At 58.1% G+C, this 57,671-nt stretch carries 56 protein-coding genes (2 of these 56 only partly in view); 51 read left to right on the top strand and 5 right to left on the bottom strand.

The features are described from left to right. The 8 genes from leuS to NQF87_RS07205 all read left to right on the top strand — a co-directional run. Window positions 1-2,421: the 3' portion of a leucine--tRNA ligase gene (leuS, locus tag NQF87_RS07235; RefSeq protein WP_266127737.1), read on the top strand. It extends 192 nt beyond the left edge of the window; the window shows 2,421 of its 2,613 coding nt (coding positions 193-2,613); its start codon lies beyond the left edge, outside the window; the stop codon is at window positions 2,419-2,421. A 14-nt stretch (window positions 2,422-2,435) separates the two neighbouring features. Next, window positions 2,436-3,182, top strand: coding sequence for a hypothetical protein (locus NQF87_RS07230; RefSeq protein ID WP_266127736.1), 747 nt, complete (start codon window positions 2,436-2,438; stop codon window positions 3,180-3,182). Then, window positions 3,179-4,189 carry a DNA polymerase III subunit delta gene (gene holA / locus NQF87_RS07225; RefSeq protein ID WP_266127735.1) on the top strand — a complete coding sequence of 337 codons (1,011 nt, stop codon included), beginning with the start codon at window positions 3,179-3,181 and terminating at the stop codon, window positions 4,187-4,189. The genes NQF87_RS07230 and holA overlap by 4 nt, the downstream gene beginning before the upstream one ends. Before the next feature lie 239 nt (window positions 4,190-4,428). Then, window positions 4,429-5,277 (top strand): TonB-dependent receptor, encoded by an 849-nt coding sequence (locus NQF87_RS08795; protein ID WP_323670721.1) that lies wholly within the window; start codon window positions 4,429-4,431, stop codon window positions 5,275-5,277. Further along, on the top strand, window positions 5,265-6,791 hold the full coding sequence (locus tag NQF87_RS08790) for a TonB-dependent receptor (RefSeq protein WP_323670720.1): 1,527 nt from the start codon (window positions 5,265-5,267) through the stop codon (window positions 6,789-6,791). Before NQF87_RS08795 ends, NQF87_RS08790 begins: the two co-directional genes overlap by 13 nt. Window positions 6,792-7,137: 346 nt before the next feature. Then, window positions 7,138-9,459 (top strand): TonB-dependent receptor, encoded by a 2,322-nt coding sequence (locus tag NQF87_RS07215; RefSeq protein WP_266127734.1) that lies wholly within the window; start codon window positions 7,138-7,140, stop codon window positions 9,457-9,459. A 351-nt stretch (window positions 9,460-9,810) separates the two neighbouring features. Beyond that, window positions 9,811-12,201: a TonB-dependent receptor gene (locus tag NQF87_RS07210; RefSeq protein ID WP_266127733.1), complete on the top strand. Its 2,391-nt coding sequence runs from the start codon at window positions 9,811-9,813 to the stop codon at window positions 12,199-12,201. A gap of 146 nt (window positions 12,202-12,347) precedes the next feature. Further along, entirely contained in the window at window positions 12,348-13,031 is a 684-nt protein-coding gene (locus tag NQF87_RS07205) for a Fe2+-dependent dioxygenase (protein WP_266127732.1), read from the top strand. A 312-nt stretch (window positions 13,032-13,343) separates the two neighbouring features. Here the strand turns inward: NQF87_RS07205 and minE are convergent, their stop codons facing one another. From minE to minC, 3 genes are all read right to left on the bottom strand, one after another. Next, entirely contained in the window at window positions 13,344-13,655 is a 312-nt protein-coding gene (gene minE / locus NQF87_RS07200) for a cell division topological specificity factor MinE (protein WP_266127731.1), read from the bottom strand. Continuing rightward, complete coding sequence (minD, locus tag NQF87_RS07195; RefSeq protein WP_266127730.1) at window positions 13,652-14,467, bottom strand: septum site-determining protein MinD; 816 nt, start codon at window positions 14,465-14,467, stop codon at window positions 13,652-13,654. Before minD ends, minE begins: the two co-directional genes overlap by 4 nt. A 181-nt stretch (window positions 14,468-14,648) precedes the next feature. Beyond that, window positions 14,649-15,344 (bottom strand): septum site-determining protein MinC, encoded by a 696-nt coding sequence (minC, locus tag NQF87_RS07190; protein WP_266127729.1) that lies wholly within the window; start codon window positions 15,342-15,344, stop codon window positions 14,649-14,651. 160 nt (window positions 15,345-15,504) lie between these two features. On the opposite strand from minC, the gene NQF87_RS07185 reads away from it, so the two are divergent. The 43 genes from NQF87_RS07185 (at window position 15,505) to rplQ (ending at window position 54,099) form a co-directional block, all read left to right on the top strand. Beyond that, a complete protein-coding gene (locus NQF87_RS07185; protein WP_266127728.1) occupies window positions 15,505-16,173 on the top strand; it encodes a glutathione S-transferase family protein in 669 nt (222 codons plus the stop codon). Between the two features lie 26 nt (window positions 16,174-16,199). After that, a complete protein-coding gene (locus NQF87_RS07180) occupies window positions 16,200-17,390 on the top strand; it encodes a BaiN/RdsA family NAD(P)/FAD-dependent oxidoreductase (RefSeq protein WP_266127727.1) in 1,191 nt (396 codons plus the stop codon). A gap of 42 nt (window positions 17,391-17,432) precedes the next feature. After that, window positions 17,433-18,191, top strand: a complete 759-nt coding sequence (locus NQF87_RS07175; protein ID WP_323670719.1) for a response regulator transcription factor — start codon at window positions 17,433-17,435, stop codon at window positions 18,189-18,191. Beyond that, complete coding sequence (locus NQF87_RS07170; RefSeq protein WP_266127726.1) at window positions 18,178-19,611, top strand: sensor histidine kinase; 1,434 nt, start codon at window positions 18,178-18,180, stop codon at window positions 19,609-19,611. Before NQF87_RS07175 ends, NQF87_RS07170 begins: the two co-directional genes overlap by 14 nt. A 274-nt stretch (window positions 19,612-19,885) precedes the next feature. Next, window positions 19,886-23,065, top strand: coding sequence for an efflux RND transporter permease subunit (locus NQF87_RS07165; RefSeq protein ID WP_266127725.1), 3,180 nt, complete (start codon window positions 19,886-19,888; stop codon window positions 23,063-23,065). Further along, the gene (locus NQF87_RS07160; protein ID WP_266127724.1) at window positions 23,062-24,420 is read left to right on the top strand and encodes an efflux RND transporter periplasmic adaptor subunit; all 1,359 of its coding nucleotides are present in this window, start codon (window positions 23,062-23,064) and stop codon (window positions 24,418-24,420) included. Before NQF87_RS07165 ends, NQF87_RS07160 begins: the two co-directional genes overlap by 4 nt. Further along, a complete protein-coding gene (locus tag NQF87_RS07155; protein WP_266127723.1) occupies window positions 24,420-26,027 on the top strand; it encodes an efflux transporter outer membrane subunit in 1,608 nt (535 codons plus the stop codon). The genes NQF87_RS07160 and NQF87_RS07155 overlap by 1 nt, the downstream gene beginning before the upstream one ends. Before the next feature lie 120 nt (window positions 26,028-26,147). Then, window positions 26,148-26,582, top strand: a complete 435-nt coding sequence (rplK, locus tag NQF87_RS07150; protein ID WP_266127722.1) for a 50S ribosomal protein L11 — start codon at window positions 26,148-26,150, stop codon at window positions 26,580-26,582. A gap of 4 nt (window positions 26,583-26,586) precedes the next feature. Beyond that, window positions 26,587-27,279 carry a 50S ribosomal protein L1 gene (gene rplA / locus NQF87_RS07145; RefSeq protein ID WP_266116699.1) on the top strand — a complete coding sequence of 231 codons (693 nt, stop codon included), beginning with the start codon at window positions 26,587-26,589 and terminating at the stop codon, window positions 27,277-27,279. 269 nt (window positions 27,280-27,548) lie between these two features. Continuing rightward, window positions 27,549-28,073, top strand: coding sequence for a 50S ribosomal protein L10 (rplJ, locus tag NQF87_RS07140; RefSeq protein WP_182041132.1), 525 nt, complete (start codon window positions 27,549-27,551; stop codon window positions 28,071-28,073). Window positions 28,074-28,135: 62 nt separating this feature from the next. Next, entirely contained in the window at window positions 28,136-28,507 is a 372-nt protein-coding gene (rplL, locus tag NQF87_RS07135) for a 50S ribosomal protein L7/L12 (RefSeq protein WP_266127721.1), read from the top strand. Window positions 28,508-28,734: 227 nt separating this feature from the next. Next, on the top strand, window positions 28,735-32,901 hold the full coding sequence (gene rpoB, locus NQF87_RS07130) for a DNA-directed RNA polymerase subunit beta (protein WP_266127720.1): 4,167 nt from the start codon (window positions 28,735-28,737) through the stop codon (window positions 32,899-32,901). Window positions 32,902-32,983: 82 nt separating this feature from the next. Continuing rightward, on the top strand, window positions 32,984-37,300 hold the full coding sequence (rpoC, locus tag NQF87_RS07125) for a DNA-directed RNA polymerase subunit beta' (protein WP_266127719.1): 4,317 nt from the start codon (window positions 32,984-32,986) through the stop codon (window positions 37,298-37,300). A gap of 325 nt (window positions 37,301-37,625) precedes the next feature. Further along, window positions 37,626-37,997: a 30S ribosomal protein S12 gene (gene rpsL / locus NQF87_RS07120; RefSeq protein WP_023979007.1), complete on the top strand. Its 372-nt coding sequence runs from the start codon at window positions 37,626-37,628 to the stop codon at window positions 37,995-37,997. Window positions 37,998-38,009: 12 nt separating this feature from the next. Then, a complete protein-coding gene (gene rpsG / locus NQF87_RS07115; protein ID WP_043557827.1) occupies window positions 38,010-38,486 on the top strand; it encodes a 30S ribosomal protein S7 in 477 nt (158 codons plus the stop codon). A 108-nt stretch (window positions 38,487-38,594) separates the two neighbouring features. Beyond that, window positions 38,595-39,785 (top strand): elongation factor Tu, encoded by a 1,191-nt coding sequence (gene tuf, locus NQF87_RS07110; RefSeq protein WP_182041136.1) that lies wholly within the window; start codon window positions 38,595-38,597, stop codon window positions 39,783-39,785. 113 nt (window positions 39,786-39,898) lie between these two features. Then, the gene (gene rpsJ / locus NQF87_RS07105) at window positions 39,899-40,207 is read left to right on the top strand and encodes a 30S ribosomal protein S10 (RefSeq protein ID WP_018980179.1); all 309 of its coding nucleotides are present in this window, start codon (window positions 39,899-39,901) and stop codon (window positions 40,205-40,207) included. 10 nt (window positions 40,208-40,217) lie between these two features. Beyond that, a complete protein-coding gene (gene rplC, locus NQF87_RS07100) occupies window positions 40,218-40,901 on the top strand; it encodes a 50S ribosomal protein L3 (RefSeq protein ID WP_266116704.1) in 684 nt (227 codons plus the stop codon). Window positions 40,902-40,906: 5 nt separating this feature from the next. Further along, on the top strand, window positions 40,907-41,521 hold the full coding sequence (rplD, locus tag NQF87_RS07095; protein WP_266127718.1) for a 50S ribosomal protein L4: 615 nt from the start codon (window positions 40,907-40,909) through the stop codon (window positions 41,519-41,521). Between the two features lie 41 nt (window positions 41,522-41,562). Beyond that, entirely contained in the window at window positions 41,563-41,859 is a 297-nt protein-coding gene (locus NQF87_RS07090; RefSeq protein ID WP_266127780.1) for a 50S ribosomal protein L23, read from the top strand. 18 nt (window positions 41,860-41,877) lie between these two features. Further along, on the top strand, window positions 41,878-42,708 hold the full coding sequence (gene rplB / locus NQF87_RS07085) for a 50S ribosomal protein L2 (RefSeq protein ID WP_081562856.1): 831 nt from the start codon (window positions 41,878-41,880) through the stop codon (window positions 42,706-42,708). 16 nt (window positions 42,709-42,724) lie between these two features. Then, window positions 42,725-43,003 carry a 30S ribosomal protein S19 gene (gene rpsS, locus NQF87_RS07080; protein WP_043557836.1) on the top strand — a complete coding sequence of 93 codons (279 nt, stop codon included), beginning with the start codon at window positions 42,725-42,727 and terminating at the stop codon, window positions 43,001-43,003. A gap of 2 nt (window positions 43,004-43,005) precedes the next feature. Next, entirely contained in the window at window positions 43,006-43,431 is a 426-nt protein-coding gene (gene rplV / locus NQF87_RS07075) for a 50S ribosomal protein L22 (RefSeq protein ID WP_266127717.1), read from the top strand. A 3-nt stretch (window positions 43,432-43,434) separates the two neighbouring features. Next, window positions 43,435-44,112: a 30S ribosomal protein S3 gene (rpsC, locus tag NQF87_RS07070; RefSeq protein WP_077396234.1), complete on the top strand. Its 678-nt coding sequence runs from the start codon at window positions 43,435-43,437 to the stop codon at window positions 44,110-44,112. 57 nt (window positions 44,113-44,169) lie between these two features. Then, entirely contained in the window at window positions 44,170-44,586 is a 417-nt protein-coding gene (gene rplP / locus NQF87_RS07065; protein WP_043557840.1) for a 50S ribosomal protein L16, read from the top strand. Window positions 44,587-44,588: 2 nt separating this feature from the next. Beyond that, window positions 44,589-44,825 (top strand): 50S ribosomal protein L29, encoded by a 237-nt coding sequence (gene rpmC, locus NQF87_RS07060; RefSeq protein WP_266127716.1) that lies wholly within the window; start codon window positions 44,589-44,591, stop codon window positions 44,823-44,825. Between the two features lie 13 nt (window positions 44,826-44,838). After that, window positions 44,839-45,114 (top strand): 30S ribosomal protein S17, encoded by a 276-nt coding sequence (rpsQ, locus tag NQF87_RS07055; RefSeq protein WP_266127715.1) that lies wholly within the window; start codon window positions 44,839-44,841, stop codon window positions 45,112-45,114. A 12-nt stretch (window positions 45,115-45,126) separates the two neighbouring features. Further along, window positions 45,127-45,495 (top strand): 50S ribosomal protein L14, encoded by a 369-nt coding sequence (rplN, locus tag NQF87_RS07050; RefSeq protein ID WP_266127714.1) that lies wholly within the window; start codon window positions 45,127-45,129, stop codon window positions 45,493-45,495. Further along, window positions 45,495-45,815, top strand: coding sequence for a 50S ribosomal protein L24 (rplX, locus tag NQF87_RS07045; RefSeq protein ID WP_266127713.1), 321 nt, complete (start codon window positions 45,495-45,497; stop codon window positions 45,813-45,815). The genes rplN and rplX overlap by 1 nt, the downstream gene beginning before the upstream one ends. Before the next feature lie 10 nt (window positions 45,816-45,825). Next, window positions 45,826-46,392: a 50S ribosomal protein L5 gene (rplE, locus tag NQF87_RS07040; RefSeq protein ID WP_077396238.1), complete on the top strand. Its 567-nt coding sequence runs from the start codon at window positions 45,826-45,828 to the stop codon at window positions 46,390-46,392. Window positions 46,393-46,523: 131 nt separating this feature from the next. Continuing rightward, window positions 46,524-46,829 carry a 30S ribosomal protein S14 gene (rpsN, locus tag NQF87_RS07035; RefSeq protein WP_043557849.1) on the top strand — a complete coding sequence of 102 codons (306 nt, stop codon included), beginning with the start codon at window positions 46,524-46,526 and terminating at the stop codon, window positions 46,827-46,829. Between the two features lie 13 nt (window positions 46,830-46,842). Continuing rightward, on the top strand, window positions 46,843-47,241 hold the full coding sequence (gene rpsH / locus NQF87_RS07030) for a 30S ribosomal protein S8 (protein WP_266127712.1): 399 nt from the start codon (window positions 46,843-46,845) through the stop codon (window positions 47,239-47,241). A gap of 9 nt (window positions 47,242-47,250) precedes the next feature. Further along, complete coding sequence (rplF, locus tag NQF87_RS07025) at window positions 47,251-47,787, top strand: 50S ribosomal protein L6 (RefSeq protein ID WP_266127711.1); 537 nt, start codon at window positions 47,251-47,253, stop codon at window positions 47,785-47,787. Then, window positions 47,787-48,149 carry a 50S ribosomal protein L18 gene (gene rplR / locus NQF87_RS07020; protein ID WP_266127710.1) on the top strand — a complete coding sequence of 121 codons (363 nt, stop codon included), beginning with the start codon at window positions 47,787-47,789 and terminating at the stop codon, window positions 48,147-48,149. Before rplF ends, rplR begins: the two co-directional genes overlap by 1 nt. 12 nt (window positions 48,150-48,161) lie before the next feature. Continuing rightward, window positions 48,162-48,731 carry a 30S ribosomal protein S5 gene (gene rpsE, locus NQF87_RS07015; protein ID WP_099026819.1) on the top strand — a complete coding sequence of 190 codons (570 nt, stop codon included), beginning with the start codon at window positions 48,162-48,164 and terminating at the stop codon, window positions 48,729-48,731. After that, a complete protein-coding gene (gene rpmD / locus NQF87_RS07010) occupies window positions 48,724-48,915 on the top strand; it encodes a 50S ribosomal protein L30 (protein ID WP_077396243.1) in 192 nt (63 codons plus the stop codon). The genes rpsE and rpmD overlap by 8 nt, the downstream gene beginning before the upstream one ends. Window position 48,916: 1 nt before the next feature. Next, window positions 48,917-49,405, top strand: coding sequence for a 50S ribosomal protein L15 (gene rplO / locus NQF87_RS07005; RefSeq protein ID WP_266127709.1), 489 nt, complete (start codon window positions 48,917-48,919; stop codon window positions 49,403-49,405). Window positions 49,406-49,499: 94 nt separating this feature from the next. Continuing rightward, window positions 49,500-50,876 (top strand): preprotein translocase subunit SecY, encoded by a 1,377-nt coding sequence (gene secY, locus NQF87_RS07000; protein ID WP_266127708.1) that lies wholly within the window; start codon window positions 49,500-49,502, stop codon window positions 50,874-50,876. Then, on the top strand, window positions 50,873-51,451 hold the full coding sequence (locus NQF87_RS06995) for an adenylate kinase (RefSeq protein WP_266127707.1): 579 nt from the start codon (window positions 50,873-50,875) through the stop codon (window positions 51,449-51,451). Before secY ends, NQF87_RS06995 begins: the two co-directional genes overlap by 4 nt. Window positions 51,452-51,655: 204 nt before the next feature. Beyond that, window positions 51,656-52,033 carry a 30S ribosomal protein S13 gene (gene rpsM / locus NQF87_RS06990; RefSeq protein WP_043558318.1) on the top strand — a complete coding sequence of 126 codons (378 nt, stop codon included), beginning with the start codon at window positions 51,656-51,658 and terminating at the stop codon, window positions 52,031-52,033. A gap of 50 nt (window positions 52,034-52,083) precedes the next feature. Continuing rightward, window positions 52,084-52,476: a 30S ribosomal protein S11 gene (gene rpsK / locus NQF87_RS06985; protein ID WP_043557862.1), complete on the top strand. Its 393-nt coding sequence runs from the start codon at window positions 52,084-52,086 to the stop codon at window positions 52,474-52,476. Window positions 52,477-52,619: 143 nt separating this feature from the next. Beyond that, complete coding sequence (locus NQF87_RS06980; protein WP_266127706.1) at window positions 52,620-53,639, top strand: DNA-directed RNA polymerase subunit alpha; 1,020 nt, start codon at window positions 52,620-52,622, stop codon at window positions 53,637-53,639. A gap of 43 nt (window positions 53,640-53,682) precedes the next feature. Next, a complete protein-coding gene (gene rplQ, locus NQF87_RS06975; RefSeq protein ID WP_266127705.1) occupies window positions 53,683-54,099 on the top strand; it encodes a 50S ribosomal protein L17 in 417 nt (138 codons plus the stop codon). Window positions 54,100-54,447: 348 nt separating this feature from the next. Here the strand turns inward: rplQ and NQF87_RS06970 are convergent, their stop codons facing one another. Next, window positions 54,448-55,968 (bottom strand): efflux transporter outer membrane subunit, encoded by a 1,521-nt coding sequence (locus NQF87_RS06970; RefSeq protein ID WP_266127704.1) that lies wholly within the window; start codon window positions 55,966-55,968, stop codon window positions 54,448-54,450. 192 nt (window positions 55,969-56,160) lie between these two features. Then, window positions 56,161-57,671, bottom strand: partial view of an efflux RND transporter permease subunit gene (locus tag NQF87_RS06965; protein WP_266127703.1) — the 3' end only. The gene runs 1,753 nt beyond the window's last position; 1,511 of the gene's 3,264 nt are visible here — the last part of the coding sequence; its start codon lies beyond the right edge, outside the window; it ends in the stop codon at window positions 56,161-56,163.

Genomic DNA, 57,671 nt, shown 5'->3' with positions numbered 1-57,671 from the left:
CGCAATTACACGCTGGGTGATGTGGTTGCCCGGTACAAGCGGGCACGTGGCTATGCCGTGATGCACCCGATGGGCTGGGATGCTTTCGGCCTGCCCGCCGAAAACGCCGCACGGGAACGGGGCGTTCATCCGGGCAAGTGGACCCTCCAGAACATCGCCACCATGCGGGGGACACTTCAGCGGCTCGGTTTCTCGCTGGACTGGAAGCGTGAGATTGCGACCTGCCTGCCGGACTATTATGGCCAGCAGCAGAAGCTGTTCCTTGACATGCTGGCTGCCGGGCTTGTAGAGCGGCGTGATTCATCCGTCAACTGGGACCCTGTGGACCAGACCGTTCTGGCCAATGAGCAGGTTGTGGACGGGCGGGGCTGGCGGTCCGGCGCACTGGTGGAGAAGAAGACACTCTCCCAGTGGTTCCTGAAGATCACCGATTTTGCCGAGCCTCTTCTGGACGGGCTGAAGGACCTGGACAAATGGCCGGAGCGTGTCCGCATCATGCAGGAACGCTGGATCGGCCGGTCCGAGGGGGCGAAAGTCCGTTTCAGCCTGCATAATCCGCCGCAGGGTTATGATGTGGATGAAGATTCCATCGAGGTCTTCACCACCCGGCCGGACACGCTGTTCGGTCTGAGCTTCATCGGGATTGCGGCGGATCATCCGCTGGCCCGCAAGGTCGCTGCGGGCAATCCGGAAGCGCAGGGCTTCGTTGAGGAATGCCAGCGTGTCGGCACGTCTGAAGAAGCCCTGAGTACGATGGAGAAGCGTGGCTTCGATACCGGCCTGCGTGTGGTGAATCCGCTGAATCCGGAGCAGACGGCTCCGGTCTGGATCGCCAATTTTGTGCTGACGGAATATGGCACGGGTGCCGTCTTCGGCTGCCCCTGTGGGGATCAGCGTGATCTGGACTTTGCCCGTAAATACGGCCTGGAGGTTCCGTCCGTCCTGCTGCCCGCAGGGGAAGAGGAAGCCAGCTTCACGGTGGGAAAGAAGGCCGTCACGGGCGAGGCGACACTCTATAATTCCGGCTTCCTGAGCGGGAAGACCACGAAGGAGGCCATTCGGGCTGCCATTGAGCGGGTGGAAGAGCTGGGAGTTGGCCGTGGCGTGACCAACTGGCGTCTGCGTGACTGGGGCATTTCCCGCCAGCGGTACTGGGGCTGCCCCATTCCCATCATCTACTGCGATTCCTGTGGGGCTGTTCCCGTGCTGGAGGAGCAGCTTCCGGTGACGCTGCCGGAGGATGTCAGTTTCGACACGCCGGGCAACCCGCTGGATCATCATCCGACATGGAAGCATGTTTCCTGCCCGAAATGCGGCGCAGAGGCACGGCGTGAGACGGATACCTGCGATACGTTCGTGGATAGCTCATGGTATTTTGCCCGCTTTACGGCTCCGAAGGCAGCAACCCCGACTGATCGCAAGGCTGCGGATGGCTGGCTGGCCGTGGACCAGTATATTGGTGGGATTGAACATGCCATCCTGCATCTGCTCTATGCCCGGTTCTTCACCCGTGCGATGAAGAAGACGGGTCATCTGGATGTGAGTGAGCCATTTGCGGGTCTCTTCACGCAGGGCATGGTCACGCATGAGAGCTATCGTGACGGGAACCAGTGGCTCTATCCCGAAGAGGTCGAGCATCGTGGGGATGCGGTTGTCCGCAAGGATAATGGCAATCCCGTCACGGTGGGACGCTCCGAGAAGATGTCCAAGTCCAAGCGGAACACGGTGTCCCCGGTGGAGATCATCGAGCGTTACGGGGCTGATACGGCCCGCTGGTTCGTGCTGTCCGACAGCCCGCCGGAACGGGACATGGAGTGGACGGCGGCCGGTGTGGCGGCGGCCGGACGTTTCATGCAGCGTCTGTACCGGCAGGTTCAGGCCGTTGCGGCCAGGGATGGAGCGGATGTGGCACATGGTGCAGCCGGGGAGGAGCTGCGTCAGGTGACGCACCGTACCATTGCTGCCGTGACGGAAGCTCTGGAAGGCTTCACGCCGAATGTGGCCGTGGCCCGTCTTCATGAGCTGTCTTCTGCACTGGGTGACGCTGAGGGCAGGGAGGGTGACGGTCTGCCCGCCGCCCGCCGTGAAGCGGCCTATGTGCTGGCCATGCTGGTCTCTCCCATGATGCCGCATCTGGCTGAGGAACTGATGCTGCTTCTGGAGCCGGAAGGCCCGATGGTGGTGGAACGGAGCTGGCCGGAAGCTGATGAGAGCCTGCTGGCTGTCAAGAAGGTGACCATTGCCGTGCAGGTGCTGGGCAAGCTGCGTGGCACGATCACCTGTGCGCCGGATGAGGCGAAAGAGAGCGTGCTGGCACAGGCCAGAGCCGAGCCGAATGTTGCGAAGGCACTGGAAGGCAAGCGGATCGTCAAGGAGATCCATGTGCCGAACCGGATCGTCAATTTCGTGGTTGCAGGCTGAGCGGGAGAGGCTGGATGAGCAATAGCTCCCGGATGGAGAAGATGACCCGCTGGGGTCTGGGTGTCCTGCTGGCCGGGGTGGGACTTGCCAGTCTGGGGGCGTGCGGGTTCCAGCCTCTTTATGGCAGGCAGGCAGGGCAGCAGAATGCTGATGTCAGCCGGCAGATGAAGGATGTGTTTGTCGCCAACATTCCGACCCGTTTCGGTCAGGAGGTCCGCCTTGGCCTTCAGAAGGAAATGGCAGGCGATGGCCCGGAGCGGCCGGAAGGCTACATTCTGCGTGTCAGTGCGACGGCCTCTCTGGAGTCGATCGACATTCATCAGGACAACACGTCAGGCCGTACCCGGGGTGTCGGCTGGGCTGACTGGCGGCTCTATCGTGTCGGGGACACCAATACCGTTCTGGCCAAGGGTTATGCCCGGACGCTGGACGGGTACAACATGTATATCGAGCAGTATTTCGCCCAGACTCTCAATAATGAGACCCTCTACAAGCGTATCGGGGAAAATCTGGCGCACGAGATCACCACGCAGGTGGCCATCTGGTTCCGTGCCCATCAGTCTCTGGGGGAGGAGAAATCCATCCGTCCGGGCCGGGACCCGTATCTGGACCAGCTGCCCGGTACGCAGAGGACCAATCTGCGGTCTCTGGGTGTTGATGGTTTCCCGGCCAATGCCGTGGGCCGCAGCAGCAACAATGCCTCCACCTGGACGGGTGAGGACAGCCGGAATCTGGAGGAAGACGAGGATAACGGTCTGTGAAGATCATGGCGCAGGCTGTCGGGCAGACTCTGAAGGATGCTGGCAGCTGGCGTGTCATTCTCCTTCATGGGGATGATGGTGGGTTGATCCGGGAACGGGCCAGAGAGGCCGTCCTGACGGTGGTGGATGATCTGGATGATCCGTTTCGGCTGGCTAGACTGGAAGCGGAGGAACAGGACCGGCTGGAGGAAGAGGCCCTTGCCCTGTCCCTGACGGGGGGACGTCGGGTTGTCTGGCTGCGGGGTGTGCAGGATGGTGCCCTCGGGCCGCTGAAAACGGCTCTGGACCATGAGAGCGATACGCTGATCGTTCTGGAAGGGCCGGGGCTGGGAAGCCGCTCCAAAGTGCGGCAGTTTGCGGAAAAGCATAAGAAAGTGGCGTCCATTGGCTGCTACCCGGAGGAAGGGCGGAATCTTGCCCGGACGGTGGCGGACATTCTGGCGGAAGATGACATCCGTCTGGATCGTGATGGCATGGCATGGCTGCTGGGGCATCTGGGCCATGACCGGACGCTTGTCCGGAGCGAGGTGGAGAAGCTGTGTCTTTATGGCGAACCCGGTACCACCCTGACGGCGGATGACGTGCAGGCCTGTGTGGGGGATTCCGGGCAGGCGTCTCTGGATGATGCCGTCTATGCGGCTCTGGCGGGGAACCGTCTGGCGGCTGACAGGGCTTTCGAGCGGGCGATGGGGGATGGAGCTAGCCCCGTCGCTTTTGCCCGCGTGACCCTCTCCGTGCTGGACCGCTTCCAGCAGGCCCTGCTCATGGTGCAGGAGGGGCAGACCAGGCAGGAGGCCATGGCGTCCCTGATGCCGCCGGTCTTTTTCCGCCGTAAGGATGAGTTTCTGGCGGGGTTGAGGCGGTGGCCTCTTCCAGCCCTCTCACGGGCAGCGCAGGCGACGCAGGCACTGGAGCTGGCCTGCAAGCAGAGTGGAACACCCGAAGAGCTGCTCTGCTGCCGTCATCTGGTCAGGTTGTGTCATCCCCGGGCCTTCGAGCAGGACTGAGGGTGGTCCTGACCGGGCTTTGACGGGCTGATCTATCATAGAAAATGTCACAATCTATCACGTCTGTGATTGGTTATCCTGTTTATTGCGGATAGTTAATCTTCTGAAAAATAGGGTTTTTTCATCTTACATCCTGAAATGATGGGAGATGTGCTGCAACATTAAATTAAACTTTAGTATAGAATGATAATGATTATCATTTAGATGGACACAATCTTTCCCTTTTTCTGGTGGTGTTCATGAGTCGTTTCATCCGTAGTGGTCTCAAGCCGTTGTCAGCAGCCCTGACACTGGGGGGCGTTGTCGGTGGTGCCCATGCTGCTTCAGAGACGCAGGCCAATGTCACGCAGGATGCGGCCGCTCCCATGGGGTCTGCTGAAGATGCGGATGAAAGGAAGGGTGTTCAGGCCAGGGGTGTCGAGCAGATTCATGTTGTCGGTCATCCGTTCAACACGATGCACGCCAGCAACGACATGGGCCGTATGCCGCAGGATGTCATGCACACGGCGCAGACGATTGATGTGGTGCCCCGTGAACTCATCAGGCAGCAGAATGTGAAATCCCTTGATGAGGCCCTGAAGAACGTTCCCGGCATCACCTCTTCGGTCGGGGAAGGGGCCGGTGGCATGAGCGGTGACCAGTTCCTCATCCGTGGTTTCCCTGCACAGAACGACATTTATGAGGATGGCCTGCGGGATTTCGGTGTCTATACCCGTGACAGCTTCTTTCAGGACTCCGTCAATGTCATCAAGGGGCCTTCATCGGAGGTCTTCGGTAACGGGACGACAGGCGGTGCCATCAACATCATCACCAAGACCCCAACCCTGAAGGACCATTACGGTGTCGATTTCAGTGGCGGGTCAGGCAATTTCTATCGTGGTGTCGTGGATGTGAATCAGCGCATCAATGATACGTCAGCGTTCCGCATCGCAGGGATGGGGAATTCCAATGAGGTGGTGGGGCGTGATTACGTCCATTCCCATCGCTGGGGTTTGGCTCCGTCCATTTCTTTTGGAATCGGAACAAAGACGACCGTCGTCCTTCAGGTCATGCACCAGACATCCCGGATTACGGTGTGCCGGTCGTGAATGGCCATCCCATCACGGAAAGATCATCGGCTTTTGGCGTGTCCCGGAGCAACTGGTACGGAAAGACGCAGGACCATGACAATAGTGATGACACGATGGAGACGTTACGGCTGAAGCATGTCTTCAACCGGCACTTCACGTTCCATAATGACCTGCGTTTCGGGGAATATAGCCGCGACTTTGCGGCATCCACGCCGCAATGTGCCAATGCGTCCTGCTCGGAAATGCAGATCTATAATCCGGGCTACAAGAAGGTCGATCCGGCAGCCGGGATTGGCCTCAATGGTGGCCCGATGCCGTACAAGCAGTCGAGCTGGTCTTTCCAGGATGTTGCTTCCCTTCAGGCAGACTTCAACACGGGCTTCCTGCGGCATCAGCTCGTGACCGGGTTCGATATGGAATATGTGCAGGATTCCCGGCGTCAATATGCTTATGATGCCGTTGGGGCGCACCGGGCCATTCCGTGGCAGAATACCTATAATCCGCAGCGTGACAACTATGGTTACTCAACCTGCCGTGCCGATTCCGGGAACTGCTGGAAGAATACCAATTACAATCTGGGACGGCCGGATTCCCGTGGTTACGGATTTGATACGGGGCTGTTCCTGTATGACCAGATGTGGTTCACGAAGTGGCTGTCCGTCAAGGGCGGGCTGCGCTGGGACCGCTGGCAGACCATGTACAAGACATGGGGTGCTGATGGACAGGAAAGTGCAGCGGAACGTGGCCCGCAGGGGAAGGCCCCTTCGACGGCTCTGGATTATCATGACACGAAGGGCGTCATCAATCCGACCGCCAGCCTGCTGATCACCCCCAACAGCTGGCAGACTTTCTATTTCACCTATGCCAGTTCCACGACGCCGATGGGCATGTACGTGACGAACGGTGCCCTGCCGATCCGCCCTGTGAACGGGCAGGTGGCTACGCAGCCGGAACGGTCTCAGCTTTATGAAGTCGGGTCCAAGATGAGCCTGCTGCATGACCGCCTTGGAGCCACGATCTCGCTCTTCCGGCTGGACAAGAGCAACGCCCTGACCACGGACCCGATTGCCGGGCAGGTTTTGGCTACAGGCGTGAAGGAACGCAACCAGGGGCTGGAACTGTCTCTGGACGGCATGATCCTGCCGGGTTGGAACATCACGGCGACCTACGCCCTGTATGACCCACGGGTGATGTCCGGGGCCAATCATGGCCGGAACATCCAGTATGTGCCGCATAATCAGGCAACCGTCTGGTCCGCTTATGAGGCGTTCCCCGGCAAGCTCTGGAACTTCACCATTGGCGGGGGGCTGACATGGCGTGAGGGCGTGTATCTGGACCTTGCCAATACGGCCAAGGTTCCGGCGAATGTGGAGTTCGATTCCTACATTTCGCACCGCATCAACCGGCACTGGGTCGTGTCGCTGAATGCCTACAACCTCTCCAACCGTCTCAACTATAACTCGCTCTTCACCAACCGTGTGACACCGGCTCCCGGCCGTGCCTTCCTCGGGCGGCTGAGCATGGATTACTGATCCCTAGCCAGTCAGAGGGATGGTCTCTGGAGTGCGCTCTTCCTTTCCGGGAAGGGCGCACTGTTTTTGTGGGGCTGTCTGTGTTCATTAACAGGCACCGGACGTGGCAGGGCGTTGATTCATAGGAAGTGAAATGAAGATTAAAGTAAATGTGTTGTTTCCGACACATTTACTGGCCTTCCATGGAACGGGAACAGCTCCTTAAAGTTAAAATTAAGAATTAATCGCATTTATGGAGCGGCTGTCCCGCTGGGACGTGCGTGACCCTTTCAGCAGAGGTTGTTCCATGAGTCGATTTATCCATCAGTGTTTCAGACCGGTTTCAGCGGTAATCACTTTAGGGAGTGTGACAGGGGGAGCCTGTGAAGCCGCTGCCTCATCACCGGAAGAAACCATCCCTGTGGGACAGGGAACGGTCATGCCACCACAGCCTGTCCAGGATGCCCGGACACAGGGTGTTCAGGCCACGCAGGTGGAACATATTCACGTCATCGGTCATCCCTTCAACACGATGCACGCTGGGAATGACATGGGGCGTCTGCCGCAGGATGTCATGCACACGCCGCAGACGATTGACGTGGTGCCCCGTGAACTCATCAGACAGCAGAACGTGAAGTCGCTGGATGAAGCCCTGCGCAACGTGCCCGGCATTACGGCGTCCGTCGGGGAAGGGGCCGGTGGCCTGAATGGAGACCAGTTCCTTATCCGTGGGTTCCCGGCCCAGAACGACATCTATGAAGACGGTCTGCGGGACTTCGGTGTCTATGCCCGTGACAGTTTCAATTATGATTCGGTCAATGTCATCAAGGGGCCGTCTTCACAGGTTTTCGGTAACGGGACGACGGGCGGTGCCATCAATGTCGTGACGAAGACGCCCACAGCCAATGATCACTACAACGTGGATTTCAGTGGCGGCTCAGCGGACTATTTCCGTGGCACGGTGGATGTCAACAAGACCATCAATGACAGGACTGCTTTCCGTCTTGAGGGGCTGGGAGCCTCCAATAACGTGGTCGGGCGGGATCATGTCTGGGATCACCGCTGGGGCATTGCGCCTTCCATTGCCTTCGGGATGGGGACGAAGACGACGGTTGTCCTTCAGGTCATGCATCAGACCGATAACAGCGTGCCCGATTTCGGGATGCCGGTCGTCAAGGCACGGGGATCAGCTTACGGGCGGCCGCTTTCTGAATATGGCGTGCCACGGCATAATTTCTTCGGCAAACAGCAGGATCATAACCATACGGATGACACGATGGAGACGCTGCGGCTGAAGCATATCTTCAACCGGCATTTCACCTTCCATAATGACCTGCGTTTTGGGGAATACAGCCGCAACTTCGAGGCTTCCAAGGTCGTGTGCAGGGCAGGATGTGTTCAGGCCCTCAATAGCGGGGATTATGGCCGGGGGCTGGTGAACCGCACGACACCAGGCAACAGCGTGCCTCTGCCCTACAAGCAGAACAGCTGGTCTTTTCAGGATGTCGCCTCGTTGCAGGCTGATTTCAAAACATGGTCTCTGCGGCATCAGGTCGTGACCGGATTTGACATGGAATATGTCCATGATTCCCGCCATCAGGATGTGTATGCGGGTACCATTCCGGCCGCCAATCTGCTGTATTCCAACCCGCATGAGGTGACGGATGCGCAGGCACGGCGCATTCCGGGAGAGAACAACCCCAGGAAGATGCCCTACATCGCCGGTCTGGGCAGGAAACCGGACAATCATGGCTACGGGTTTGATACGGGCATCTTCCTGTATGACCAGATATGGCTGACGAAATGGGCGTCCATCAAGGGCGGGTTCCGCTGGGACCGCTGGCAGAGTGGCTATGACGTCACGGGCGGCCCTGCCACGACCCTGAATGACAGGAACCGTCCCGTTTCCAATGCGGATCAGCATTTCCCGCAGACGAAGAACACCTTCAACCCCACGGCCAGCCTCGTGCTGACGCCGACCAGCTGGCAGACGGTCTATTTCACCTATGCCAGTTCCACCACACCGACGGGCATGTATGTGACCAGCGGGGCCGTGCCCGTACGGCCGGGGAAGAATGAGGGGACGGTGGACAATCATCCGCAGCACGCCCGTCTCTATGAGGTGGGCAGCAAATTCAGCTTCCTGCATGACCGTCTGGGTGCGACCATCTCGCTCTTCCGTCTGGACAAGGACAATGCCCTGACGACTGATCCGGTCTCCAACTCCACCATCAATACGGGTGCCCAGCAGCGCAACCAGGGGATGGAGCTGTCACTGGGGGGCATGATTCTGCCGGGCTGGAACATCACCGGGACTTACGCCCTGTATGACCCCAAGACTTCCGGTGATGGTGGCGGGAAGATGCATGACCAGATTCAGTATGTGCCGCATAATCAGGCGACGCTCTGGTCCGCCTATGAAGCCTTCCCCGGCAGGCCGTGGAACTTCACGATTGGTGGGGGCCTGACATGGCGGCAGGGCGTGTATCTGGACAATAAAAATACGGCCAGAGTGCCTGCGAATGTGGATTTTGACACGGTCATTTCCCATCATTTCGGACAGCACTGGCAGGTGTCCCTCAACGGGTACAATCTGGCAAACCGCCTGAATTACAATACGCTGTTCAGCGGCTATGCCACGCCAGCCCCGGGACGGACCTTCCTTGGCCGCCTGACCATGGATTACTGAGCGTTCTTTTCAGGCCGGACTGTCTGTCCGGCCTGGATCATTCCGGATTCGTTCTGCATTACAGCACTGTAGAGAATTCCTGTTCTCATGTCCGGTCTGGCTTATGTCATGTGATGACATATCAGTTCCATCAATCATTAACGGGACTGTGACAGGTTCTTGAGCAGCCTGAAGAAGGCAGAAAACCGGCATTGTGCTGGCAATGAGGCGGAATGTGACAATTAAGACACAATCGCTTTCATAAACAGTCTGTCATGTTTTTTATGGTTTGAAAGTGAGAATAATTATCATCTATGGGTGTGCGTCGCCTCCTGATGAGGTCATGTCAGTTCTGCCGTGGAGCATCCCCTTATGAGTCGTTTCATTCATCAGTGCCTCAAGCCGGTTTCAGCTGCCCTGACGCTGGGCAGTGTTGCTGGGGGGGCCTATGCTGCTGATACAACAGCCCTGCATCAGAGCGGTTCATCCACTTCGGAAGAGAAGCGCACGTCTGCTGCTGGTGGAGCTACCACGACACCGGCCCAGTCCACTGGCGATGCTCAGACACAGGGCGTGCAGGCCACGCAGGTGGAACGCATCCATGTCATCGGCCACCCGTTCAACACGATGCATGCCGGGAATGACATGGGGCGTCTGCCGCAGGATGTCATGCACACGCCACAGACGATCGATGTGGTGCCCCGTGAACTCATCAAACAGCAGAACGTGAAGTCGCTGGATGAAGCCCTGCGGAACGTTCCCGGCATCACGGCGTCCGTCGGGGAAGGGGCCGGTGGCCTGAACGGGGACCAGTTCCTTATCCGTGGCTTCCCGGCCCAGAACGACATCTATGAAGACGGTCTGCGGGACTTCGGTGTCTATTCCCGTGACAGTTTCAATTATGATTCGGTCAATGTCATCAAGGGGCCGTCCTCACAGGTTTTCGGTAACGGGACGACGGGCGGTGCCATCAACGTTGTGACGAAGACGCCGACGGTCAATGACCATTACAATGTGGATTTCAGTGGCGGGTCAGCGGACTATTTCCGTGGCACGGTGGATGTCAACAAACGCATCAACGACACGACCGCCTTCCGTCTTGAGGGGCTGGGAGCCTCAAACAACGTGGTCGGGCGGGATCATGTCTGGGACCACCGCTGGGGTATTGCCCCCTCCATTGCTTTTGGTCTGGGGACGAAGACGACGGTTGTCCTTCAGGTGACGCATGAGACGGACAACAGCATTCCGGATTATGGTATGCCTGTCGTGCAGGCCCGTGGCTCCGCCTATGGGCGGCCCATCTCGGAATATGGCGTGCCCCGTCAGAACTGGTACGGCAAGCAGCAGGACCACAACCACACGGATGACACGATGGAGACGCTGCGCCTGAAGCACATCTTCAGCGATCATCTGACATTCCATAATGATCTGCGCTTTGGTGAATATAGCCGTGACTTTGAGGCCTCCAAGGTTCAGTGCGGCACGAAATGCGTCAATGCGCTCAACAGTGGCAATTATGGTGCCGGGGTGATCACCCGTAACACCAACGGAAGCGTGCCGCTGCCTTACAAGCAGAACAGCTGGTCTTTCCAGGATGTCGCCTCGTTGCAGGCTGACTTCAATACGGGGTTCCTGCGTCATCAGGTCGTGACCGGGTTTGACATGGAATATGTCCATGATTCCCGTCATCAGGATACCTATGCAGGGGCTTCGCTCATCCATGCGGTGCCGACAGCCAACATGCTGTATCCTGACCCGCATAATGTACCGGATGCGATGGTCCGTCGTGTCTCGGCTCAGGCGGACTCCATGCCCAATATTGCCGGTATCGGAAAGAAGCCGAACAGCCGGGGTTACGGGTTTGATACGGGCATCTTCCTGTATGACCAGATATGGCTGACGAAATGGGCGTCCATCAAGGGCGGGTTCCGCTGGGACCGCTGGCAGAGCAATTACTGGACTTCCGGTCTTTCCGAGCTGCCGGACAATCCGGACAAGAAATTCCCGCAGACGACCAACACCTTCAACCCCACGGCCAGCCTCGTGCTGACACCGGCGAAATGGCAGACGGTCTATTTCACCTATGCCAGTTCCACCACGCCGACGGGCATGTATGTGACCAGCGGGGCCATTCCGGTCCGTCCGGGATCACAGGGAACGGTGGACACCAGGCCGCAGCGTGCCCGTCTGTATGAGGTGGGCAGTAAGTTCAGCCTGCTGCATGACCGTCTGGGGGCGACCATCTCGCTCTTCCGTCTGGACAAGGACAATGCCCTGACGACTGATCCGGTCTCCAACTCCACCATCAATACGGGTGCCCAGCAGCGCAACCAGGGTATGGAACTTTCCGTCGGTGGCATGATCCTGCCGGGCTGGAACGTCACGGCAACCTACGCCCTGTATGATCCGAAGACATCGCCGAATGGTGGCGGGAAGATGCATAACCAGATTCAGTATGTGCCGCATAATCAGGCGACTCTCTGGTCTGCCTATGAGGCCTTTTCCGGCACACCGTGGAATTTCACGATTGGTGGTGGCCTGACATGGCGTCAGGGCGTGTATCTGGACAACAACAACACGACCAGAGTGCCTGCAAACGTGGATTTCGACTCCGTCATTTCCCACCATTTCGGGCGGCACTGGCAGGTGTCCCTCAACGGGTACAATCTGGCGAACCGTTTGAACTATAACAGCCTGTTCAGCGGCTATGCCACGCCAGCCCCAGGCCGGACATTCCTTGGTCGCCTGACGATGGATTACTGAGTGTCGGGACCGGTCCGGCAACTGACAGGGCCGATCTTGAAACAGGCGGATGATGGTGTGAAGGTTTCACATGGAGCAGGCGGCCCCGTCTGCTCTTTTTCCTGTAAATGGCGGTGCCGCCGGGCCTGCCTGAAAGGCATGATCTCATGATGTTGCATATTCCGGGTGTTCTCACGGCAGAAGAGCTGGCTGACCTGCGCTCCCGTCTGGCAGCGGGGGAGTGGGTTGATGGCCGGGGTACCGCCGGGTCACAGTCCGGCAGCGTGAAGAACAATCTTCAGATCGCTCCGGACAGCCCGCTGGGGAAGGAACTGTCCACCTTCGTGCTGCGCAAGCTGGGGACGAACCCGCTCTATAACAGTGCCGTGCTGCCCCTGCGTCTCGTGCCGCCACTTTTCAACCGCTATGATGTGGGAATGAATTTCGGAGCGCATGTTGATAATGCCCTCCGTCCCATTCCCGGTACGGGGCAGCGCATCCGCACGGATGTGTCCAGCACGCTCTTCATCTCCGATCTTGATGAGTATGACGGGGGAGAGCTGGTCCTTCATGGTCCGTCAGAAGAAAAGCGGGTGCGCCTGCCTGCGGGGGACATGATCGTCTATCCCACCACGGCCCTGCATACGGTCACCCCCGTGACACGGGGCAGTCGCTGGGGGTCCTTCTTCTGGGCACAGTCCGTCATCCGCTCGCAGGAACATAGGTCCATCCTGTTTGATCTGGACCAGAGCATCATGGCCCTGACCCGGAGCCACGGCCCCAAGGACGCCGAAGTGCTGCGTCTGACCAATGTCTATCACAACTTGCTGCGGACATGGGCCGAGATGTGAGGTCTGGCCCGTTTCCTAGAAGCGGGCTGACACATCCAGATAGTAATAGCCGCCATTGATGCCGAGCTGGGAGGTACTCATGTAATATTTGGGTGCTCCCAGATAGCGGTTCCCACGGGGAACCTTGCTGGGCGGGAAATTTTTTAGTTTCTTCAGTTAGGTAGAGCAAAGAGTGGGATTCAGGAAGCTAATTTTCTTCTTTCTTGGAGGAGGAAAGACGATTTATCGGAAGGTTAAGCATTCATTGAGGTTTTCCAGTTGTTAGGGGACGAATTTTGGTCTGGAGTAGGCACACTATTTGCGGTGAATGAGTTATGATTCTCTATTTGATGTTACTGTGGATACTTGTGCTCTCAAACCGCTTTTTGGAACTTGGATGTCAATTTCTAATTTAGAGTATTTGTGTCCACGATCCATCTTAATCTGTACATTATCTTCATCAACGGGAACATGACGAGCTAGAACTTCAAGTATTTCGGTATGAAGTGTACGCAGGAGAGTTGAGTCCCCACCTTCTTGGGCTTGCCGTTCTTGAGATAAAAGGATTTGCAATCGATCACGGGCGACATTACTAGTTGCAGTTTCAGATCGCTTACGAGGAAAAAAAGTATCTAGAAAAGTCATGAGCCCCTCTTTTTAAAGATGCGGCTCAACAAGCCACGTTTTTCGGTTGGGATGCTGATAGGGATATTTTCACCCCTCAGGCGGTTAACAGCCTCGAAATAAGCAATGGCTGGACCACTTTCTGGAGAAGCAAAAGTTACAGGAGCTCCTACGTTAGACGCTTTTAGAACATCCTCACTCTCAGGAATTACTCCGAGCAACGGTAGAGAAAGAATACTTACTACATCTTCGATACTTAACATTTCTCCCCGGGAGGCGCGATAAGGATCATAGCGTGTTAGGAGTAAATGCTTTTCAACGGTTTCACCTTTTTGAGCATGGGCAGTTTGGCTGTCGAGCATGCCAATGATGCGATCGGAGTCACGAACAGAACTAATTTCAGGATTGGTGACGATGACTGCATGGTCAGCGTGATGCATAGCTAAACGTGCTCCGCGCTCGATTCCCGCGGGACTGTCGCAGAGTATCCAGTCGAAGCGTTCCCGGAGCTCATTCATTACTCGGGTTACTCCATCGTCGGTTAATGCATCCTTGTCGCGTGTCTGGGAAGCGGGCAAGATGGATAGGGTGTCACAGCGTTTATCACGGATTAAAGCTTGATGGAGTGCCGCCTCCTCTTGGATGACGTTAATCAGATCAAAGACGACACGACGTTCAACGCCCATGATGAGGTCAAGATTACGTAACCCGACATCAAAATCTACGACAACCACATTTTGTCCATTTTGTGCTAGGGCAGCACCAAGGGCAGCCGTCGTCGTGGTTTTACCAACGCCCCCTTTACCAGATGTAACAACAACGATTCTTGACATGAAATTGTAGCTTTCCTAAAGCCGGCCCAAATTGGTCTTGGAGTCATAACGGTGTAATAGGCGATAGAGGTCTTCGGAAAGGAAACCCCGTCCGTCGTATCTTACAAGAGTATTTATTGTTTGATAAGGCATATCCAGTAAGAAAAAGTCGATTGATGTCGTCCAGTAGGTTTTAGGGTGGTCATATTTTGATGGGGACGATCTTAACGTGGTTCTTATCTAAGAAGATTTGCGCTGCTTGTCCAATTGGGCCGTTAGGCATTTCTTCGGGAACCATGTAAAAGCCATCAATGGCGAGAAGTTCGGCCTCCATTCTTGTAGTATAGATGCGTGCGTGCGGATGCCCGTTTATGCCGGCGATCGCCCTTCCACGTAGAGGCCCGTAAACATGGATAGACCCTCCAGCAATTACTTCAGCCCCAGATGAGACGGCTCCTAGAACAATAACATCTCCAGTAGAATGTTGGATAGATTGGCCAGATCTTACTACACGGTCAATCACGAGTGATTCGGTTAAGGGGGAGGTGGTGGGTAAAGGAGGTATTTGGCCATTGTGTTCCGGTATTTTCATAGGTCCCTGTGGACGCCCCCCACGAAGTTCGAGGGGCCATTCCCATTTTTCAAGAGCTTCCCAGTGTTTGTTCCCGCCTTCGATGCCAATGAGATGGATGTGTCGCTGACGCAACTCCTCTTGGAAAGAGGCCAAGCCCTCGGTTGTTTCATTTAGTAGGCTGAGATCCAGAATGATGGGTTGTTGATGAAAAAAGTCAATGGCATGCTTTATATGTTCATCTAGTTTGGCCAACCAGTCCTTTAGGGGTGGTTCGGGAGAGAGGATAAGAGCAAGGAAGGAGCGGCCTCGAGCGCGAATGGTCATGGTATTCGTATTGGGGGCTCGTATTGTTGGGGCATCTGAGGGATGTAGGGGCTGGGGAGTTAACGAGGTAATGGACATGAATTTAAGGTCACCATGGTTGTGCCTGGATGGGCTGGAATGCTGCTTGTTCCCTAGTGCAAAAGTGCCGTAGGAAAGACATATGCGTATACTGCATCACTTACCCTTGTCTCCGCAATCGCGTTTTGTACGGCTCATGCTGGCTGAGAAAAAGCTGCCTTTCGAGCTGATGATCGAAAAGACGTGGCAGCCGAACGAGCGTTTCCATGAGCTGAACCCGGCCGGGGAGGTTCCCGTGCTGGTGGAGGACAACGGCATGGTCGTGCCGGGGGGGCGGGTGATTGCCGAATATCTGGAGGATGCCTACCCGGAGACCTCCCTCATGGGGCGGAATCTGGCCGAACGTGTGGAAGTCCGCCGTCTGATGGACTGGTTTGAGCGGCTCTTCCAACAGGAGGTCATGGTCAATCTTCTGGGGGAAAAGGTCGAGAAGCGTCTGTTCGGGCAGGGGCATCCTGACGGGAAAATCCTTCAGGCCGGTTACAAGAATCTGCGTTTCCATCTGGATTATATCGGTTATCTGGCCGAAACACGGACATGGCTTGGCGGGCCGGTCCTGACGGCGGCTGATTTTGCCGCAGCGGCCCATTTTTCGGCACTGGATTTTCTGGGGGACATTGACTGGCGTCGCGCGCCCTGCGTGAGGGACTGGTATGCCCGCATCAAGTCCCGTCCCTGTTTCCGTGATCTCCTGAGTGACCGTGTCAGTGGCGTGAAACCCCCGCCCCATTACGCTGATCTTGATTTCTGAACGGGTATGAGGGAGCCAGTGCAGGCATGACGATATGGGACGTGGCCGTCATGGGGGCCGGGGCTGCGGGCATGATGGCGGCAGCCACGGCGGGGCAGTGGGGGACACGGACCATTCTTCTGGACCATGCGGACCAGCCGGGGCGCAAGATACTCATTTCAGGTGGCGGACGCTGCAATTTCACCAACCTGAAGGCTGACTGGACGCATTACCGTTCTGAAAATCCCCGTTTCTGCCGGTCTGCTCTTGCCCGGTACCGGCCACAGGATTTTCTCTCTCTTGTCGAAAAACATCGCATCCGCTGGCATGAGAAAGAAGAGGGCCAGCTTTTCTGCGATGACTCAGCCCGACAGATCGTCACCATGCTGGAGGAGGAATGCCGGGCGGGGGGCGTGCGGTTCCAGCTCGGCTGTTCATTGGGTGGGATCAGTCATGACGGTCACGTGTTCACGCTGGACACGTCATGGGGGCCGGTGCAGACACGTTCCATCATCCTGGCCACGGGCGGGCTGGCCATACCCAGGCTGGGGGCAACGGATTTTTCCCTGCGCATGGCCCGGCAGTTCGGATTGCGGATCGTGACACCGGCTCCGGCACTTGTGCCTTTCCGGATTGAGGATGCGCAGCCTGAGCTTGCCGGTGTGTCCCTTCAGGTCACGGCTTCACTGGTGGGGCAGAAGAAACCTGTCTTTACGGGGGGAATGGTGTTCACCCATCGGGGCGTGTCCGGTCCGGCCATCCTCCAGATATCCTCATGGTGGGAAGGCAGGGAGGCCCTGCGCCTGAATCTGGCACCGGGCCGGGATGTTCATGAGGACATGCGGACCATCTGTGAGCAGCGGCCCAGGGCACATGCCCCGGCTCTGCTGGACGCCCTGCCTGCCCGACTGGTGAAGGTGCTGGTGGCAGGAAAGCTGGATGATCGCCCGCTGGCCGAGCAGCCTGCAAAGGCCGTGCGCGCTCTGGCGGCGCAGGTCAGTGACTGGGTGCTGAAGCCGACCGGGACGGAAGGTTACCCCAAGGCGGAAGTCATGCGGGGCGGCGTGGATACGAGAGACCTGTCCTCCCGGACGATGGAAGCCCGTACGGTGCCGGGCCTGTATGTTGTTGGTGAGGCCGTGGACGTGACGGGCTGGTTGGGGGGCTATAACTTCCAATGGGCCTGGGCCAGCGGTGTGGCGGCAGGACAGGCGGCGGCAGAGCGGGCTGGTGCGTGATGGCGGGCGTGGTAATATGTCCGCCGGAAGAGAGGCTATGAGATGGCGGCAGAAAAGAAGATCAAGAAAACGGAGCGGCAGCCCTGGCCCAGTGACGCCCTGACAGAGAGTGAAGAACAGGGCCCCGTGAAGCTCCTGCTGGTTGAGGATGATGACAGCCTTGCTGAAGAGATCGTGGGTGATCTGTGCGGGCGGGGCTATGAGGTTTCACGTGCAGCAACAGGAACGGAAGGGCTGGAGATGGCCCGTACGGGGGAGTATGCCCTGCTGGTGATGGACCGTATGCTGCCGGGAATGGACGGGCTGAGCGTACTGGAGACCCTGCGCGAGCAGGGCATGACGGTGCCGGTTCTGGTGCTGTCCGCCCTTTCGGCGGTGGATGATCGGATTAGTGGCCTGAAGGCGGGGGGTGATGATTACCTGACCAAGCCTTTCGTCATGGAGGAACTGGCCGCCCGTCTGGAGGCCCTGCTGCGCCGCCCCATCTATGGCCGGACCTCCATGCTGAAACTGGGGCCTCTGGAAATGGACCTGCTGGAACGGCGGGTGCGGCGTGACGGACGGGAGATTGACCTTCTGCCACGGGAGTTCCGTCTGCTGGAATATATGGTCCGCCGTCCCAATACGGTGCTGACCCGTACCATGCTGCTGGAAGATGTCTGGAATTACCGGTTCGTGCCCCGCACCAATCTGGTGGATGTGCATATCGGCAAGCTGCGCCGCAAGGTGGACAGGGATGGGGAAACGCCCCTGATTCACAGCATCCGTGGTGCCGGGTTCTGCCTGCGTGTCCCGGAGTGACCTGTTCCGCACGGCGGCATTCCGGCTGACGCTGGGGCTGGTCTGTGTCGTGGTGCTGGGGATGCTGTTGGAGCTGGTCCTCCTCTATGGGCAGATCAGTGCCTATGAGCAGCTCCGCACGAATGATCTGCTGCGCCGGTCGGCGTCCGTTCTCATGCAGGAAGCTCCGGGCGATCTGGAAGTCCGGCTGAAGGAACGCAGTACGAGCGAGCTGCGCATTTTCCTGAATGCCGCAGCCCTGTTTGACAGGGACCATCATCCCATAGCTGGAGACATGACGGCCTGGCCGGCCGGACTGGTGCCCAGCCAGTCCACGCAGAACCTGTCTTTTGTCCTGCCGGATCATTCCGTGACGATCATGCGGTTTCTGGTGGTGGAAGTGCCGGGGATGCAGCCGGGCAAGACCCGGCTTCTGGTACTGGGGCGGTCCCGCCACATGGTGGACGAGCTGCGGCGTGTTGCCCGGCAGTGCGCCCTGTTTTCCATGGTGCCGGTCGTGCTGTTTGCCCTGACGGCCGGGATGATCCTCAGCCGTCGGGCACTGGGACGCATCAGCAAGATGCATCATTCCATCGAGCAGATCGTCAAGGGGCAGATGCGGGAGCGTCTGCCTGTCGGGCGTGGGTATGATGATCTTGACCGTCTGGCCGGGTCGGTCAACCGGATGCTGGACAGGCTGGAACAGCTGATGGGCGAGATGCGGGATGTGGGCAATGACATTGCGCATGATCTCCGCACGCCTCTGGCCCGTGTCCAGGCACGGCTGGACCGGGTCAGTGGTCTCGCCCGGACGCTGGCAGCTCCCCCGGAAGAAGGTGAACGGTTCGAGCGGGCCATGAATCTGTGCCGGAGGGACCTTGAGCAGTGCTTTTCCGTCATCACGGCCCTGCTGCGGATTGGCGAGATTGAGAACGGTCAGAGGCGGGCGGGGTTCAGGCGCATGGACATCATGCCGCTGATTGCCGACATGGCGGACCTCTATGAGCCGAATGCGGAGACACAGGGGCTGATCCTTTCCGTCGTGCCGCATGAGGGGCCTGTGGAACTGTGGGGTGATGCGGACCTTCTGAATGAAGTGCTGGCCAACCTGCTGGATAATGCCCTGAAATTCACGGAAGAAGGCGGCTCCGTGACCTTGCGGGCGGGCTGCAACGAGCTGGATGAACCGTGGTTCGAGGTGCGGGATACGGGGGTCGGCATTGCGGTGGAAGAGCGCAAGGCCGTGATGAGCCGCTTTTACCGGGCGGACAAGAGCCGTCACATTCCGGGCAGCGGTCTGGGACTGAGCCTCGTGGCGGCCATTGTCCGGCTGCATGAGGCCCGCCTCGTGATTGAAGAAAACTGTGAAGGCGAGGTAAAGAGCGGGACGGTATTCCGCCTGATCTTTCCATCCCTGAAAGAAAGTTACAGCGGCTCCTGAGGCCGGGAGGGTGGCGCAAAGTAAAACGTGCGTAGCGAAACCGTGCTTCTTAAAAATCTTTTCAGATGAAAAGCGTTTTTTCTTCGGGCCGTGTCGGTATAATCCCCATCCGGACATGAGGCATGAGACGGACAGGCTCATGCCCGACCAGGTGGAGAGGCAGATTGCTCAGCGGCATTGTGACAGAGACGAGACCCCATCACGCAGGACTGGGGGATGGGGGTGGACCCGTCCTGTCGGGAGGATACCGGTCTGATGGGCGTGGCCTGACGTCATGAATGCCATTGTCCTGACGGCCCTGCGGCGGCCCTACACGTTCGTTGTCATGTCCATCATGATCCTCATTTTCGGGGTGAGGGCCATTCTGGGAACGCCGACGGACGTGTTCCCCAACATCAAGATTCCGACCGTGGCGGTCGTCTGGTCCTATACGGGGCTGATGCCGGAGGAAGTCTCAGGCCGTATCGTCTATTATTATGAGCGGACCCTGACGGCGACCGTCAACAACATCGAACATATTGAAAGCAGCTCCTATTACGGGCGGGGGATCGTCAAGGTCTTCTTCCAGCCCGGAACGGATGCCAGCGTGGCCCAGACGCAGATCACCTCCGTCTCCCAGACCGTCATCAAGCAGCTTCCCACCGGGGCCACGCCACCGCTCATTCTGGCACTGGATGCCTCGTCTGTCCCGGTCCTGACCCTCCAGGTCAACAATCCCAACATGTCCGCCTCGGAAGTCTACAACATGGCTTCCAACCTCATCCGGCCGGAGCTGGTCTCCGTGGCGGGGACGGCCATTCCCAACCCTTATGGTGGCGTGGCGGCGGACATCATGGTGGATATCGACCCGGTGAAGCTGCTGGCGCACCGGCTTTCCGCCGTTGATGTCGCCACGGCCCTGAACAAGCAGAACATCGTGTTGCCGGCCGGTGACCAGAAGGTCGGGGCCATGGATTTCATGGTGAGGACCAATTCGGCCCCCATGGATATTGCGGCCTTCAACCGCATGCCCATCAAGCAGGTGGGCAATTCCGTCATTTATCTGCGGGATGTGGCGTGGGTGCACAAGGGTGGCCCGCCGCAGACCAATGCCGTGCTGGTGCGGGGCAAGCAGGCCGTGATGATCGTCATTCTGAAGAGCGGCAATGCCTCGACGCTGGATGTGGTGAGCGGAATCAAGAAGCTGCTGCCGGACATCAAGAAGACGCTTCCCCCCGGCACGAGCATGGACGTCCTGACGGATGCCTCCAGCTTCGTGAAGGAATCTGTGGTCGACGTGGTGCGGGAAATGATTACTGCCGCCATCCTGACCAGCCTGACCGTCCTGCTCTTTCTGGGGTCGTGGCGTTCCACCGTGATCGTGGCGGTGTCCATTCCGCTGGCCATGCTTTCAGCCCTGATCGGCCTCAGTCTGGCGGGGCAGTCCATCAACGTGATGACGCTGGGCGGGCTGGCTCTGGCGGTCGGTATTCTCGTGGATGATGCCACGGTGATGATCGAGAATATCGACGCTCACCTTCATATGGGCAAGGAACTCGAACATGCCATCATTGATGCGGCCAACCAGATTGTCATTCCGACCTTCGTTTCGACCACCTGCATCTGTATCGTCTGGTTCCCTCTTTTCGAGCTGACGGGTGTTGCGGGCTGGCTGTTCATGCCGATGGCCGAAGCGATCATCTTTGCGATGATCGCTTCCTTTGTCCTGTCCAGAACGCTCGTGCCGACAATGGCAAACTGGCTGCTGGCAGCACAGGTGGAAAAGCAGCGTCATCCCGACCATGCCAGCCGGAAGAAAGGGGTCTTCGGCAGGTTCCAGGAAACATTTGAGACATATTTCGAGCGGTTCCGGCAGGGCTATCATGATGTCCTGCTGGCCGTTCTGGCCATACGGACGAAATTCATCGTCCTGTTCCTGTCGGGTGCTCTGGCGTCACTTCTTCTTCTTTTCTTTGTCGGGCAGGATTTCTTTTCGGAGATCAAGTCCGGCACGATGCAGATGCATTTCCGGGCACCTGTCGGTACCCGTATTGAAGAAAGTGCAAAGCTCAGCGGGCTGATCGAGAAGAAAATCCGGGAGACCCTGCCCGGTCAGGTGAAGCTGATCGTCAATAACTGCGGCCTGCCGATGAGCCAGATGAATCAGGCGATGGTGCCCTCGCCCACGACGGGGGCGCAGGACTGTGATGTCACCATCCAGCTGGAGGATGATGAAAGCCCGATCCCTGATTATCGCAGGAAGCTGCGGAAATCCCTCAGCACGGCATTTCCGGGGATCGGTTTCACTTTCCAGCCGGGTGACCTGACGGCCAAGATTCTCAATTTCGGCCTGCCGTCCCCCATTGACGTGCAGATTGTCGGGCGTGATCTCCAGCACAATTATGATTTTGCCGTCCATCTGGCGCAGCGTCTGCGGAAGATTCCCGGTGCCGTGGATGTCAGCGTCCAGCAGCCCATGACGCAGCCGACCCTGCTCATCAATGCCCATCGCAGCTTCGCTATGGGGACGGGCATTACCGAAAAAGACATCGCCTATAACGTCCTGACGACCCTCTCGGGGAGTTCCCAGGTCGGTCAGACCTACTATCTCAACCCGCAGGGAACATCCCAGCTGATCGACGTTCAGGCTCCTGCCACCTATCTCCAGACTCTCAATGATCTGGAGAAGATGCCGCTCGACAAGGGAGACGGAAATCCCCAGAACGGGACCATGCAGATTCTGGGAGGTGTCAGCCATATCGTGCAGACGGGCACACCTGCGGAGGTCTCCCATTACAACATCATGCCGGTTTTCGACATTTACGTGGCGGCGGAGGGGACCGACCTTGGTGCCCTGTCCCGTGCCGTCGGGCGGGAGGTGGACAAAGCCAGGCCCGCACTGCCTCATGGCTCCAGCATGGTGATGCGGGGGCAGGTCGTGACGATGAACAATGCCTATATCCAGCTGATTGGCGGGCTGCTGCTGTCCATCGTGCTGGTCTATCTGATCATCGTCGTGAATTTCCAGTCATGGCTGGACCCGTTCGTCATCGTCATGGCCCTGCCTGCCGCCCTGGGCGGGATTTCATGGAGCCTGTTCCTGACCCATACGACCCTGTCCGTCCCGGCCCTGACGGGAGCCATCATGTGCATGGGGACAGCCACGGCCAATGCCGTGCTGATCGTGGCCTTTGCAAGGGAGCGTCTGGAGGAGCATGGCAATGCTGTCCTCGCCGCATCCGAAGCCGGGTTTGAACGCATCCGCCCCGTGCTGATGACGGCTCTTGCCATGATGATCGGCATGATCCCCATGTCCGTCAGCAATTCCTCCAATGCCCCACTGGGCAAGGCGGTCATCGGGGGGCTGCTGATGGCGACGGTGGCGACGCTGCTGTTCGTTCCCTGTGTTTTTGCTCTGATCCATGGCGGTGCGCCGAAGGGTGACCAGACCACTCCAGAAGGAGAACCTTCATGAATCCTCCCACCCGTCAGACCCAGCCTCCCGCCCGTGGCAGGGGACGCCTGCTGCTGCTCATCTTTCTGGTCGTGCTGGCAGGGCTGGTCGTGCTGGGGCTTGTGCAGCGTGCCCTTCATAGGGGGGAGCTGGAACGGGAGACGAAGGACAGTGCCATCGCCCGTGTCGTGCTGATCAAGGCCCAGCCGGGACCGAAAACCCGGAACGTGGACCTGCCTGCTAACCTGGCTGCCTGGTATGAGGCACCGATCTATGCGCAGGTCTCCGGTTATGTGAAGATGTGGTACAAGGACTACGGTGCGCATGTGAAGCGGGGCGATCTTCTGGCAGAAGTCAGCACGCCGAGCATTGATGCCCAGTATGCGGCGGCCAAGGCGCATTATGAGGTCGTCAATGCCCGCTATCAGCTGGCTCTGATCACCACGAAACGCTGGACGGCCCTGCGGGGGACGCAGGCCGTGTCCCGTCAGGAAGTGGACGTGCAGGCTGCCAACGCCGCCGCCCAGAAGGCCGAACTTGATGCGGCCGCCCATGATGTCGAGCGGGTGGAGGCTCTGGAGAACTTCAAGCGGATCGTGGCCCCCTTTGACGGGATCGTGACATCCCGTCTGGTCAATGTCGGGGATTACGTGAACGCTGCCGGGGGCAATCTCAATTCACGGGGGGCCATCGCCGAACTCTTTTCCGTGGCGGATGTACACAAGATACGTGTGTTCGTGTCCGTGCCGCAGGATTTTGCCAGCGTCATTTCCCCTCGCATCAGTGCGGAGCTGAGCGTGCCCCAGTATCCGGGCCGTGTGTTCAAGGCACGTTTTCTGGCAACAGCAAATGCCTTTAACGCCTCCACCCGGACCGTGACGACCGAGCTTGTTCTGGACAATCCGGATGGGCTGCTCTGGCCCAATTCCTATGCCACGGCCCATATTCAGGCACCGGGTGACCCGGATGTGCTGATCGTGCCGACCAGTGCGCTCATCTTCCGGGCGCAGGGGATGCAGGTGGCCAAGGTCGTTAATAACCATATCAGGCTGGAGACCGTGCAGGTTGGCACGAATTTCGGCATGACGACGCAGGTTCTCTCCGGCATGTCCCCGCATGACGAGATTGTGGCCAACCCGACGGCAGACATGCTGGATGGGGATGAAGTCCGGGTCGTGACGCCAACCCGCGGCTATAATGACGTCAAGCCGAAGGAAGCGGAAAAGCCTCTCCCGAACGTGACGTCGAATGATCTGCGGCGTGTCGGTGCCATGCCCCCGCCGGATGACAGCACGCCCGACGAACCGACGAAGCCGGGTGATGGAGGGGCGGCTCCTGCATCCACACCAGCCAGACAGGAACAGGGGCAGTACTGATGGTGACGGGCTTATGGCGGAAACTGCCGCTGCTGGCAGGGGGACTGTCCTTTTTCCTGGCATCATGCGATCTCGCCCCACGATATCACACGCCGCATTTCATTTATCCTGATGGGTGGGAAGGCAAAGGCATCATGGGGAATGCCCGGCCTGCCGATGCCGTCGTGCGGGGTGAGTGGTGGAAGGTGTTTCATGACTCCCAGCTTGATGAGCTGGAAGAACGGCTGAACAGCTATAATCCGGACCTTCAGGCAGCGGCGGAAGTCTTCACGCAGGAACGTGACATTGCCCGTGAGACGGAAAGCCGGCTGTATCCCCAGCTTGCCGGTGGTGCACAGATGAGCCGGAACAAGCAGTCGGAAGGGCGGCTCTTTCTGCGGCGTGCCAATAACACGCCCATTTATGAGTCCAATGTTGCCTATAGCGGGGCTGCGACATGGGAGCCGGATTTCTGGGATGCCATCCGTAACCAGACGCATATGCAGAAAAATCTGGCACAGGCCGGGGCGGCTGAATATGCGCTGACGAGGCTGAGCCTTCAGGCGGAGCTGGCGTCAGATTACATGGCACTGCGTGGGATTGATGCACAGCTGGCCGTTTATGATGACTCCATCCGGTACTTCCGCACCGCTGTGGAGATCACGAGGCTGCGGCAGGGGGGAGCCATCGGGGCGGGGTTGGACGTGTCCCGTGCCGAGAATGAGCTGTACTCCGCCCAGGCGGCGCAGAGCTATCTATTGGCGACCCGTCAGGTGCAGGAGCACGCCATTGCCATCATGGTGAACATGGTGCCTGCCAGCTTCCATATTCAGCCGGTCAAGGATTTCCGGCTGCATTTTGATACGGTCCGGGTCAGGGAAGGGATTCCCTCCACCCTGCTGGAGCGGCGGCCGGATGTGGCCATGAGCGAGCGGCAGATGGCTGCGGCTGCACGGGCCATCGGGGTCTCCAGGGCAGCTTTCTATCCACATATCACCATCAGTGCGACGGGTGGATTTGAGGATGCCGGGTTCGATCTGGCCAGTATTTCCAAGGCGTTCTGGCGGGTGGCCGTGCAGGCTGTGGAACCACTCTTTACGGGCGGGATGCGGCGTGCGGCCCTGCAACGGGCCTGGTCACAGTACCGGGAACGTGTGGATGCCTACCGGGCCACGGTTCTCGCAGCCTTCCAGGATGTGGAGGATGGCCTGAGCCAGACGGCCCTGTATCATCAGGAACAGTTGCAGCAGCATCAGGCCGTGGATGCCGCCCTGAGAACGCAGGCCATGACGATGGCCCTCTATACTGGCGGGCTGACGAACTATCTGGATGCGCTGGTGGCACAGCAGGACGCCCTGAAGGCCCGTCTGCTGGAGGTTCAGGCACAGACGAGGCAGGTGCAGTCCACGGTCAGGCTGATCCGTGCCCTCGGTGGTGGCTGGTCCAGTACGCTTCTGCCGGACATCAGGAGCATCGATCCGATCGGGCCGCTACAGTATGAGGGGCTTCATCATGCCCGTCCTGCCGGTGAGGTGCCGGTGGGCACGCAGCAGAAAGGCTCCGAGATTCAGCCGCCTGCTTCGGAAAGTGACCTGACGGGCAGGGCGGCCGTACCGGCGCACCCCTGATTCGTTCTTGACGGTCCGGGGGGAATGGTCTAGGCACCCCCTCAGTCGAACGTGGGAGGCGGGGATGATCCCTGCCGTCTCAACCACGGTTCGGGAACTATAAATCAGGGAGTCCCGGATATGGCCAAGAAAGTAGTTGGCTACATCAAACTGCAGATTCCGGCTGGTAAGGCTAACCCGTCTCCGCCGGTCGGTCCGGCGCTGGGTCAGCGCGGTCTGAACATCATGCAGTTCTGTAAGGAATTCAACGCAAAGACGCAGAGTCTTGAGCCGGGCATGCCGATCCCGGTCGTGATCACTGCCTATGCGGACCGCACCTTTACCTTCATCACGAAGACACCGCCGAACACCTACTTCCTGCTGAAGGCTGCCAAGATCACCAAGGGGTCTCAGACGGTCGGGCGTGCTTCGTCCGTCGGGTCCGTGACGACTTCCCAGCTGCGTGAAATCGCTGAGAAGAAGTTCCAGGACATGAACGCAAACGACATCGATGGTGCCGTGCGTATGCTGGCTGGGTCCGCCCGTTCCATCGGTCTTGATGTGGTGGAGGGCTGAGAACATGGCCAAGAACAAACGTATTGCTGCCCTGCGTGCCAAGGTTGACGGTGACAAGCTGTATTCCCTGAACGAGGCTGTGGCTCTGGTGAAGGGCAACGCAACAGCCAAGTTCGATGAGACGGTTGAATTCGCCATCGGTCTGGGTGTTGACCCCCGTCATGCTGACCAGATGGTCCGTGGTCTGATCTCCCTACCGCACGGCACAGGCAAGACACTGCGTGTCGGCGTGTTCGCCCGTGGCCCGAAGGCCGAGGAAGCAGCGGCTGCTGGTGCCGAGGTTGTCGGTGCTGAAGACCTGGCCGAGAAGGTGCAGGCTGGCGAGATCGAATTCGACCGCTGCATCGCCACACCGGACATGATGGCTCTGGTTGGTCGTCTGGGTAAGATTCTTGGTCCGCGTGGCCTGATGCCGAACCCCCGTCTCGGTACCGTGACGATGGACGTCAAGGGTGCCATCGAGGCTGCCAAGTCCGGTCAGGTTGAGTATCGTGCAGAGCGTGCCGGTATCGTCCATGCTGGCGTCGGCAAGGCCTCCTTCTCCGAGTCCCAGCTCGCCGAGAACGTGAAGGCTCTGGTGGATGCCCTCCAGAAGGCCCGTCCGTCCGGTGCGAAGGGGACCTATCTGAAAAAAGCTTCCCTTTCCTCCACAATGGGGGTAGGTGTGCGTATCGATCTCTCCAGCTTCGAAGGCTAATCGACGAGATCAAGGAATCGCCATTCTCCGGAATGGTGCGGGAGCGGTCCTGCCGCTCCTTTTCCTGTCCTAGAACGCATGTGGAACGCTGTTCCTTAAAGCCCTGAGTGGCGCAGGCGTGAGACGGGTGGAACGTATTGCAGCCTTTCGGGTGCGGATGCGGTCTTCCTCACATGGACAGGCGAGCGGGTCCTGTCATGCCGCATGGCGGGCGGGACCTAATGGGTAACCTGGTCCGAGATGATCGGACTAACCGAGGAGACAAGGTTTTGGACCGTACGGAAAAACGGGCCTTTGTCGAGTCCCTCAGCAAAGTGTTCGGCAGCACGTCCATGGTTGTCGTCACCCAGAATCTGGGTCTGACGGTTGCTGATGCGACAGAGCTGCGTCGTAACATCCGCGCTGTGGGTGCGACATACAAGGTTGCGAAGAACCGGCTGGTCAGCCGTGCTCTGGATGGGACCCAGTTCGACGGCATTGCGCCGCTGCTTAAAGGCCCGACGGCCATTTCCTGGTCGGACGAGCCGGTTGGCGTGGCAAAGGTGCTGGTCGAGTTCGCCAAGAAGAATGACAAGCTGGTGGTACTTGGTGGTGCCCTTGGCAATCAGACCCTTACGGCTGATAGCGTCAAGGCACTGGCATCCCTGCCATCTCTGGACGAGCTGCGTGCAAAGCTGGTTGGTATGATCAGTACCCCGGCAACCCGCATTGCAGGCGTCACCCAGGCTCCGGCTGGGCAGCTTGCTCGCGTTCTTGGTGCCTATGCCAGAACAGGCGACACGGAAGCCGCTTGATTAACAGGGTGGCCCGCATGAGCGAAGCCGCCTGACATTTACGCATCTTAGAGGATATTATCATGGCCGATCTGGCAAAACTGGTTGACGAACTCTCCGCTCTTACCGTTCTGGAAGCTGCTGAGCTGTCCAAGCTGCTCGAAGAGAAGTGGGGCGTTTCCGCCGCTGCTCCGGTTGCTGCTGTTGCTGCTCCGGCTGCTGGTGGTGAAGCTGCTGCCGAGAAGACAGAGTTCGACGTCGTTCTGGCCAAGGCTGGTGACAAGAAGATCAACGTCATCAAGGAAATCCGTGGCATCACGGGTCTGGGCTTGAAGGAAGCCAAGGACCTGGTCGAAGGCGCACCGAAGACCATCAAGGAAGGCGCCACGAAGGACGAGGCCGAGAAGATCAAGAAGGCTCTGGAAGAAAACGGCGCAACAGTCGAAATCAAGTAAGAGCTTCATCCATGCGGTGCCCTTCGGGGAGGCCGTTGGAGCGAGTGGGCGGGTGCTTTGCGGTGCCCGCCCCATTTGCCGTTGACAGGGAAATTGTCTATACAGGGCATTCCGTCACGCATCACGGGCAGGATTAAACCAGCCGTTCAAGTCGTCTGATATTCCATGGGGTAATGGGATGGTCATATAGCGGACGACTTGAAGGTCTGGTTCAGAGGCAGGATAAGATGGCGATCACAAAATCGTTCACAGGGCGTAAGAGGATCCGCAAGAGTTTCGGGCGCATTCCCGAGATTGCGCCGATGCCTAATTTGATTGACGTGCAGCGGGCTTCTTACGAAGCTTTCCTGCAGATGAATGTTCGCCCGGACAGTCGCGAGCCGGCTGGCCTTCAGGAGGTGTTCCGTTCAGTTTTTCCGATTCATGATTTTGCTGGCCGTGGTCGGCTGGATTTCCAGCATTATGAATTCGAAGAACCGAAATATGACGTTGAGGAATGCATTCAGCGTGGTCTGACCTATGCAGCTCCGCTGAAGGTCATCCTGCGCCTGACGACATGGGATATTGACGAGGATACGGGGACCCGCTCCATTCATGACCTGAAGGAGCAGCCGGTCTATATGGGCGACATGCCGCTCATGACGGATAACGGGACCTTCATCATCAACGGGACGGAGCGTGTCATCGTCTCCCAGATGCATCGCAGTCCCGGCGTGTTCTTCGATCATGACAAGGGCAAGACACATTCCTCCGGGAAGTACCTCTTCGCTGCCCGCATCATTCCTTATCGTGGTTCCTGGCTGGATTTCGAGTTCGATGCCAAGGACATCATTCATGTCCGTATCGACCGCAAGCGCAAGCTGCCGGTCACCACGCTGCTCTATGCACTTGAAGGCGAGAACTATCTCAAGGCCCGTGAAGCCAAGCTGGCTGAGGGTGGGGATGTTGACGCCCTTGAAGTCACCGGCATGGATGAGGATGAAATCCTCTCCACCTTCTATGAGGTCGTACCGTTCACCCGCATGGGTAGTGAATGGGCACGTCCGTTCGAGCCGGATGCCTTCCGTGGTCTGAAGCTGCTCAGCCCGCTGGTCGATGCGGATACGGGCGAGGTCATTGCCGATGCCGAGACCAAGCTGACGGCCCGTGTCGTCCGCAAGATCGCCGAGAAGACCCGTGTCGTGCAGGTTGGCCGTCTGGACATTCTTGGCCGTTTCGTCGCTCATGACCTCGTCAATGAGAAGACCGGCGAAATCTACGCCGAGGCTGGCGAAGAGCTGACGGAAGACAAGCTGGCCGAGCTGGAAGAGCTGGGGCTGAAGGAGCTTCCGCTTCTGGCCGTTGACGGCACGCATGGCCCGTGGATCCGCAATACCCTGATGGCGGACAAGAACACCACACGGGAAGAGGCCTTGATCGACATTTACCGCATCATGCGCCCCGGTGAGCCGCCAACCCGTGAGACGGCAGAAGCCATGCTGCGTGGCCTGTTCTTCTCTCAGGACCGTTATGACCTGTCTGCCGTTGGCCGTGTGAAGATGAACATGCGCCTTGATGTGGATGTTCCCGACACGCTGCGGACGCTGCGCAAGGAAGATATCCTGCGGACGGTCAAGATTCTGTGCGACCTCAAGGACGGTCGTGGCCAGGTCGATGACATTGACAACCTTGGCAACCGTCGTGTCCGCTCCGTGGGCGAGCTGATGGAGAACCAGTACCGTATTGGTCTGCTGCGCATGGAGCGTGCCATCCGTGAGCGCATGGGGTCTGTCGATATTGACACGGTCATGCCGCATGACCTGATCAACGCCAAGCCTGCCGCTGCTGCCGTACGCGAGTTCTTCGGGTCATCCCAGCTCAGCCAGTTCATGGACCAGACCAACCCGCTCTCCGAGGTGACACACAAGCGTCGTCTGTCCGCGCTTGGTCCGGGCGGCCTGACCCGTGAGCGTGCCGGCTTCGAAGTCCGTGACGTTCATCCGACCCATTATGGCCGTATCTGCCCGATCGAGACGCCGGAAGGGCCGAACATCGGTCTGATCAATTCTCTGGCCACCTACGCCAAGGTCAACAAGTACGGCTTCATCGAGACTCCCTACCGTCTGGTAAAGGATGGTGTCTTCCAGGATGGCTGGAAGTATCTGTCCGCCATGGAGGAAGAGCGTCTTCTGGTGGCGCAGGCTGATGCCAAGCAGAGTGACAACCGCCTGACGGATGAGCTGGTTGCCGTTCGTCAGACCGGTGACTTCCGTCTCGTGCCGCCGGAGCAGGTGACTGCCTGTGACGTCTCGCCGAAGCAGCTCGTTTCCGTGGCGGCCGCGCTCATTCCGTTCCTGGAAAACGATGACGCCAACCGTGCGCTGATGGGGTCCAACATGCAGCGTCAGGCCGTGCCGCTGGTGCGGGCTGATGCGCCTCTGGTTGGTACCGGCATGGAAGGCCCCGTGGCGCATGACTCTGGTGCGACCATCATTGCCAAACGTGGCGGTGTGGTGGACCAGCTGGATGGTGCCCGTATCGTGATCCGTGCCACGGACGAGCAGGGGGCGACCCAGGGTGTCGACATTTACCGTCTGCGCAAATACATGCGGTCCAACCAGTCCACCTGCCTCAACCAGCGTCCGCTGGTGAAGGTTGGTGATCTGGTCGCTGCCGGCGACATCATCGCTGATGGTCCGTCCACTGAACTCGGTGAGCTGGCTCTGGGCCGTAATGTGCTCGTGGCCTTCGTGCCGTGGAACGGGTACAACTTCGAGGACTCCATCCTGATCTCTGAGCGTATCGCCCGGGATGACATCTTCACTTCAATCCATATTGAAGAGTTCGAGGTCATGGCCCGTGATACCAAGCTGGGCCAGGAAGAAATCACCCGTGACATTCCGAATGTCGGTGAAGAAGCTCTGCGCAACCTCGATGAGGCAGGCATTGTCTATGTCGGTGCCGAGGTCAATCCGGGTGACATCCTGATCGGCAAGGTCACACCGAAGGGCGAAAGCCCGATGACGCCGGAAGAAAAGCTTCTGCGTGCCATCTTCGGTGAAAAAGCCTCTGACGTGCGTGACACCTCCCTCAAGCTGCCCCCGGGTACGAGCGGGACGGTGGTTGATGTTCGTGTCTTCTCCCGTCGTGGTGTGGACAAGGACGAGCGTGCCATGGCGATCGAACGCTCCGAGATCGAGCGTCTGGCCAAGGACCGTGATGACGAGCGTGCCATTCAGGAACGCAGTTTCTACAACCGTCTCAAGGAGCGTCTGATCGGACAGGAAGCTGCCGCAGGCTTCAAGGGCGTGCGTGCCGGTACGCCGATCACGGCCGAGCTGCTGGGTGAGCATCCCCGTGTGACGTGGCGCAACATTCCGGTGGCAGACGTGGCCGTCATGGCCGAGCTGGAAACGCTGTGCCGTGAGTTCGATGGGGCCATCAAGCGGATCAACAACCGCTTCGACAACAAGGTCGAGAAACTCCAGCGTGGTGACGAGCTGCCGCCGGGTGTGATGAAGATGGTCAAGGTCTTCATTGCCGTGAAGCGCAAGCTTCAGCCGGGTGACAAGATGGCCGGCCGTCATGGCAACAAGGGTGTGGTCTCCCGTGTCGTCCCTGTTGAGGACATGCCGTTCCTCGAGAATGGTCAGCCGGTTGACCTGCTGCTGAATCCTCTGGGCGTGCCGTCCCGCATGAACGTGGGTCAGATTCTGGAGACGCATCTCGGCTGGGCCTGTGCCAATATCGGTCAGAGCATCGGTGCGATGGTCGACGAGTACCAGCGCACGGGTGAGCGTCGTCAGGAGCTGCTGGACCGTCTGAAGGATGTTTATGGTGACAGGATCTTCAATGAAGATATTGCCACGATGGACAATGACCAGCTGATCGAACTGGCCAACAATCTGCGCAAGGGCGTGCCGATCGCAACGCCGGTGTTTGATGGTGCTTCCATTCCCGACATTGAGGAAATGCTGAAGAAGGCCGGTGTCAGTGAGAGTGGTCAGTCCCAGCTGATTGACGGGCGTACGGGCGAGAAGTTCGAGCGTCAGTCCACGGTGGGCTACATCTACATGCTGAAGCTGCATCACCTTGTCGATGATAAGATTCATGCCCGCTCGATCGGTCCTTACTCGCTGGTTACCCAGCAGCCGCTCGGTGGTAAGGCGCAGTTCGGTGGTCAGCGTTTCGGTGAGATGGAGGTCTGGGCACTGGAGGCTTACGGTGCGGCCTACACGCTTCAGGAAATGCTGACGGTGAAGTCGGACGATGTGTCCGGCCGTACGAAGGTCTATGAGGCGATCGTTCGTGAGCAGGACGACTTTGAAGCTGGTATTCCAGAGAGCTTCAACGTTCTGGTGAAGGAACTGAAGTCGCTTGGTCTGAATGTCGAACTTGAGCAGGGAGGGCTGTGAGGGCAGTGCTTTCCGCTTCTTCTTCATTGTTCATGTTTAACGTGCCGGCGGGACGCCGCCCGGCACAGTGGGGTTTCGGCAAATGAACGAACTCATGAAGATTCTCGGTCAGTCTGGTCAGTCAGGCACATTTGACCAGATCCGTATCCAGCTCGCTTCCAGCGAGCAGATCCGGTCATGGTCTTATGGCGAGATCAAAAAACCGGAAACGATCAACTATCGTACCTTCAAGCCGGAGCGTGACGGGCTGTTCTGTGCCCGCATTTTCGGGCCGACCAAGGATTATGAGTGCCTCTGCGGCAAGTACAAGCGGATGAAGTTCCGTGGGATCGTCTGTGAGAAGTGCGGTGTCGAGGTGACACTGGCCAAGGTCCGCCGTGAGCGGATGGGCCATATCGACCTCGCTTCACCGGTCGCTCACATCTGGTTCCTGAAGTCCCTGCCGAGCCGTATCGCCACGATGCTGGACCTGCCGCTCAAGGATGTTGAGCCGGTCCTGTATTTCGAGAAGTTCCTGGTGCTCGATAAGGGTGTCTGTGAATCCGATCAGGTTGAATCCTACAAGCACGGCAAGCGTCGTGACCAGTATCTGCTGGATGAAATCCGCTGCGAAGAGCTGATGGATGAATTCGCTGATGACGGTCTGGATGTTGGCATCGGTGCCGAGGCGATCAAGCGTGCGCTGTCCAGCTATGACTGGGGTCTGCCGAATGCACAGGAAGCCGAGCTGAGCCGTGCCGCCCGTGAGCGTGGCGAGCCGGACCCGTTCGACTATGACGCCGAGGTGATGGAAGGCGATTCGGAAAAGACGGTCATGCGCAAGAAACTGCGCAAGGCCACGTCCGAAGCGGCCCGCAAGAAGCTGGTCAAGCGTCTCAAGATGGTCGAATCCTTCGTGGAGAGCGGTGCCCGTCCGGAATGGATGATCATGGACATCGTGCCCGTGATTCCGCCGGAACTGCGTCCGCTCGTGCCGCTGGATGGCGGGCGTTTCGCCACGTCCGACCTAAATGACCTGTACCGCCGTGTCATCAACCGTAACAACCGTCTGAAGCGGCTGATCGAGCTGCGTGCGCCGGACATCATCGTCCGTAATGAAAAGCGCATGCTGCAGGAAGCTGTTGATGCGCTGTTCGACAATGGTCGTCGTGGCCGTGCCATCACCGGGGCCAACAAGCGTCCGCTGAAGTCCCTGTCCGACATGCTGAAGGGGAAGCAGGGCCGCTTCCGTCAGAACCTGCTCGGCAAGCGCGTGGACTATTCCGGCCGTTCCGTGATCGTGGTGGGGCCGGAGCTGAAACTGCACCAGTGCGGTCTTCCCAAGAAGATGGCACTGGAGCTGTTCAAGCCGTTCATCTATTCCAAGCTGGAGAAGTACGGTCACGCCACGACCATCAAGGCTGCAAAGCGGATGGTCGAGAAAGAGCGTCCGGAAGTCTGGGATATCCTCGAAGAGGTCATCCGTGAGCATCCGGTGATGCTGAACCGTGCGCCGACCCTGCACCGTCTGGGCATTCAGGCGTTTGAGCCGAGCCTCGTGGAAGGCAAGGCCATCCAGCTGCATCCCCTGGTCTGCACCGCCTTCAATGCGGACTTTGACGGTGACCAGATGGCCGTGCATGTGCCGCTTTCACTGGAAGCCCAGCTGGAAGCCCGTGTGCTGATGATGTCCACCAACAACATCCTCAGCCCGGCCAACGGCAAGCCGATCATCGTGCCTTCCCAGGATATCGTGCTTGGTCTGTACTATTTGAGCCTTGAGGTGCCTGAATACCGCCTTACGCCGGATGAAGCCGAGATCAGGGATGGCAAGGTCATCAAGGCGGCTCCGCCTGCCTATGCCACGGTTGCGGAGATCGAGGCTGCCCTGCTGTCCAACGCCCTGAAGCTCCATGACAAGATCCGTCTGCGTCTGGATGCCCAGGATGAGGACGGCAAGCCGGTCCGTCAGACAATCCTGACGACACCGGGCCGCGCCCTGATCGCCCAGATCCTGCCGAAGCACCCGGCCATTCCGTTCAGCCTGATCAACCGTCAGCTGACGAAGAAGCTGGTATCTGACGTGATTGATACCGTGTATCGTCACTGCGGACAGAAAGAGGCCGTCATTTTCTGTGATCGTCTCATGGCTCTGGGTTTCCGTCATGCAGCCCGTGCCGGTATCTCCTTCGGCAAGGACGACATGATCGTTCCGGCCGAAAAGACCACGCTGGTGAACAAGACCACGGAAGAGGTCAAGGAGTTCGAGCAGCAGTATCAGGAAGGTCTGATCACGGCTGGCGAGCGTTATAACAAGGTGGTGGATGCCTGGTCCCGCTGTACGGATGAAGTGCAGGCGGCCATGCTCAAGGAGATTTCCAAGCAGGTACCGGGTAAGCCGACAAACTCTGTCTGGATGATGAGCCACTCCGGGGCCCGTGGGTCACCGGCCCAGATGAAGCAGCTGGCCGGTATGCGTGGGCTGATGGTGAAGCCGTCCGGTGAGATCATTGAACAGCCGATCGTGGCCAACTTCAAGGAAGGCCTGTCGGTTCTCGATTACTTCACGTCCAGCCACGGTGCCCGTAAGGGTCTGGCCGATACGGCTCTGAAGACCGCCAACTCCGGTTATCTGACACGTCGTCTCGTTGATGTGGCGCAGGACTGCATCATCACCGAGATCGACTGTGGCAGTGAGCGTGGTCTGGTTGTTCGTGCCGTGACGGACAGTGGTGAAGTTGTGGCCTCCCTTGCCGAGCGTGCTCTGGGGCGGACACTGTCTCATGATGTCTTCCATCCGATGACAGGTGAGAAGCTGCTTCCCCGGAATCGTCTTCTGGATGAGGCTGATGTCGAAATGCTCGAAGGGGCGGGGATTGAAGCGGTTGAAATCCGTTCCGTCCTGACCTGTGACAGCAAGGCCGGCATCTGCGCCCACTGCTATGGCCGTGATCTGGCCCGTGGTACGCCGGTCAATATCGGTGAAGCTGTCGGCGTGATTGCTGCCCAGTCCATCGGTGAGCCGGGCACGCAGCTGACGATGCGTACCTTCCATATCGGTGGTGCGGCGACCCGTGGTGCTGAGCAGTCCATGGTCGAGGCCTTCCGTGACGGCAAGGTGACCATCCGTAACCGCAACGTCGTCCAGAACTCCCAGAATGTCCCTGTGGTCATGTCCAGGAACTGTGAGATTCTGCTCATTGACGAGACTGGTGCGGAGAAGGCCCGTTACCGCGTGCCTTATGGTGCCCGCCTGATGGTGTCCGAAGGGCAGGAGGTCAAGCGTGGTGACAAGATGGCAGAGTGGGATCCGTACACACTGCCGATCATCACCGAGCAGGCCGGTACGGTCGAATATCAGGACCTGATCGACAGCATCACGCTGGTTGAACGGGTTGACGAGGTGACCGGTCTGACCTCACGCGTTGTCGTGGACTACAAGCAGGCGACCAAGGGTGTGGACCTGCGTCCTCGCCTCCAGCTGAAGGATGCGGCTGGTAACGTGGTCCGTCTGGCCAATGGCAATGAGGCCCGTTACTTCCTGTCTCCTGACAGTATTCTGTCCGTGGAGAATGGAGCCGTGGTCCATGCTGGTGACGTGCTGGCACGTATTCCGCGTGAAGGGTCCAAGACTCGTGACATTACCGGTGGTCTGCCACGTGTGGCCGAACTGTTCGAGGCTCGTCGTCCGAAGGATCATGCGATCATTGCCGAAGGTGATGGCCGCATCGAGTTCGGAAAGGACTACAAGTCCAAGCGTTGTGTCATCGTGCATAACGATGAGACGGGTGAGCGGACGGATTACCTGATCCCGAAGGGCAAGCATATTTCCGTGCAGGAAGGTGACTTTGTCCAGAAGGGTGATCCGCTTGTGGATGGTCCCCGTGTGCCGCATGATATTCTCAAGGTCATGGGGATGGAGGCTCTGTCCGACTATCTGGTCAATGAGATTCAGGACGTCTACCGTCTGCAGGGCGTGAAGATCAACGACAAGCACATCGAAGTGATTGTCCGTCAGATGCTGCAGAAGGTCGAGGTGCTGGAGCCGGGTGATTCCACCTATCTCATCGGCGAGACTGTCGACCGGCTCGAGTTCGAGCGGGACAACAGGGTACTGCTGGAGCAGGGGCGTGAGCCGGCCAAGGCCATGCCGATCCTTCAGGGTATCACCAAGGCCTCCCTGCAGACGCAGTCCTTCATTTCTGCGGCCTCCTTCCAGGAGACCACACGGGTGCTTACCGATGCTGCCACATCCGGCAGAATCGATACGCTTGGTGGCCTGAAGGAGAACGTGATCGTGGGTCGTCTCATCCCGGCAGGGACGGGCGGTGCCATGCGGCGTCTGCGCAATATTGCGGCAGACCAGTCTCCGGTGCGGCTCGGCAAGGGTACGGCCGAGGTGGAAGACGCTGCAGAATAAGGAAATTCTGCTGGTCAGGCCTCCCTGCGCAGGCAGGGAGACTTGACTCTCGGCCCAACCCCACTTAGGGTCCGCGGCTTAGACAGTTCCCCCTTATTAAGGTGAAGGAATCGTCCCAGAATAAAAAAATAGCATCTGGCACTACTTTTGTTTCTCAGAAAAAAAGGTTAAGTCCAGAGGCAAGTAGCTTTGGAGGAGGGAAGATTCTTTCCTTTCTTCTGTGCAATCGTGCGAAGACAGGCGGTTCAGCCGCATGTCGGTTTGAACGGAATGTCGTGGTGGGAGTTGCTCCCGCCAGCATATGGACAAGGATTGGGAAGGGCGCATGCCGACCATCAACCAGTTGATCGCAAAGGGCCGGGAGCCGGCCGCAAAGCGGAACAAGGTTCCTGCTCTGCAGGGATGTCCGCAGAAGCGTGGTGTTTGCACACGTGTCTATACTGTAACGCCGAAGAAACCGAACTCCGCCCTGCGTAAGGTCGCTAAGGTGCGCCTGACCAACGGGTATGAGGTGGTGAGCTATATTCCGGGTGAGGGGCATAACCTCCAGGAGCATAGTGTCGTTCTTATCCGTGGTGGTCGCGTGAAGGATCTTCCCGGTGTGCGTTACCACATTCTTCGTGGTGTGCTGGATACGCAGGGTATCGCAAAACGCCGTCAGCGCCGTTCGCTGTATGGCGCCAAGCGGCCGAAATAAGGGGTATTTGGAATGAGTCGCCGTCATCGCGCTGTAAAGCGTGAGATCCTTCCCGATCCAAAATTCGGAGATGCCGTCATTACGCGCTTCATGAATGCGCTGATGTATGATGGCAAGAAATCTACTGCCGAACGTATCGTTTATGGGGCACTGGAAGTGCTCCGCAAGCGTGGCGGGTCCTCTGCTGACCCGGTGGCCATGTTCCACTCGGCACTGGATAATGTGAAGCCGGCTGTTGAGGTCCGTTCCCGCCGTGTTGGTGGTGCGACCTATCAGGTTCCGGTAGAGGTTCGTGCAGAACGCCGTCAGGCACTGGCTATCCGCTGGCTGATTGAGGCGTCCCGCAAGCGTGGTGAGAACACCATGCAGGACCGTCTTTCCAATGAGTTGATGGACGCGGTGAACAACCGTGGCGCAGCCGTCAAGAAACGGGAAGACACGCATCGTATGGCTGAAGCCAACAAGGCATTCAGCCATTATCGCTGGTAATAGTACCAGTAATAGGGCTTCTGGCCACTGACCGAATTTCCGGGTGGCCAGCATGAAGTTTCAGTCATACCTCTGACCCTTGCCGGGTCAGGGTTTTGGAGAGCGACGATGGCAAAGGCTAAATTTGAGCGTACTAAGCCGCATGTTAACATCGGCACGATTGGTCACGTTGACCATGGCAAGACCACGCTGACGGCTGCAATCACAAAGACACTGGCCGAGACCGGTGGTGCAACCTTCAGTGCCTACGATCAGATCGACAAGGCTCCTGAAGAGCGCGCTCGTGGTATTACGATTTCCACGGCTCACGTTGAGTACGAGACGGAAAACCGTCATTATGCTCACGTGGACTGCCCCGGCCACGCTGACTATGTGAAGAACATGATCACCGGTGCCGCCCAGATGGATGGTGCCATCCTGGTCGTGTCCGCTGCTGATGGTCCGATGCCGCAGACCCGTGAGCACATCCTGCTCGCCCGTCAGGTCGGTGTGCCGGCTCTGGTGGTCTTCCTGAACAAGGTTGACCAGGTTGATGATCCGGAGCTGCTGGAGCTGGTGGAGATGGAAGTTCGTGAGCTTCTGTCCTCCTACGACTTCCCTGGCGACGATATCCCCATCGTCAAGGGTTCCGCTCTTGCCGTTCTGGAAGATGGCAACCCGGCACAGGGCAAGGAAGCCATCCTTGAGCTGATGAAGGCTGTTGACAGCTATATCCCGCAGCCGGAGCGTCCGGTTGACCGTCCGTTCCTGATGCCGATTGAAGACGTGTTCTCCATCTCCGGTCGTGGTACGGTCGTGACCGGCCGTGTCGAGCGCGGTGAAGTCAATGTTGGTGACGAAGTCGAGATCGTTGGTCTGCGCGCTACCGTCAAGACGACAGTTACGGGCGTCGAAATGTTCCGTAAGCTGCTGGATCGCGGTGAAGCCGGTGACAACATCGGTGCCCTGCTGCGTGGTACGAAGCGTGAAGATGTTGAGCGTGGTCAGGTTCTGGCAAAGCCGGGCACCATCACCCCGCACAGCAAGTTCAAGGCTGAGGCCTACATCCTGACGAAGGAAGAGGGTGGCCGCCATACGCCGTTCTTCACCAACTACCGTCCGCAGTTCTACTTCCGTACGACGGACGTGACCGGTGTGGTGACTCTGCCGGAAGGCACCGAGATGGTGATGCCGGGTGATAACGCTACCATGGATGTCGAGCTGATCGCTCCGATCGCCATGGACGAAGGTCTCCGCTTCGCTATTCGTGAAGGTGGCCGTACAGTGGGTGCCGGCGTGGTGGCTTCCATCACCGCCTAAGTCCCTGCCGACTTCGGAATCTGGTGCCCCGGTCGATTTTTCTCGGCCGGGGTTCCATTTCTGAAAGAAATGCAGTAGGACGGCATCCGGTTTATTAAGGATGAAGTGAAATCATGGACGACCAGAACATCCGCATTCGCCTCAAAGCGTATGATCATCGCGTGCTGGACAACAGCACGAAAGAGATCGTCAATACGGCGAAGCGTACGGGTGCGCGGGTTCGGGGTCCCATCCCCCTGCCGACGCATATTGCCCGGTTTACTGTGAATCGTTCACCGCATGTGGATAAGAAGAGCCGCGAGCAGTTCGAGATGAGAACTCACCGCCGGCTGCTCGACATTGTCGAGCCGACCCCGCAGACCGTGGACGCCCTCATGAAGCTCGATCTCGCCGCTGGCGTAGATGTCGAGATTAAACTCTAAGGTCCAGACGATGCGTACCGGATTGATTGCAAAAAAGCTGGGGATGACCCGGCTCTTTAAAGAAGACGGCACACATGTGCCGGTGACGGTGCTGCACCTTGACAATGTTGAGGTTGTGGATGCCCGTACACAGGAGCGTGATGGCTATACGGCTGTCCAGCTCGGTATGGGGGCTGCAAAGGCCAAGCACGTCACGAAAGCGAACCGTGGGCATTTTGCCCGTGTGAAGGTTGAGCCGAAGAAGAAGCTGGCCGAGTTCCGCGTGGCAGAGGATGCCGTGCTGGAGCCGGGGACAAAGCTTTCTGCCGCCCATTTCGTGGTTGGTCAGAAGGTGGACGTCACAGGCCGCAGCAAGGGTAAAGGTTTTGCTGGTGTCATGAAACGCCACAACTTTGCCGGGCTTGAAGCCACACACGGTGTGTCCATCAGTCACCGTTCTCACGGCTCTACAGGTCAGCGTCAGGATCCTGGCAAGGTCTTCAAGGGCAAGAAGATGGCTGGTCACCTTGGTGACAAGCGTGTGACAACACAAAACCTCGAAATTGCCGCTGTGGATGAAGAGCGTAACCTGATCATGGTGCGCGGTGCCATCCCAGGTGCCAAGAACAGTGTTGTTCTGGTTCGCGATGCAATCAAGAAGGCCCGTAATGCGGACGCGCCCTATCCGGCAGCGACCGTTGAGGCCGCCGGGTGAGGGATATGGAATACGATATCAAAACCCTCGAAAACGGAAGTGACGGCAAAGTCGCACTGCCGAAAGAGATTTTCGGGATTGTTCCCCGCAAAGACATCATGGCCCGCGTCGTCAACTGGCAGCTCGCCAAGCGTCGCGCCGGGACACATGCAACACTGGGCAGGGGGGTCGTCTCCGGTACGACCAAGAAGCCTTACCGCCAGAAGGGGACAGGCTCTGCCCGTCAGGGGTCTCTGAGAGCTCCCCAGTTCCGTACTGGTGGCGTCGTGCATGGTCCGGTCGTCCGTGATCATGGCTTTGACCTTCCGAAGAAGGTGCGCCGTCTTGGGCTGCGTTCTGCCGTGTCTCAGAAGGCCGCTGAAGGCAAGCTGATCATCCTGAAGGATCTGGCTGGCGTTGAGAAGACCCGTGATGCTGCAGTTCGTCTGAAGGCTCTCGGCTGCTCTTCTGCTCTGATCGTGGACCAGGTGGCTGACCAGCCGTTTGCCCGTGCGATCGCCAACCTGCCGAAGATCGATCTCCTGCCCACGATCGGGGCCAATGTTTACGATATTCTCAAGCATGATGTTCTGGTGATCACCCAGGCCGCTCTTGAGGGTCTCAAGGAGCGTCTGGCATGACAACGAAAACAGTTCTGAATGCACGCAAGGCGGCTGCTGGCCTGTCTCAGGAAGCTCTGTTTGATGTGCTGCGTGCACCGCTGATCACTGAAAAGGCAACCATGGTTTCCGAAAAGAACCAGGTTGTGTTCAAGGTGGCTCTGGAAGCAACGAAGCCGCAGATCAAGGTCGCTGTCGAGAAGCTTTTCAACGTGAAGGTTGCTGCTGTCAGCACCCTGATCCAGAAGGGCAAGACAAAGCGTGTCAAGGGTCGTCCAGGTCGCCGTTCTGACATCAAGAAGGCTTATGTCCAGCTTGCTGAGGGTCAGTCCATTGACCTCACAGCGAAGCTTGGTTGAGGCGCGGGGTAAGATACCATGGCATTGAAGCACTTTAATCCCACGACACCAAGCACTCGTGGTACCGTGCTGATTGACCGGAGCGAGCTCTGGAAGGGCAAGCCCGTCAAGCAGCTTACGGAAGGCAAGAACAAGACTGGTGGCCGTAACAACTACGGGCGTACGACCGTGCGTTTCCGTGGTGGCGGGCACAAGCAGTCCTACCGTTATGTTGATTTCAAGCGTCGCAAGTTTGATGTTGTCGGCACGGTGGAACGTCTGGAATATGACCCGAACCGTACGGCCTTCATCGCACTGGTCCGTTATGAGGATGGTGAGCTGGCCTACATTCTGGCTCCGCAGCGTGTGAAGGCAGGTGACCGTGTGGTTGCTGCCCATCATGCTGACGTCCGTCCGGGTAACGCCATGCCGCTGGCCTCCATGCCGGTTGGTACGATCATCCACAACATCGAGCTGAAGCCCGGTGCTGGCGGCAAGCTTGCCCGCTCTGCTGGTAACTATGCCCAGCTCGTCGGTAAGGATGCCGGCTACGCACAGATCAAGCTGCAGTCCGGTGAGCTGCGCATCGTGCGTGCCGAGTGCATGGCTACTGTTGGTGCGGTTTCCAACCCGGACAACATGAACCAGCATTTCGGCAAGGCTGGTCGCCGTCGCTGGATGGGTCGTCGTCCGCACAACCGTGGTGTGGTCATGAACCCTGTTGACCATCCGCATGGTGGTGGTGAGGGCCGTACCTCCGGTGGCCGTCATCCTGTCACGCCGTGGGGTGTGCCGACCAAGGGCTACAAGACCCGTACCAACAAGAAGACGGACAGCCTGATTATCCGTCGTCGTAAAACCGGCAAGTAAGAGAGGGGCATAGAAGATGGCACGTTCCGTCTGGAAAGGCCCGTTCGTCGACGGGTATCTGTTTGGCAAGGCTGAGAAGGCCCGTGCATCGGGTCGGAATGAGGTGATCAAGATCTGGTCCCGTCGTTCCACCATCCTGCCGCAGTTCGTCGGGCTGACGTTCGGCGTCTATAATGGTCAGAAGTTCCTGCCTGTGCAGGTTACGGAGCACATGGTTGGTCATAAGTTCGGTGAGTTCTCACCCACCCGTACTTATACCGGTCATGGTTCCGATAAGAAGTCGAAGCGAGGCTGAGCATGAGTAAGCCTAAGTATATCCGTACCCTGGCTGATACAGAGGCACAGGCTGTTGCCCGCAACATCCGTGTCAGCCCGCGCAAGCTGAACCTGGTTGCCGCCACGATCCGCAACCAGCCGGCTGGCAAGGCCATTGCTGCGCTGACGTTCTCACGTCGCCGCATTGCACAGCAGGTCAAGAAGGCTCTTGAGAGTGCCGTGGCCAATGCAGAGAACAATCACCAGCTCGATGTTGACAAGCTGGTGGTGAAGACTGCTGAGGTCGGCAAGTCCATCGTGATGAAACGCTTCCATGCACGTGGCCGTGGCCGTTCTGCTCGTGTTGAGAAGTTTTTCAGTCACCTGAAGATTGTTGTTGCCGAGCGTGCCGAAGCTGAAGAAGCTCCGAAGGCTGGCAAGAACTCCAAAGAGCAGAAGGCAGCCTGATCTATGGGACATAAGGTTAATCCGATCGGGCTTCGGCTCGGTGTCAATCGTACATGGGACAGCCGCTGGTATGCCGGTGGGGACTATGCCCGCCTGCTGCATGAGGACCTGAAGCTGCGTGCTTTCCTGCGCAAGAAGCTTTCTGGTGCCGGTGTTTCCCGTGTGGTCATTGAGCGTCCGGCCAAGAAGCCTCGCGTGACGATTTATGCGGCACGTCCCGGTGTCATCATCGGCAAGAAGGGTCAGGACATTGATGCTCTGCGCAAGACTCTCAGTGCCATGGCCAAGGCTGATGTCGCCCTGAACATCGTCGAGATCCGCAAGCCGGAAATCGATGCGACTCTGGTGGCGGACAACATCGCCCAGCAGCTGGAGCGTCGTGTTGCCTTCCGTCGGGCCATGAAGCGTTCCATCCAGTCCGCCATGCGTCTGGGTGCCCAGGGTATCCGCGTGACCTGCAGCGGACGTCTTGGTGGTGCCGAGATTGCTCGTGACGAGCAGTATCGCGAGGGTCGTGTACCGCTGCATACACTGCGTGCCGACATTGATTATGGGACTTCCACAGCGCACACCACTTACGGTTCCTGCGGCGTGAAGGTCTGGATCTTCAAGGGTGAGATCCTGGCTCACGACCCGATGGCCCAGGACCGTCGTGCTGCGGAGCAGGCTCCTCAGCGTTAAGGGGCGGGGGTTTCCCCCGTCTTTTATCCGAGGTGCTTGATGTGAGGATAGAAAATCATGCTTTCTCCAAAGCGGACAAAGTTTCGTAAGGCCCACAAGGGCCGTATTCATGGGATGGCCAAGGGCGGTACGCAGCTGAATTTCGGTGCGTATGGCCTGAAGGCTCTGGAGCCGGAGCGTATCACGGCTCGTCAGATCGAGGCCTCCCGTCGTGCCATTACGCGCGCCATGAAGCGTGCTGGTCGTGTCTGGATTCGGATTTTTCCGGATACTCCGGTCTCGACAAAGCCTGCAGAAGTGCGTATGGGTTCCGGTAAAGGTAACCCCGAATACTGGGCAGCCCGTGTGAAACCGGGCCGTATCCTCTTCGAGATTGAAGGGGTTCCGCCGGAGGTTGCCCGCTTGGCCCTGAGTCTGGCTGCTGCGAAGCTGCCGATCAAGACCAAGTTCATTCAGCGTATCGGGGAGGCTTGAGAATGGCTGAGACGACCTATAAGGTTGCCGAGCTGCGCACGAAGAGCGAGGATGAGCTTAAGGCTCTCCTGCTGGATCTGAAGCGTGAGCAGATCAACCAGCGTTTCTCTGCGGCCACAGGCCAGTCCGAGAACACCAGCCGTGTCAAGATCGTGCGTCGTGCTGTCGCCCGTATCAAGACGCTGCTGACCCAGTCGAAGAACCGTGCGGGCGCAAAAACGTCCGCCGCCAAGTCCTGAGAGGAGACGGACGATGCCCAGGCGCGTCCTGACAGGGCGAGTGACAAGCGACAAGATGGACAAGACGGTTACCGTTCTTGTTGACCGTCGTGTGATGCACCCGCTCTACAAGAAGTTTATCCGCCGTTCCAAGAAGTATGCTGCGCATGATGATGCCAATGCATGCAAGGTTGGCGATGTGGTCCGCATTGTCGAATGTGCACCGCTCTCCAAGCGTAAGACGTGGACGGTCGTTTCCCGCAATGGAGTCGATGTTGCTGGTGCAGCCCCGACTTCTGTCGGCGCATAAGGGGGTAGACACATGATTCATCCCGAGACCAACCTTGACGTGGCTGACAACTCCGGCGCACGTCGGGTGCAGTGCATCAAAGTGCTGGGTGGCTCCAAGAGGAAGACTGCCTCGGTCGGCGACATCATTGTCGTATCCGTCAAGGAAGCGATCCCCCGTGGTAAGGTGAAGAAGGGTGAGGTGCATCAGGCCGTTATCGTCCGTACCTCTTACCCGGTGCGTCGTGCTGATGGTTCTGCCATCCGTTTTGACCGGAATGCTGCCGTCCTGCTGAACAAGCAGCAGGAGCCGATTGGTACGCGTATCTTTGGCCCGGTTGTTCGTGAGCTGCGTGCCCGCAAGTTCATGAAGATCATCTCCCTGGCTCCGGAGGTGCTGTAATGGCTGCACGTATCAAAAAAGGCGATCAGGTTCTGGTCCTGACAGGGCGTTCCCGCGGTGTGCGTGGGGAGGTCCTTTCCGTTCTGCCGAAGGTGGAGAAGGCTATCGTGCGTGGCGTGGCTGTTGCCAAGCGTCACAGCAAGCCGAACCGCATGGGCGAGGGTGGTGGCATCATCGAACGTGAGATGCCGGTTCATCTGTCCAATCTGAAGCTGATCGACCCGAAGAGTGGCAAGCCGACCCGCGTCGGTTTCCGTGTTCTGGAAGATGGTCGCAAGGTTCGTGTCGCCAAGGTGACCGGCGAAGTGATCGAAGGCTGAGGAGCGAACGATGAGCGATAACAAGAATGCCGTTCTGCCCCGTCTGCAGCAGGAATATCAGGACAAGCTCCGCGCTAAGCTGCGTGAGCAGTTCGGGTATAAGAGTGACATGCAGATTCCCAAGCTCGAGAAGATTGTCTTGAACATGGGTGTCGGTGAAGCCGCTGCTGACCAGAAAAAGCTGGATGCCGCTGTTGAAGAAATGGCCCTGATCTCTGGTCAGAAGCCTGTCAAGACTGTGGCACGCAAGGCTGTTGCGGGTTTCCGTATTCGTGAAGGGTTGCCGATCGGTTGTAAGGTGACGCTGCGCAAGGCTCGTATGTACGAGTTCCTTGATCGTCTGGTGACGATTGCCATGCCGCGTATCCGTGACTTCCGCGGTCTTCCGGCGAACAAGGGCTTTGATGGCCGTGGCAACTTTGCCATGGGCCTGAAAGAGCAGATCGTGTTCCCGGAAATTGATTATGACAGGGTTGATGCCATCCGTGGTATGGACATCATCTTTGTGACGACGGCAAAGACTGACGAAGAAGCCAAGGCTCTTCTGAAGGCATTTGACCTGCCGTTCGTGTCCTGAGCGACAATTTTTCGTATCAATCACGGAAAAATGGGCTTTCCCCCTTCACATGAGGGGGGAATCTCCGTTACAAGTCCGGTGATTGGAAAACCGTCGGGATAGGCCTGACAGGTTCCGGGAGAAGATTCGAGATGGCGAAAGTCTCTGCGGTGAACCGTAATAATCGTCGTGCTGCCATGGCGCAGCGTGACCTTGAAAAGCGGACCGCTCTCAAAAATACTATCAAGAACCGCTCTCTCTCCATGGAGGAGCGTTTTGAAGCGACACTTAAACTGGCCAAGCTGCCACGCAATGGGTCCCAGACCCGTGTACGTCTGCGTTGTAAACTGACTGGTCGTCCCCGTGGGAACTACCGCAAGTTTGAGCTGTGCCGTATTGCTCTGCGTGACCTTGCTTCCACGGGGCAGATCCCCGGCATGGTCAAGTCCAGCTGGTAAAAGGGTAGTCTGAATGTCTATGTCTGATCCTTTGGGTGATATGCTCACCCGGGTCCGTAACGCTCAGCGTGCCCGCCATGCTGCCTGCGTTGCTCCGGCGTCCAAGCTGCGTGCCAGTGTTCTTGAGGCACTGAAGCGCGAAGGATATATCCGCGGTTACACCACCGAGGAAGTCCGCAAGGGCATTTCCCAGTTCCGCATCGAGCTGAAGTATGCTGATGGCCAGCCCGTGATCCGCGAGATTCATCGCGTGTCCCGTCCGGGTCGCCGTGTGTACTCCAAAATCAAGGAACTGCCGCGCGTCTATGCTGGTCTGGGTGTTTCCATTCTCTCCACGCCGCGTGGTGTTCTTTCAGACGTCGAGGCCCGGGCTGCCAATGTTGGTGGCGAAGTCCTCTGCCGCGTCTTCTAAGGAGGGAATATGTCTCGCGTAGGTAAGTATCCTATTGACCTCCCCGCAGGCGTGGAAGCAGCTGTTAAAGACGGTATGTTCTGCGTCAAGGGTAAACGCGGTGAACTGAGCGTGCCGGTATCTTCTCATGTTGATGTGAAGATTGCCGATGGCAAGGTTACCGTGTCCCCGCTGGGTGGCCGTACCAACAAGAGCTGGACGATGTGGGGGACATCCCGTGCGGTGTTCGCCAACATGATCAAGGGTGTTTCCGAGGGCTTCCAGAAGGGCCTTGAAATTCAGGGTACGGGTTTCCGTGCTGCTGTTCAGGGGGGCAACCTGGTCATGAACCTTGGCTTCTCTCATGATGTGATTTATCCGATCCCGTCCGATGTGAAGATCACGACACCGCGTCCGACAGCCATTCTGGTTGAAGGTAACGACAAGCAGCGCGTTGGTCAGGTGGCTCTGGATATCCGCAGCTTCCGCAAGCCTGAGCCTTACAAGGGCAAGGGTGTCCGTTATGAGACCGAAGTTCTGCGTCAGAAAGAAGGTAAGAAGAAGTAATGGCATCGCTGCAAGGATTGCAGGAACGCCGCCGCAAGCGGCTGCGTTTCCAGCTTCGTCGCAAGAGCGGCGGCCGGCCGCGTTTGTCGGTCTTCCGTTCCAGCAAGAATATCCACGTCCAGGTCATCGACGATGCCCGTGGGGTTACGCTGGCCAGCGCCTCTACGCTTGAGAAGGCTGTCCGTGAAGCCGGCAAGACGGGTGCGGACATCGCAGCAGCTACCGTCATCGGTAAGCTGGTTGCCGAGCGCGCTGTAAAGGCTGGGGTCAAGGAAGTCGTATTCGACCGTGGCTCCTATCTCTATCATGGCCGGGTGAAAGCCCTGGCAGAGGCTGCCCGTGAGGGCGGGCTGTCTTTCTAAGGAGGATCACACATGGCACGTGAGCCAAGAGAAGGCGGCCGTGGTGGTCGTGAGCGCGAGCAGGGTGATGAGCTGGTTGACAAGCTGGTAACCATCAACCGTGTCGCCAAGGTTGTTAAGGGTGGTCGGCGTTTTGCCTTCGCTGCTCTGGTCGTCGTTGGCGACCAGAAGGGCCGCGTCGGTTACGGTGCCGGCAAGGCACGTGAGGTGCCTGAGGCCATCCGTAAAGCAACCGAGCGTGCCCGCCGCAACATGATCCGTGTACCGATGAAAGAGGGCCGTACCCTGCATCATGATGCAGTGGGCCGCTTCGGTGCTGGTGAAGTTGTCGTGCGTGCGGCTGAGGCCGGTACGGGGATCATCGCTGGTGGTCCGATCCGTGCGGTCTTCGAGAGCCTGGGCGTGAGCGACGTTGTTGCCAAGAGCCTGGGAACCCGGAACCCGCATAACATGATCAAGGCCGCTTTTGACGCTCTCGAGCGTGCAAGCAGCCCGCGTCAGGTGGCGGCACGCCGTGGCAAGAAGACATTCGAGCTGTTCGGACGTCGTGAGCAGTCAGAAACGGAGGCTGCCAATGTCTGAGACAAAAGGCAAGACAATCCGGGTGACGCAGATCGCTTCAGTGATCGGCTCCAAACCGGGTCAGGCGGAGACGGTGAAGGGGCTGGGCCTGCGTGGCATCGGTTCCAGCCGTGAGCTGGAGGATACCTCTTCTGTCCGTGGCATGATCCGCAAGGTGTCCCACCTGGTGAAGGTGGAGGGTTGATATGAACCTGAATGAATTGCGTGATAACGCCGGGGCTCGCTATCGCAAGAAGCGTCTCGGACGTGGTATCGGTTCCGGTAAGGGCAAGACTTCCGGGAAAGGTCACAAGGGTCAGAAGGCCCGTTCCGGTGTGTCCATCAATGGCTTTGAGGGTGGTCAGCTCCCGATCTACCGTCGTATGCCGAAGCGTGGCTTCGTCAACATCTTCCGTAAGGAATATGCGGCGGTCAATATCGGTGCAGTGAGCAAGGCTCTGGAAACTGGCAAGCTTTCCGCTTCCGCCCCTGTGACTGAGGAAGCACTGCGCACGGCTGGTCTGATTGGTAGCCGCAAGGTTGCCGGCGTCCGGCTTCTGGCAAAAGGTGAACTGTCTCAGGGCGTGAACTTTGAGGTTGCTGGTGCTTCCGCTGCGGCTGTGGCTGCGGTTGAGAAGGCCGGTGGCTCTGTGAAAGTTCTTGCTGTGAAGAAGGAAGCTCAGGCTGAGGCCTGAGCCTGTCCTGCCCAGCCTGCTGGGACGACGGTGAACTAGTGAACAGCGTCCCGTACTGTGTGCGGTGACGCTGTTTTCATGAAAGGACGGGGAGATGGCTTCTGCCGCAGAACAGCTGGCCGGTAACCTGAATATGGGTGCCTTTGCGAAGGCGACGGAGCTGAAGAAACGGATCTGGTTTACACTGGGTGCGTTGATTGTTTATCGACTGGGAACATTCATCCCGGTTCCAGGTATTGATGCGTCCGTGCTGGGGCAGCTTGTCGGGGAGCATCAGGGTGGCATCCTGGGCATGCTGGACATGTTCACGGGTGGTGCGCTGGCGCGCATGACGATTTTCGCCCTCAACATCATGCCCTATATCAGTGCATCCATCATCATCCAGCTTCTTTCAACGGCTCTGCCTTCCATGGAGGCACTGAAGAAAGAAGGGGAAAGTGGACGCAAGAAACTCAACCAGTACACCCGCTATCTGACGGTTCTGATCGCCATTGTGCAGGCCTATGGCTTTGCCATGGGGCTGAGCAGTCTGCATACGCAGGCAGGGCTGAGTGCGGTGATTTCACCGGGGCCGACCTTCCTCGTCTCTTATGTTGTCATGCTGGTGACAGGAACCCTGTTCCTGATGTGGCTGGGTGAGCAGATCACGTCCCGAGGGATTGGCAATGGCATTTCGCTGATCATTTTCTCGGGTATCGTTGCCAACCTGCCCCATGCTCTGGGCAGCCTGCTGGAACTGGGACGGACCGGGGCCTTGTCTCCGATTTTCGTCGTGGTCTTCCTGCTGCTGGCACTGGCGGTCATCGCCTTCATTGTTTTCATGGAGCAGGCGCAGCGGCGTGTGGTGATCCAGTATCCCAAGCGTCAGGTGGGCAACCGCATCTATGGCGGTGATTCCACGCATATGCCGCTGAAGGTCAATACGGCGGGCGTCATTCCGCCGATCTTTGCGTCATCCGTGCTGCTGGTACCGGCAACCCTGTCCGGTTTCATGCATAATAATGGTGGGGTGCTTGGGCGTATCGGGCAGTGGCTCTCTCAGGGGCAGCCGCTCTATATGGCCTTCTACGCCTTCATGATCGTTTTCTTCTCCTATTTCTATGCAGCGGTGACCTTCAATCCGGAGGAAACGGCCGAGAATCTGAGAAAACAGGGCGGTTTTGTGCCGGGCATCCGTCCGGGTGCCAATACAGCCCGTTATTTTGATCAGATTCTCTCACGGCTGACGACCATTGGTGCTGCCTATATGGTGCTGGTCTGTCTGCTGCCGCAGTTCCTGATCAACAAGTACAATGTGCCGTTCTATTTTGGTGGTACCAGCCTGATCATCATTGTTTCGGTGACGATTGATACCGTTACACAGGTGCAGTCCCATCTGGTGGCGCATCAGTATCAGGGTCTGATCCGCAAGCAGCGGGGCCGCAAGGGGACACGCAGCCGGACTGGCAGGGAAAGAAGGAATTTACGTTGAATATCATTCTTCTTGGCCCGCCGGGTGCGGGCAAAGGGACGCAGGCCAAGCGACTGGAAGCCAGCCGGGGCATGAAGCAGATCTCTACAGGGGACATGCTGCGTGCCGAGGTGAAGGCCCAGTCTCCGATCGGCCTGCAGGTGAAGGAATTGATGGAGAAGGGGCATTTCGTCCCTGATCCGATCATCGTCCAGATGATTGAGAACCGGATTGCCCAGCCTGACTGTGCGGGTGGGGTCATCCTTGACGGTTTTCCCCGTACGGAGAGTCAGGCCGAGATTCTGGATTCCATGCTGAAGGAACAGAATCTTAAGATTGATGCCGTCATTCTTCTTGAGGTTGAGGAAGAGGCACTGGTGAAGCGTCTCTCCGAGCGTCAGCATGAGGATGGTTCCCGTCGGGCTGATGACCAGCCGGATGTCGTCCGTTCACGTCTGGATGTGTACCGTAAGCAGACGGCTCCTATTCTGCCCTATTATGAGCAGCATGGTCGCCTGAAGCGTGTGGATGGAATGCAGGATGTCGAGCTGGTCGGGAAGGCGATTGATGCCATTCTGGATCAGGCAGCTTCCTGAGAAATGAGCTGATCACGGAAAAGTGATCGTTAATGTTTGACTTGTCTGGCAGGGCAGTATATTCGCCCAGCATGAGATGAACGTTATGGTCTTGGTCACAGGGCTGGAATCGTTCTGGGGACCGACGCCGGTGAGCGGCCATGGTCCGGTCAGACAAAGATTTTTGTAAACACGGTTGTGAACCGTGTGGATGGGAGAATTGGCGTGGCACGTATTGCCGGCGTAAACATTCCGACCAACAAACGGGTGGTCATCGGTCTGCGCTATGTTTATGGCATTGGTCCGTCGAGCGCACAGGCTATCTGTGAGAAGCTCGGTATCGACAATGCCAAGCGCGTGAATGAACTGTCTGACGATGAGGTGACGAAGATCCGTGACCTGATCGACAGTGATTATCGTGTGGAGGGTGATCTCCGTCGTGAGACGGCGATGAACATCAAGCGTCTGATGGACCTTGGCTGCTATCGTGGCCTGCGTCATCGCCGTGGTCTGCCGGTTCGTGGTCAGCGTACGCATACCAACGCCCGTACCCGCAAGGGTAAGGCTGTTGCCATTGCAGGTAAGAAGAAAGCGACACGCTGATAGGCATCGCTTCTTTCACGCTATCGCAGATTTAGTAGGACAAGCATATTATGGCCAAGGCTGCCGCACCGCGTATCCGTAAGAAGGAGCGTAAAAACATCATTTCTGGTGTTGCTCACGTTCTTTCCACCTTTAACAACACGATGATCACGATTGCTGATGCCCAGGGCAATGCTATCGCATGGTCTTCCTCCGGCGCACAGGGCTTCAAGGGTTCCCGCAAGTCCACCCCGTATGCTGCCCAGGTGGCTGCCGAGGATGCTGGCCGCAAGGCTCGTGAGCATGGCATGGAGACACTGGAGATCGAGGTTTCCGGTCCCGGTTCAGGGCGTGAGAGCGCACTGCGTGCCCTTCAGGCTGTCGGGTTCACGATCACATCCATCCGCGACATGACGCCGGTCCCGCACAATGGCTGCCGTCCGCGTAAGCGTCGCCGCGTCTGATCTGGACGCCTGAAACTGGTGGGTCTGGCTGTCACGAATGGATGGTGCAGCCAGATTGACCTTGGTGAGTTCGTACCGCACGATAAGTGCGGGCCTGGCACCGCCATCCTGTGGCGGGCTTCGTTGTTTGAAAGGCCATGATCTTGGTTCTCCAGAAAAATTGGCAGTCTCTCATCAAACCGGAGAAGCTTGAAGTCGAGCCTGGCCCGGTTCCTTCCCGCATGGCAACCATTGTTGCAGAGCCGCTCGAGCGTGGCTTTGGCCTGACAATGGGCAATGCCCTGCGCCGTATTCTTCTTTCCTCTCTTCAGGGTGCTGCCGTCACGGCCATCCAGATTGATGGGGTTCTTCACGAGTTCTCGTCTGTGGCGGGAGTGCGTGAGGATGTGACTGACATCGTGCTGAACGTGAAGCAGCTTGCTCTGCGGATGCATGGTGAAGGGCCGAAGCGTATGGTTCTCACGGCCACAGGGCCGGGAGAGGTGACAGCCGGACAGATTCAGACGGGCCATGACATTGAGATCATGAATCCGGACCTGGTGATCTGCACGCTTGATGATGATGTCAAGCTTGGCATGGAATTCACGGTGAACATGGGCAAGGGCTACGTTCCTGCTTCTGCCAACCGTCCGGATGATGCCCCGATCGGCCTGATCCCCATTGATGCGATCTATTCACCGGTGCAGCGTGTTTCCTACAAGGTGGAGCCGACCCGTGTCGGTCAGGTCACCGACTATGACAAGCTGCTGCTGAGTGTTGAGACAAACGGAGTCGTGACTCCGGAAGATGCTCTGGCACTGGCTGCCCGCATCATGCAGGATCAGCTCCAGCTCTTCATCAACTTCGATGAGCCTCGTCCGGTTCAGAATGAAGAGCCGCAGGATGATCTGCCGTTCAGCCGTCACCTTCTGCGCAAGGTGGATGAGCTTGAGCTTTCCGTGCGTAGTGCAAACTGCCTGAAGAACGACAATATCGTGTATATTGGCGATCTGGTGCAGAAGAGCGAGCAGGAAATGTTGCGGACTCCGAATTTTGGTCGTAAGTCGCTGAATGAGATCAAGGAAGTGCTCACAGGCATGGGGCTGTCGCTGGGGATGAATGTCCCGGCCTGGCCGCCGGAGAGCATCGACGATCTGGCCCGGCGTCTTGACGAGACATTCTAAGAACCCCGGCTGGGAAGTTCGGGTAAAGGATTAGGGAAACAAAATGCGTCATAATCTGAGCGGACGTAAACTTGGCGTCACCTCCACTCATCGCGCTGCGATGTTCCGCAACATGGCTGTTGCGCTCATCAAGCATGAGCAGATCTCCACAACACTGCCGAAAGCCAAGGAGCTTCGTCCGGTTGTCGAGAAGCTGATCACACTGGCAAAGCGTGGCACGCTTCATGCCCGCCGTCAGGCTTTTGCGCAGTTGCGTGATGATGCCATCGTTGCCAAGCTGTTCTCCGAGCTGGGTCAGCGTTACGCCAGCCGTGCCGGTGGCTACAGCCGCGTGCTGAAGGCTGGCGTGCGTTACGGCGACAATGCCGACATGGCCGTGATCGAGTTGGTCGACCGCAATGTTGAAGCCAAGGGCAAGGATAGCGGTGCTGTTCAGACAGAAGAACAGGAAGCTGCTTGAGCTTTTTCTCCAATAGGAGAATAAAGGAAAGGTCGGTGCCATCAGGCATCGGCCTTTTTTCACGGGGTGAGAGTACCCGACAGAAAAGCAGGTAACGCCATGAGTTCTGATGATCTGAAACATGCATGCCGTCCATTCTGTGGACTGGTGACCGATGCAATCGAAGACCTGGTGATGGATCATCCCTGGGGATGGACCGGGTTTGCTTTTTTTGTAGGGGTGCTTCTGGGGCGAAAGAAAACATCGTGTCGGGAGAAGTCTTCTTCCTGAAGCAGAGGGGCATTGCCCTTCAGCAAAAAAGCACTTTCCTCCAGAGCGGAGAAAAGTGCTTTTTTTGTGCCCGGAACTTCAGTTCTTGTCTTTCTGGATGAAGCTGGGCACGAACGGGTTGTCAGTCTGGAGAGAATCCTTGGAGGGTAGCTGGCTCGTATCCCAGCCGCCGCCAATGTCGGTGATGAGGCGGATGACGCTTATGAGGCGTTGCTGCTGTATCTGCAGGCGTGTTTCTTCATATTGCAGGGCCATCTGCTGTGCTGAGATGACGGTGGTATAAATCTGCGTTCCGGCCAGATACTCATTCATGGAGACTTCCACAGCTTTCTGGGCACTGTCCACGGCCTGATTCTGGTACGTCATCTGGTCGCCCAGATAATGCAGGTTGGAAAGCTGATCCTCCGTATCCTGCAGGGCCTTCAGGACAACCTGCCGGTAATTGGCTACGGAATTGTCATAGTCAGCCTCAGCTTCCCGCACGGCGGCCGAGCGGGCACCACCATTGAAGAGGGTCTCGCTGGCGGCGGCTCCGAGAGACCATGTACGGGTGGCAAGCTGGATCAGATGCTCCAGCGGGTTACCGCTATAGCCATAACTGGCTGACAGTGTGATCTGCGGGTAGAAGGCTCCGATCTCGTAGCCGATCTCCGCATTGTAACCCTCCATCTCCCGTTCAGCCTGAGCAATGTCCGGGCGTCTCTGGAGCAGATCAGAGGGCAGGAAGCGGGGAATGGGCGGCAGGGTGGAGGGCAGAGGTGCGTGCTGGATGGTCAGGTCAGCCGGCGGACGGCCGATCAGCACGGCAATGGCGTGTTCATACTGGGCACGGGCCACATGGGCGTTGGAGAGGCTCGCCTGTGTGGATTGCAGCTGATATTTGGCCTGGAGGACACTGGTCGGGTCAGCAACGCCTGCTGCCAGTTGGTTGCTGAGAATTTCAAGATTGTGCTTGTAGAGGCCCACATTGCGCTCAAACAGGTCTATCAGGCTGTCCTGATAGCGCAGGTTCATGTAGTCCGTGGCCAGTTCCAGCTGGTAGGAGAGCTGCATGTTAGCCATCAGTGCTGCGCTGGACTGGGCGGAACTGACCTGCTGTTCTATCTGACGCCGGATCATGCCCCAGACGTCGATCGTCCAGCTCGCACTGGGGCCCATCGTCCAGGTGTTGGTCGTGGTGGTGAAGGTGTGCGGTTCGGCATTCAGCCCGCTGATGGTCCTCCCCCCGCTGGAGTTGCGGTTGAAGCCGAATTTGCCGTTGAGGGTCGGGAAGAGGCTGGCCCGCACGGAGTCGATCATGGCCCGTGCCTTGCGGTACTGCGCCTCATACTGTTTCAGGCTTTGGTTGGAGCTGGCAACTTGCTCCTCCAGCTGGTTCAGTGTCGGATCATTGAAGACCCGCCACCAGTCTCCCTTGGGCATGTTGCTCATGGCCGGGTTGGCCTTTTCCCAGCCGGTGGGCGGGGGAGCTTCCTTGAAGCGGGCTGAGATGATCGCCTTGGGTCTATGGTAGTCTGGCCCGACCATACAGCCTCCCAGTGTGGCGAGCAGGCCTGTTGTCAGGGCGGCGGTGCAAACAGCACGAAAGGGGAACGACATGAACATCCGGATGTTATGATGGGTGAAAGATTTTCTGCATCGTAGGGCACTATACCAGATGGTAGGAGATTTTTTATCATTATTACTTCTTAAAAAAGTTTACTAACGGATGGTATTTATTCCTCTGTCATGATGAGGTGGTCGTCGGTACCTAGAATTAGAAAAATAGCTTATCTGATTTGATGGATCGGCTTATAACTTTCTGATAAATGGTGCTTTTTCTATTTGGCTCAGCCGGTCGAGTGAGAGATAGACGACAGGGGTTGTATAGAGGGTCAGCAGCTGGCTGAGGCAGAGTCCACCAAGAATGGACAGGCCGAGAGGCTGGCGCATTTCACTGCCGTAATCGCCCTCAATGAGCAGGGGAACAGCTCCTAGGGCCGCTGCAAAGGTTGTCATGAGAATGGGGCGGAAGCGCAGATGGCTGGCATCCAGAATGGCGTCTTCTGCATTTTTTCCCTGATGGCGGGCATGGGTGGCGAAATCGATCAGCATGATGGCGTTCTTTTTCACGATGCCGATGAGCAGAATGACGCCAATCAGGGTCAGGAGCGAGAAAGGCTGGCCGAAAATGGCCACGGCCAGGAGAGCACCAACGCCTGCCGAAGGCAGGGTGGAGAGAATGGTCAGTGGATGGATCAGGCTTTCATACAGGATGCCCAGCACGACATAGACAGCCACCAGAGCGGCAAGGATGAGCAGTGGCTCCCGGCTGACGGATTTCTTGAGGTTGGCCGCATTGCCGGTGAAACCGCCTTGTATGTCACTGGGGAGGTGCAGGCGGATCATGGTTGCGTCCACGGCCTGTATGGCTGGCCCCAGAGAGGCCCCCGGTGCCAGATTGAAGGAAATGGTCGTGGCGACAAACTGCCCCTGATGATTGACGGAAAGCGGGGCATTGACGGGGCGCAGTGGCCCCAGAAGTGGCAGGGGCACCATCGTCTCGCTTCTGGTGGTGACGGCGGACCCGTTGGATGCCGATTTCCCTCCAGCCAGCGCATTGGCTACGGAGTTCATGTAGGAAAGCTGGCTCTGGGACAGGGTGGCGGACGCCGCACTGGCCCGTACCCGGATATTGTTGGAGGCATAGGCCCCGTTGGCGGTTCCACCCGTGACGCTGACACGCATCTGCTCCAGAAAGGCTGGATCGGCCCAGAAGGTGGGGGCGGCTTCCATGATGACACGATACTGGTTGAGTGGTCCGTAAATGACGGAAGCCGCCCGCTGGCCGAAGGCATCATAAAGGGCATTGCTGACCAGCTGGGGCGTGATGTTGTAACGGGCTTCCAGATCACGGGTGATGGCCAGCGTGATGCCCTGGCCGCCCTGTTCCATGTCGGAGGTCACGTCTGCCAGCATGGGCAGATGGGAGAGGGCCTCCACGATCCGGGGCGTCCACTGGTACAGCTCTTCAGCCGAGTTGCCCTGAAGGCTGTACTGGTAGGCCCCATCTGTCGAGCGTGCTCCACCACCAATCATGCTGGGTAGGCGCAGCCGGATGGAGAAACCGGCCTTGCGGTGGAAGATATGGTTGAGCCGGTTGATGGTGACGGAGATGTCGTGCGGCCGCTCGCTTTTCGGTTTCAGCGTGACGAACAGGTTCACGGAATTGGCGGACCGCTTGCCGAGGCCCCCGATGACACTGACGATGTCCGGGTCTTTTGCCAGCCGTTTTTCCACCCGGATGGTCAGGGCCTGAAGGG

The organism is Bombella dulcis (assembly GCF_026385505.1).
GTDB lineage: Bacteria > Pseudomonadota > Alphaproteobacteria > Acetobacterales > Acetobacteraceae > Bombella > Bombella dulcis.
Note: the sequence above shows the minus strand (reverse complement) of the source record. Positions and strands in the feature narration are given on the sequence as shown.

What these genes read in the sequence shown, in the direction of transcription:
- NQF87_RS07230 (WP_266127736.1), top strand. Translation starts at nt 2,436, where the DNA reads ATGAGCAATAGCTCCCGGATGGAGAAGATGACCCGCTGGGGTCTGGGT.
- NQF87_RS08795 (WP_323670721.1), top strand. Translation starts at nt 4,429, where the DNA reads ATGAGTCGTTTCATCCGTAGTGGTCTCAAGCCGTTGTCAGCAGCCCTG.
- NQF87_RS07210 (WP_266127733.1), top strand. Translation starts at nt 9,811, where the DNA reads ATGAGTCGTTTCATTCATCAGTGCCTCAAGCCGGTTTCAGCTGCCCTG.
- NQF87_RS07205 (WP_266127732.1), top strand. Translation starts at nt 12,348, where the DNA reads ATGATGTTGCATATTCCGGGTGTTCTCACGGCAGAAGAGCTGGCTGAC.
- minE (WP_266127731.1), bottom strand. Translation starts at nt 13,655, where the DNA reads ATGACTTTTCTAGATACTTTTTTTCCTCGTAAGCGATCTGAAACTGCA.
- minD (WP_266127730.1), bottom strand. Translation starts at nt 14,467, where the DNA reads ATGTCAAGAATCGTTGTTGTTACATCTGGTAAAGGGGGCGTTGGTAAA.
- minC (WP_266127729.1), bottom strand. Translation starts at nt 15,344, where the DNA reads ATGACCATTCGCGCTCGAGGCCGCTCCTTCCTTGCTCTTATCCTCTCT.
- NQF87_RS07185 (WP_266127728.1), top strand. Translation starts at nt 15,505, where the DNA reads ATGCGTATACTGCATCACTTACCCTTGTCTCCGCAATCGCGTTTTGTA.
- NQF87_RS07180 (WP_266127727.1), top strand. Translation starts at nt 16,200, where the DNA reads ATGACGATATGGGACGTGGCCGTCATGGGGGCCGGGGCTGCGGGCATG.
- NQF87_RS07175 (WP_323670719.1), top strand. Translation starts at nt 17,433, where the DNA reads ATGGCGGCAGAAAAGAAGATCAAGAAAACGGAGCGGCAGCCCTGGCCC.
- NQF87_RS07165 (WP_266127725.1), top strand. Translation starts at nt 19,886, where the DNA reads ATGAATGCCATTGTCCTGACGGCCCTGCGGCGGCCCTACACGTTCGTT.
- NQF87_RS07160 (WP_266127724.1), top strand. Translation starts at nt 23,062, where the DNA reads ATGAATCCTCCCACCCGTCAGACCCAGCCTCCCGCCCGTGGCAGGGGA.
- NQF87_RS07155 (WP_266127723.1), top strand. Translation starts at nt 24,420, where the DNA reads ATGGTGACGGGCTTATGGCGGAAACTGCCGCTGCTGGCAGGGGGACTG.
- rplK (WP_266127722.1), top strand. Translation starts at nt 26,148, where the DNA reads ATGGCCAAGAAAGTAGTTGGCTACATCAAACTGCAGATTCCGGCTGGT.
- rplA (WP_266116699.1), top strand. Translation starts at nt 26,587, where the DNA reads ATGGCCAAGAACAAACGTATTGCTGCCCTGCGTGCCAAGGTTGACGGT.
- rplL (WP_266127721.1), top strand. Translation starts at nt 28,136, where the DNA reads ATGGCCGATCTGGCAAAACTGGTTGACGAACTCTCCGCTCTTACCGTT.
- rpoB (WP_266127720.1), top strand. Translation starts at nt 28,735, where the DNA reads ATGGCGATCACAAAATCGTTCACAGGGCGTAAGAGGATCCGCAAGAGT.
- rpoC (WP_266127719.1), top strand. Translation starts at nt 32,984, where the DNA reads ATGAACGAACTCATGAAGATTCTCGGTCAGTCTGGTCAGTCAGGCACA.
- rpsL (WP_023979007.1), top strand. Translation starts at nt 37,626, where the DNA reads ATGCCGACCATCAACCAGTTGATCGCAAAGGGCCGGGAGCCGGCCGCA.
- rpsG (WP_043557827.1), top strand. Translation starts at nt 38,010, where the DNA reads ATGAGTCGCCGTCATCGCGCTGTAAAGCGTGAGATCCTTCCCGATCCA.
- tuf (WP_182041136.1), top strand. Translation starts at nt 38,595, where the DNA reads ATGGCAAAGGCTAAATTTGAGCGTACTAAGCCGCATGTTAACATCGGC.
- rpsJ (WP_018980179.1), top strand. Translation starts at nt 39,899, where the DNA reads ATGGACGACCAGAACATCCGCATTCGCCTCAAAGCGTATGATCATCGC.
- rplC (WP_266116704.1), top strand. Translation starts at nt 40,218, where the DNA reads ATGCGTACCGGATTGATTGCAAAAAAGCTGGGGATGACCCGGCTCTTT.
- rplD (WP_266127718.1), top strand. Translation starts at nt 40,907, where the DNA reads ATGGAATACGATATCAAAACCCTCGAAAACGGAAGTGACGGCAAAGTC.
- rplB (WP_081562856.1), top strand. Translation starts at nt 41,878, where the DNA reads ATGGCATTGAAGCACTTTAATCCCACGACACCAAGCACTCGTGGTACC.
- rpsS (WP_043557836.1), top strand. Translation starts at nt 42,725, where the DNA reads ATGGCACGTTCCGTCTGGAAAGGCCCGTTCGTCGACGGGTATCTGTTT.
- rplV (WP_266127717.1), top strand. Translation starts at nt 43,006, where the DNA reads ATGAGTAAGCCTAAGTATATCCGTACCCTGGCTGATACAGAGGCACAG.
- rpsC (WP_077396234.1), top strand. Translation starts at nt 43,435, where the DNA reads ATGGGACATAAGGTTAATCCGATCGGGCTTCGGCTCGGTGTCAATCGT.
- rplP (WP_043557840.1), top strand. Translation starts at nt 44,170, where the DNA reads ATGCTTTCTCCAAAGCGGACAAAGTTTCGTAAGGCCCACAAGGGCCGT.
- rpmC (WP_266127716.1), top strand. Translation starts at nt 44,589, where the DNA reads ATGGCTGAGACGACCTATAAGGTTGCCGAGCTGCGCACGAAGAGCGAG.
- rpsQ (WP_266127715.1), top strand. Translation starts at nt 44,839, where the DNA reads ATGCCCAGGCGCGTCCTGACAGGGCGAGTGACAAGCGACAAGATGGAC.
- rplN (WP_266127714.1), top strand. Translation starts at nt 45,127, where the DNA reads ATGATTCATCCCGAGACCAACCTTGACGTGGCTGACAACTCCGGCGCA.
- rplX (WP_266127713.1), top strand. Translation starts at nt 45,495, where the DNA reads ATGGCTGCACGTATCAAAAAAGGCGATCAGGTTCTGGTCCTGACAGGG.
- rplE (WP_077396238.1), top strand. Translation starts at nt 45,826, where the DNA reads ATGAGCGATAACAAGAATGCCGTTCTGCCCCGTCTGCAGCAGGAATAT.
- rpsN (WP_043557849.1), top strand. Translation starts at nt 46,524, where the DNA reads ATGGCGAAAGTCTCTGCGGTGAACCGTAATAATCGTCGTGCTGCCATG.
- rpsH (WP_266127712.1), top strand. Translation starts at nt 46,843, where the DNA reads ATGTCTATGTCTGATCCTTTGGGTGATATGCTCACCCGGGTCCGTAAC.
- rplF (WP_266127711.1), top strand. Translation starts at nt 47,251, where the DNA reads ATGTCTCGCGTAGGTAAGTATCCTATTGACCTCCCCGCAGGCGTGGAA.
- rplR (WP_266127710.1), top strand. Translation starts at nt 47,787, where the DNA reads ATGGCATCGCTGCAAGGATTGCAGGAACGCCGCCGCAAGCGGCTGCGT.
- rpsE (WP_099026819.1), top strand. Translation starts at nt 48,162, where the DNA reads ATGGCACGTGAGCCAAGAGAAGGCGGCCGTGGTGGTCGTGAGCGCGAG.
- rpmD (WP_077396243.1), top strand. Translation starts at nt 48,724, where the DNA reads ATGTCTGAGACAAAAGGCAAGACAATCCGGGTGACGCAGATCGCTTCA.
- rplO (WP_266127709.1), top strand. Translation starts at nt 48,917, where the DNA reads ATGAACCTGAATGAATTGCGTGATAACGCCGGGGCTCGCTATCGCAAG.
- secY (WP_266127708.1), top strand. Translation starts at nt 49,500, where the DNA reads ATGGCTTCTGCCGCAGAACAGCTGGCCGGTAACCTGAATATGGGTGCC.
- rpsK (WP_043557862.1), top strand. Translation starts at nt 52,084, where the DNA reads ATGGCCAAGGCTGCCGCACCGCGTATCCGTAAGAAGGAGCGTAAAAAC.
- rplQ (WP_266127705.1), top strand. Translation starts at nt 53,683, where the DNA reads ATGCGTCATAATCTGAGCGGACGTAAACTTGGCGTCACCTCCACTCAT.
- NQF87_RS06970 (WP_266127704.1), bottom strand. Translation starts at nt 55,968, where the DNA reads ATGTCGTTCCCCTTTCGTGCTGTTTGCACCGCCGCCCTGACAACAGGC.